This is a genomic window from Hydrogenophaga sp. 2FB (assembly GCF_005503365.1).
Classification (GTDB): Bacteria; Pseudomonadota; Gammaproteobacteria; order Burkholderiales; family Burkholderiaceae_C; genus Hydrogenophaga.
On sequence record NZ_SCML01000017.1, the window covers coordinates 56,092 to 106,924 of the forward strand.

The window sequence follows — 50,833 nt, forward strand, 5'->3', positions numbered from 1 at the left end:
ACAAGTAGACGCAGGACGGTGGCCACGCGAAGGCGCGCCGCACGGTGATGCCGATGCGGCGGTCCACGCCCTGCAGTTTCACCGGCACGCGCACCAGCGCGCCGCTGTGAAGGTCCTCCTGGATCTGCAGGGGTGACATCAGCGCGATGTGGTCACTCTCCAGGAGCAGCGCGCGCACCAGCGACGGGCTGTTGGCGTGGAACGAGACCGGCGGCAGATCGAGGCCAGCGGCGCGAAACGCCCGCTCAAACGCGGCATGAGCCGGCGTGTTCTCCAGCGGTGCGATCCAGGTCTGCGCGCGCAGCTGGCGCAAGGAAGGCGCGCGCCGCACCGACGCGAGCGCGTGGCCCCGGCGCACCACCGCGACCAGCGACTCGCGGAACAGCTCGTGCTCCTCCAGCTCGGGCGCCACGAGCTCGCCGCGCAAGGGGCCGAGGACCATGTCCAGGTCGCCGGTCTTGAGCTGCCGGGCCATGGCCTCGTAGGTGCCGTCGCTGATGGTCACGACCACGTTGGGCATCTGCCGCAACAGCCCCGCCAGGGCTTGCGGCGCGAGCGACGTGCTGGCCATGGGCAACACACCTAGGTGCAACCGCCCCGAGGCCTCGCCGCGGTAGGCGGAGATCTGCTCCTGCAGCACGCGCAGGATGTCGAGCACACGCTTGAGCGGCGCCAGCACGCGCTCGCCATCGCGCGTGAGGCGCAGGCCGCGTGGCGTGCGCTGCACCAGCGCGCGACCGTAGGCCGTCTGCAGCGAGCGCAACTGCTGGCTGACGGCGGGTTGAGACAGGCCGAGCGCCCGCGCGGCCTGCGTTTCATGCGCGCGTTCGGCGCACACCACGAAGCAGCGCAGCATGGGCACCGTGAGCACGCGAAACAGGCTGTCCACCCGGCGCTGCATCGGCAACGACCACGGCGCCTGCGGCGGTCCTTCCGAGGTGCTGAGCGCAAGTTCGGCGCGCACGCCCTCGCACGCGCGCACCACCGCCAGGCCCGGCACGGTGCACACCATGCCGCGCGCGCCGCGCTCGAACAAGGCCAGGCCCAGGGCCTGCTCCATCAGCTGAATGCTGCGCGTGACGGTCGAGGTGGAGACATGCAGGCGCAAGGCCGCCTCGGCCGCCGTGCCACCCTCGTGCGTGGCCTCGACCATGCGCAAGGCGCGCAAGCGGCTCTCGAAGGGCGGATCGGCGAGGTTTCTCGTCATGGTGGCTGGGTGCGTCATAAGCAGAATGCAATTCTCGTCCAGGATATTGCATGGGTGGCGGCGCCCTGTGCGGCGACACTGCGCAAGTTCACCATCACACAGCGACAACCAGAGACATGACACACCCGAACGCATCCCGCACCCGCCGCCACTTTGCGCTGAGCGCACTGGCCGCCCTCGCCGCCTTCTCGTTCGGCCCCGCGCAGGCACAAGCGCCGCAGATCCCGAAGACCGTCAAGATGCTGATCCCGTTCCCGCCGGGCGGCTCGACCGACCTGCTCGGCCGTGCCGTGGGTGCACGCCTGGCCACGCAACTGGGCATCACCGTGGTGATCGAGAACAAGGGTGGCGCGGCCGGTTCCGTGGGCGCGGGCGAGTTCGCGCGCATGCCGACCGATGGCAGCGCGCTCATGATGGGCCACATCGGCACGCTGGCGATCAACCCGTCGATCTACCCCAAGCTGCCCTACGACCCGATCAAGAGCTTCGCCCCGGTCGCGCTGGTGGCGCGCGTGCCCAACGTGCTGGTGGTCAACGAGAAATTCCCCGCGAAGAATTTCAAGGAATTCATCGCCCAGGCCAAGGCCCAGCCGGGCCGCCTGAACTACTCGTCGGGTGGCAATGGCAGCGCGGCGCACATCACCATGGAGTTCCTCAAGCAGGAAACCGGTGTCTTCATGCCGCACATCCCGTACCGCGGTGCGGCCCCGGCCATTTCCGACGTGCTCGGCGGGCAGGTCGAGACGATCTTCACTGGCTCGCCGGCGCTGATCGCCCACATCCGTTCGGGCCGCCTGCGCGCGCTGGCGGTGTCCAGCGACAAGCGCATGGCGCAGTTGCCCGACGTGCCCACGGTCGCCGAAAGCGGCTACCCCGGCTTCGAGGCCGACCAGTGGTACGGCGTGGTGGCGCCCGCGGGCACGCCAGCGGCCATCGTGGCGTTCTACAACGCGGAGATCAACAAGGCGCTGAACTCACCCGAAATGGAGCGCGCGCTCGCCACCGAAGGCGCCATTCCCACGCCGACCACGCCGCAGGCCTTTGGCGCGTTGATCGCCAAGGAAATTCCGCGCTGGGCCAAGGTGATCAAGGCGGGCAACGTCAAGGCCGACTGAGCGTTCCTGTGAGCCTCATTCGAGCTTGAGCTCGAGCTTGCCGACGAGGCCGCGCCACTTGGCGATGCCCTGCTCCATGGAGCGCGTGGCATCGGCCGGTGTGCCACCAATCGGGTCCGCGCCCTCGGTCTCCAGGGCCGTGCGCACGTCCGGCGACTTCAGGATGCGGTTGACCTCGGCGTTGAGTTTGGTGACGACGTCCCTGGGCGTGCCCTTGGGCACCATCAGCGCGAACCAGCCGTTGCCCTCATAACCGGCCAGTCCCGCTTCGGCCACGGTGGGAACGTCGGGCAGCGCCGGGGAACGCTGCGAGCCTGTGACCGCCAACGCGCGCAGGCTGCCGGCCTTGATCTGCTGGCGCACCAGGGGCAGCGGGGCGAAATTCAGCTGGATCGTGCCGGCCATCAGATCGGTGATCGCCGGGCCGCTGCCCTTGTAGGGCACATGGGTCATGCGCACGTCCGCCATTGACGCGAACAACTCGCCGAACAGATGGTTCGACGTGCCCGCGCCCGACGAACCGTAGTTCAGCTTGCCGGGGTTGGCCTTGGCGTAGGCGATCAGGCCTTTGATGTCCTTGACCGGCAGGCTCGGGGTGACGGTCACGATGGTCGGCGGCGTCGCCAGCAGCACCACCGGGATCAGGTCGGTCGCGGGGTCGTACGACAGGTTCTTGTACAGGCTCTGCGCCACCAGGATGTTGCCGAACGCCGCCAGCACCAGGGTGTGGCCATCGGGTTTGGACCTGGCCACCTGGGTGACGCCCGTCGTGCCGCCCGCGCCAGGGCGGTTTTCCACCACCACGGTCTGGTTCCAGGCTTCGCCGAGCTTCTGGGCAATGATGCGGCCCAACAGGTCGGTGTTGCCGCCGGGCGTGTAGGGCACGACCAGTTGAATGGTTTTGCTGGGGTACGGTTCGGCCGCCGTGGCGAACGGGCTGGCGGCCGCCACACCGGCGGTCAGCACCGCCGAAAGAAGTTGTTTCCACATGCGCATCGGTTCTGCTCTCGCGGTTGTCGTGGGGTGGGTGCGTTCAGGCGACGGCGCCGGCCGTCTCGCCATGGCGTGCCAGGTAGGACGTGCGGAACTCGCGCGTCAACTCGAACGGCGGCGGCAAGGGACGGCCGTTGGGCAAGGTGAGCCAGGCGCGCAACAGGTGGCGGCGCTCGGCCGGGTCGTCGAAGTCCTCGTACTTGGTGCGCGCGTGCAGCACCGCGTAGTTGTTGCCCATCTGCACGTCGCCGGGCTGCATGGAAAAGCTCAGCTGCACCGCGGGGTCGTTGCAGATGTCTTCCACCAGTTGCACCGCCTGCTCCTGCGCGGGCGTGAGGCGCGGGACCTCGGGGAAGCGCTGTGCGGCGAGCAGGTAGCGGCGCTTGTACAGCGCGCTCAGGCGGCCTTCGAAGAAGTTCAGGATCGGCGAGGTCTGCACCTTCAGGCCGGTGGGGTGTTGCTCGCGCGTGTCGAAATGGAAGGGCTGCTGCAGCACCTCGATGAGGTCGGGCCGGCGTTGCATCACCTCGTTGTAGAGCTGGGCCACGCTCACCAGTTTGCTGATACCGCCCGACTTCGCGGTCTTGAGGCACAGCAGCATGAAGGCGTCGCCGCCGTCGTTGTGAAAGGTCAGTTCGTCGTCGGTCTGGTAGCTGCGGACCGAGTTGGTGCTGTCCACGCGCAGGCCGGTGTTGGTGACCGAGTGCATGCGGTTGCCTTGCTTGTCCTGCCCTTGCGGGTCGCCCAGGTGCACGGCCATGGCCCAGAAGATCCTGCGGGCTTCGTCCGTGGAGTAGCGCTGCACCGGCAGGCCGCGCAGCAAGGCGAAACCGCGCCCGCCTTCGAGATCGGCGCGCACGGCTTCGAAGCGCCGCGCCAGGCGCGGCATGGCGAAGTCATCGCGGGTCAGGTCGGTGAGCGCCGTGGTGTTGCCGCGGTGCGCCGCCAGCATGGCATCGATCTCGGCCACCTCGGCCGGCTCCAGGTGCTGGATCCAGTCGGTGCGGGCACCCAAGGCCGGCCCGCTCCACACCTCTGGCCCGCTCAACAACCGCTCGGCTTGACCACGCATCGTTCTGTCTCCTGTGTCTGGGTTTTTTCCTGCGCGATTGCAGGGATTGGGGGCGACTCTAGTGCGCGGTCATTTATTTGCCAAATTTCCATTTTTGATAAACCTATCCATTAATAGAATAAGAGCATGAACATCACGCTCAAGCAGATCGAGTCCTTTCTGGCCGTGGCGCGCACGCTGAGCTTCAGCCAGGCGGCCGAGCAGATCCACCTGTCGCAACCGGCCCTGAGCGCGAACATCCGCCGGCTGGAAGAGACCGTGGGCGCGCGCCTGTTCGACCGCGACACGCGCACCGTGGCCCTGTCGATGGTGGGCGCGGCCTTCATGCCCATCGCCACCGGCCTGATGGACAACATCGACCATGGGCTGGCGCACATCCAGGACATCCTGGCCGGCCAGCAAGGCCGGTTGAACATCGCGGTGGCGCCCTCGGTGGCCGCGGGCGTGCTGCCCGACATCCTCGTGCGCTTCATGGCCGACCACCCGCGCATCCAGCTGCGCGTGCACGACGTGTTGTCGCAGGGTTGTGTGGACATGGTGCGCTCCGGCGCGGCCGACCTCGCGCTGATGCCGATGCGCAGCGACGTGGAAGACCTTTCGCAACAGCTGCTGTTCCGCGACCCGATCGTGGTGCTGTGCGCCCCGCACCACCCGCTCGCCGGCCGGCGCAACCTGCAATGGAAGGACATCATTCCCTGCCAGCTGATCGTGCGCAGCACCGACAGCAGCGTGCGGCAACTGCTGGACGCGCAGTACCTGTTGCACGGCGCGGTGCTGCGGCCCGCGTTCGAGGTGGCGCACGTGGGCACCGTGCTCGGGCTGATCGTCGCCGGGCTGGGCATCGGCATCCTGCCGTCGTCGGTGATGCGCACCGTCAACATGGACGGCCTGGTCACCTGCCACTTCGCCAAGCGCTCGACGCCCTACTGGTCGATCTGCGCCTGCACGCCGAAGAACCGTTCAAATCCACCGACAGTTGAATTTTTTATTCAACAGTGTCTTGAACGGTTCCGGTCTGGCTTGGGGTCCGGCACGCGAACGGCCTGAAATGGAGCCTGCATCTTTTATTCGATATCGGATATTTATAGAGAAAAATTACCATAAATATTCGTTTTGAATATTTATAAGAAACATATGGCAGTTCATGGCCGAAGCCATTACTATCCGATAGTGGATATTTAATGGTGAATTCTTCTATAAATAGCCGAAAACGATCTTTTATGACCGAAGAGCACACCACGGAAGAACTGCTGGCCGGATTGGGCGAGCAGCTGCGCGCCCAACGCCTGCGCATGAACCTCACGCTCGACGAGCTGGCCAGGAGCGCCGGCCTGTCCATCAACGCCGTGCGCCGGCTGGAAAGCGGTGAAGGCGCGACCCTGGCCTCCTTCGTCTCGGTGCTCAAGGTGCTGCGTCGCGACGATTGGCTGGCCACGCTGCAACCGGCGGTGACCATCAACCCGCTGAGCATGCTCAAGGCGCGCGAACCCCGCCAGCGCGCATACAAGCCCCGCCGCACCAAGCCGGATTGACGCGATGGCCACCGCCGCCCCCCCAAGCCGAACCGCGCCGTACCAGAGCGTCGACGTGGTGGAAGTCCGCGCCTGGGGCCGCCGCGTGGGCGCCGTCGCGCGCGAGCCGACCAAAAACTTCTACGCCTTCCAGTACGACCCGGCGTGGGTGCGCACCGGCATCGAACTGGCGCCGCTCACCATGCCGCTGGCGCAGGCCAGCGAGCCCTTCATCTTCACGGAGCTGCCGGAGCCCACCTACAAGCGCCTGCCCGCGCTGCTGGCCGACGCGCTGCCCGACGATTTCGGCAACGCCTTGATCGATGCCTGGATGGCCGATCGCGGCATGGCCAAGGCGGCCGTCACCTCGCTGGACCGCCTGGCGTACATGGGCCAGCGCGGCATGGGCGCCCTCAGCTTCGGCCCCATGCGCGGTCCCCGCCCGAGCAAGGCCACCGCCATCCAGATGGGCCAGCTGGTGCAAGCCGCGCGCCTGGCGGTTCAGGGCGATTTCGACGGGGAAGACCACGTCCACACGGCGCTCAAGCAGATCATCCAGGTGGGCACCTCCGCCGGCGGTGCGCGCGCGAAGGCGACCATTGCCTGGAACCCCGACACCGACGAGGTGCGCACCGGCCAGTTCAACATCCCCGAGGGCTTCGAGGCCTGGTTGCTCAAATTCGACGGCATCGGCAAGGACAACGACCTGGGCCCGTCCAAGGGCTATGGCCGCATCGAATACGCCTACCACCTCATGGCCGTGGAAGCCGGCATCGACATGTCGCCCTGCCGCCTGCTGGAAGAAAACGGGCGCGCGCATTTCATGACCCGGCGCTTCGACCGCGACGGCGACCAGCGCCACCACATGCAGACCCTGTGTGCCATGGCGCACCTGGACTTCAAGCAGGTGGCCACCCACAGCTACAACCAGCTGTTCCAGACCGCGAACGCACTTCAACTGGGGCAGCAAGCCCTGGTGGAACTGCTGCGCCGCATGGTGTTCAACGTGCTCGCCGTGAACAACGACGACCACAGCAAGAACTTCTCGTTCCTCTTGCGCCAAGGCGAACCGTGGGCACTGGCCCCCGCCTACGACATCACCCACGCGTTCAACCCGGACAACGTGTGGGTCAAGCAACACCTGATGTCGGTCAATGGCCGATTCGACCGGATCTCGCGCCTGGACGTGCGCACGGTGGCCGAGCGCTTTGGCTTGCTCGCGGAACTGCCCGAGGTGGTGCGGCAGGTGCAGGCGGCGACGGCGCAATGGCCGGGTTTCGCGACACACGCCGGCGTGGACCGCACCGAGGCCGAGACGATCGCCGGCCACATCGCCGACCGGGCGCAACAGTTCGGGGCTTGACGCCCCGTCTCAGGTCAGCCCTTGGCGACCTCGTGGTTCGCCATCAGCTCCAGCGCCTTCACCAGGGCCGAGTGGTCCAGATCGCCCATGCCGTTCGCAGCGCAGGCCTGCATGAGCTGCGCCGCATTCGCCGTTTGCGGCAGGCCCACACCGAGTTCCTTCGCGCCTTGCAGTGCCAGGTTCAAATCTTTCTGGTGCAGCTTGATGCGAAAGCCCGGGTTGAAGGTGCGCTTGATCATGCGCTCGCCGTGCACTTCGAGAATGCGGCTGGCGGCGAAGCCACCCATGAGCGCCTGGCGCACCTTGGCCGGGTCGGCGCCCGCCTTGCTGGCGAACACCAGGGCTTCGCTCACGGCGGCGATGTTGAGCGCCACGATGATCTGGTTGGCGACCTTGGTGGTCTGCCCGTCGCCCACGCCGCCGACCAGCGTGATGTTCTTGCCCATGAGTTCGAGCAGCGGGCGCACGCGTTCGAACACGGCTTCTTCACCGCCACACATGATGGTGAGCGAGGCGGCCTTGGCGCCGACTTCACCGCCCGAGACGGGCGCGTCGACGTAGTCGCAACCCAGTTCCTTGATGGTCTTCGCGAAGGCCTTGGTGGCCATGGGCGAGATCGAACTCATGTCGACCACGATCTTGCCTTTGCTCAAGCCCTTGGCCACGCCGTTCTCGCCGAACAGCACGGCCTCCACGTCGGGCGTGTCGGGCACCATGGTGAACACCACCTCGGCCTCGCGCGCCACCGCGGCGGCGTTGTCGCAGCGCGTCGCTCCTGCCGCCTGGATCGCTTCGGGCACTTGGCTGCGCGTGTGCACGAACAGCTGGTGGCCGGCGTTGGCGAGGTGCAGGGCCATGGGCGTGCCCATGATGCCCAGGCCGATGAATCCGATCTTCATGACATGTCCTTGAGAGAAAGAGAAATGGGGAGAGGGTTCAATACCCGCCGGGCACGGTGCGCGGTTGCGTGGCGCGCAGCGTGGCGAGCACCTGCTGCGAACCGGCGGCGATGAGGCGCGCGTCCGAGCTGATGGTGACGAACTGGAAGCCCACGGCGATGCGCCGAGCGGCCGCTTCGGGCGAACCGTTGTGGATGCCGGCGACCAGGCCGTGCGCCTTGGCGCGCGCCAGGATGTGTTGCACGGCTTGAGCCGCTGTCGGGTCGAGGTCGTCGAAGGTGGGCGTGCAGCCGAGCGCGAGCGACAGGTCGGACGGGCCGATGTAGATCGCGTCCAGGCCGGGGGTCGAGAGGATGTCTTCGAGGTTCTCGAGTGCTTGCGCGGTCTCGATCATCGCGAAGGTGACGATGGTGTCGTTGGCGTGTTGCGGGTAGTCCGCGCCGCCGTAGAGCAGCGCGCGCACCGGGCCAAAGCTGCGCGTGCCGCGTGGCGCGTAGTGCGTCCAGGCAACGAGTTTTTCCGCGTCCTCGCGCGTGTTCACCATCGGGCAGATCACCGCGTAGGCGCCGGCGTCCAGCGTCTTCATGAGGATGCCCGGCTCCAGCCAGGGCACGCGCACCACGGGCACAGTGTCGGTGGTGGAAATGGCTTGCAGCATGGTCACCATGGTCTGGTAGTCGACCACGCCATGTTGCAGGTCGATGGTGAGCGAGTCCCAGCCCTGGTGCGCCATGGTTTCGGCGGAGAAGCTGTTGGGGATGGCCAGCCAGCCGTTGGCCACGGCGCCACCGGCGGCCCAGATTTCGCGCAGGCGGTTGGGTCTCATGGGGTTCCTTGTTCTTGCATGGGATCGCGGGATGCTCAGCGGTCGAGCGCCGGGCGCTTGGGGTTGAAGGCCCAGTTCGGGATCAGGCTTTGCATGGCGATCGCATCGTCGCGCGCGCCCAGGCCGTGTTCGTTGTACAGCTGGTGCGCCTTCTCCACCTCGGCCATGTCGAGCTCGACGCCCAGGCCCGGCTTCTTCGGCACCTGCACGTGGCCGTTGACGATCTGCAGCGGGTCCTTCGTGAGGCGCTGCCCGTCCTGCCAGATCCAGTGTGTGTCGATCGCGGTGACCTTGCCCGGTGCGGCGGCGCCGACGTGGGTGAACATGGCGAGCGACACGTCGAAGTGGTTGTTGGAGTGTGAGCCCCAGGTGAGGCCCCAGTCGCGGCAGGTCTGCGCCACACGCACGCTGCCGGCCATGGTCCAGAAGTGCGGGTCGGCCAGCGGAATGTCGACGCTTTGCAGCGAGAGTGCGTGCGTGAGCTGACGCCAGTCGGTGGCGACCATGTTGGTGGCCGTGGGCAGGCCGGTGGCACGGCGGAACTCGGCCATCACCTCGCGACCGGAGAAGCCGTCTTCCGCGCCGCAAGGGTCTTCGGCGTAGGCGACCACGCCGCGCATGCGCTGGCCCAGGCGGATCGCGTCTTTCAGCAACCAGCCGCCGTTGGGGTCGAGCGTGACGCGGGCGTCGGGAAAGCGTTCGTGCAATGCGATCACGGCGTCGACTTCCTCGTCGCCGCGCAGCACGCCGCCTTTGAGTTTGAAGTCGTTGAAGCCATAACGCTCGCGCGCGGCCTCGGCCAGGCGCACCACGCCTTCGGGCGTCATCGCCTCTTCGTGGCGCAGGCGGCTCCAGGCGTTGTCGGCGCCGGGTTCGCTGGCGTACGGCAGGTTGGTTTTGGTCTTGTCGCCGACGAAGAAGAGGTAACCCAGCATTTCCACCGCATCGCGTTGCTGGCCTTCGCCGAGCAGCGCGGCCACGGGCACATCGAGGTGTTGCCCGAGCAGATCGAGCAAGGCCGACTCCACGGCGGTGACGGCGTGGATGGTGGTGCGCAGGTCGAAGGTCTGCAGCCCGCGGCCGCCCGCATCGCGGTCGGCAAAGCGCGTTTGCAGCTCTCGCAACAGGCGCTGGTGTGCACCGAGCGTCTGCCCCACCACCAGTTCGCGCGCGTCTTCCAGCGTCTGGCGGATCTTCTCGCCCCCGGGCACCTCGCCCACGCCGGTGCGGCCCGCGCTGTCGGTGAGGATGAGCAGGTTGCGCGTGAAGAACGGCGCGTGCGCGCCGCTCAGGTTGAGCAACATGCTGTCGCGCCCCGCAACGGGGATGACGCGCAGTTCGGTGATGCGGGGTGTGGTGGACACGGTGGCGGGGTTCGGCATGAAGAGATCAGTCGGCTTTGATGTTGCGGGTCTCGATCAGTTTTTTCCAGCGCGCGAATTCGGTGGCCTGGAAAGCGGTGAACTGTTCGGGCGTGTTGGCGACGATCTCGAAGCCGAGTTCCAGCAGCTTGGGTTTGACGGCGGGGTCGTTGAGCGCGTCCTTGATGGCGGCCTGCAACTTGTTCTTCAGGTCGGCCGGCATGCCCTTGGGGCCGGACACAGCCTGCCAGGAGTTCACGTTGGCGTCCTTGATGCCGAGTTCGTTGAGCGTGGGCACGTCGGGCAGCAGCGGTGAGCGCTGGGCGCTGGTGATGGAGAGCGGGCGCAGCTTGCCGGCCTTGATCTGCGGCATGGCGGTGTTGATGTTCATGAACGACGAGTCCACCTGGTTGCCCAGCAGGTCGGTCATTACGGGGCCACCGCCTTTGTAGGCCACGTGCACGCCGGAGGTGCCGGTTTGCTGCCAGTAGAGTTCGGCGGTGAGGTGGTCGCTGCTGCCGTTGCCGGAGGACGCAAAGGTCATCTTGCCGGGGTTGGCTTTCTGGAAAGCCAACACGTCGGCCATGCTCTTGTGCGGCGAGGCGGCGGGCACCACGAGCACGTTGGGCGCCTGCACGGCAACGGTGATGTAGTCCATGTCCTTGGTGGCGTCGTAGGTCACCTTGGTGAGGTGCGGCGCGATCACGTAGGGGCCAAGGGAAGAGACGAGCAGCGTGTGGCCATCGGGCGCGGCGCGCACGACCTGTGCGGCGCCAATGGTGCCGGTGGCACCGGCCTTGTTCTCAACCACGAAGGTGCCGCCAAACTTTTCCTGCAGCTTGGGTTGCAGCGTGCGGGCAATCAGGTCGGTGGAGCCGCCGGGCGGGAAGGGCACGACGATGGTGACGGGCTTGTCGGGCCAGGCCATGGCCGCGGTCAAGGTCATGGACGCGCCAAGCGCGAACATCAGTTTCTTCATGGTGTCTTGTCTCCTGTCGTTGGAAAAGCCGGTTGCAAAACAGCCCCATTTGGTACCGGTACCAAATCGAGTTGGGTCGCATGGTACCGGTACCAAATGGGCGCGTCAACCGGGTTTGTTTGGTTGAGTTCCTGGGTGGGGATTGCAGGGTGTTTTTTTGCGCTGCACCTCGCGGACTCGTGAGCGCAGGGCGCTCTGCTCCGCGGGTGTCCCCCGCCGGCTGGAGCCGGCTCCTCCTTTACCCCGCTGCGCAGAACACCCTGCACTCACGGGCCAGAAGCAGTGTTGGCACGCTCACCGGCCGAATGTCCACGCAGTCGTCAGCGGCCATGAGCGCTGGCGCCGCAACACACCGAGCGCCAAGGAGGTCATCGGTGGCCATGGGGTACGGCGCAGCGGGGTAAAGGAGGAGACGGCCTCCCGCCGTCGGGGGACACCCGCGGAGCCGTGCCCCATGGTCGCCGATGACCGGAGCAGCCGGAGAAAAACTACGGGAGAAAAAACCTCAGGTCGTGTCCCGCTCGACGATGGCGTACCCCACGTCCACCACCCGCTCGGCCACCTCACGGCCCTCGGCGCGGTCGATCAGAAAGTTCGCTGCCATGCGTCCGATGTCCGCGCCATTGATGTGCACCGTGCTCAGCGCAGGCTCCATGTCGGCCACAAAAGGCGCATCGCCAAAACCGATGATGGACAGGCGCCCCGGAATGTCGATGCCGCGCACCCTCGCCTCCGTCACCACACCCGAGGCCAGCAGGTCGGAGCTGCAGAACACCGCGTCCACCAAGGGGTCGATCTCGAGCAGCCGGGCCAGCGCATCCCGCCCACTGCGGATGGAACGCGACGCGCCCACATCGATCACCCGCACCGGCGCATCGGTCAAACCGCTCTGCGCCACTTCCGCCGCGAAGGCTTTGGCACGGCGGTCGGCGCGCTCGTCGTCGGCGCGGATCATGGCCAGACGCCGACGCCCCTTGCCCAACAGGAATTTGGCCACGTCGCGGCCGATGTCGGCGTGCGAAAACCCCACCAGCATGTCGATCGGCGCGGGCGTGAGGTCCCAGGTTTCCACCACCGGAATGCCCGAAGCCAACAAGCGCGTTCGGCCCTTGTTCGAGTGCAGGATGCCGGTGAGAAAGATGCCATCGGGCCGGCGGCCGATGATCGCTTCGAGCAAGGATTCTTCGCGGCTGGCCGAGTAACTCGACTGGCCCAGCATGAGCTGGTAACCGGCATCGAACAAGGTGCCGTTGAGCGATTCGATCGTCTCCATGAACACCGACATCACCGTGCTCGGCACCACCGCCGCGATCAGCCGGCTGCGCGACGACGCCAACCCGCCGGCCATGCGGTTCGGCACGTACCCCGTCTTCTGCACCGCGTCCAACACCTTCTGCCGCACGTCCACCGACACCTGCTCCGGCGTATTGAGCACGCGCGACGCGGTAATGGGCGCCACGCCCGCGAGTTTGGCCACGTCGCGCAGCGTGATGGCACCGCTGCCCCTGCGCGAGCGCCGGTTGTTGTCGGTTTCTTTCGTTTGCGGCATAAAATGGTACCGGTACCAAATGAATCACGATCGTAGCCCGAAATGGGCTGCGACGCGCGCCGAATCATAGGAGATGCGCATGCCCGAGACTGTTGCCCCACCCCAGGCCATCGCGCCGCTGACCATCCGCATGCACGCCGCGGACAACGTGGCCATCGTCGCCAACGACGGCGGCCTGCCGCCCGGCACCGCCCTGCCCGGCAGCGGTCTGGTGCTGCGCGAGCGGGTGCCACAAGGCCACAAGGTGGCGCTGGTGGACCTGCCCCGCGGCACGCCCGTGCTGCGCTACGGCATTCCCATCGGCCATGCGCTGGACGACATTCCCGCCGGCAGCTGGGTGCACGAACGCCTGCTGCAGATGCCCGAGGCGCGCGGACTGGAGAACCTGCCCATGGCCACGGTGAAGCCCGAGCCGCTGCCGCCCCTGGAGGGCTACACCTTCGAGGGCTACCGCAACCCGGACGGCTCGGTCGGCACGCGCAACATCCTGGCCATCACGCAAACGGTGCAGTGCGTGGCCGGTGTCACCGACTTCGCGGTGCAGCGCATCAAGGCCGAGCTGCTGCCCAGGTTTCCCAACGTGGACGACGTGGTCGCGCTGGAACACGGCTACGGCTGTGGCGTGGCGATCGACGCACCCGATGCGGTGATTCCCATCCGCACCCTGCGCCACATCAGTCTGAACCCGAACTTCGGCGGCGAGGTGATGGTGGTCAGCCTGGGCTGCGAGAAGCTGCAGCCCGAGCGCCTGCTGCCACCGGGCTCCATTCCCCTCGTGGACGAACGCAACGTGGCCGACGTGGGCACCAGCGCCGAGACGCGGCTGGACGTGGTCTGCCTGCAGGACGACGCGCACGTGGGCTTCATGTCCATGGTGGATGCCATCCTGCGCCAGGCCGAAGAACACCTGGAGCGCCTGAACGCGCGCCGCCGCGTCACCGTGCCCGCCAGCGAACTGGTGGTGGGCGTGCAGTGCGGCGGCAGCGACGCGTTCTCCGGCGTCACCGCCAACCCGGCGGTGGGTTTCTGCACCGACCTGCTGGTGCGCGCCGGCGCGAGCGTGATGTTCTCCGAAACCACCGAGGTGCGCGACGGCATTGCCCAGCTCACCGCGCGCGCCACCACGCCCGAAGTCGCGCAGGCCATGGTGCGCGAGATGGCCTGGTACGACGACTACCTCAAGCGCGGCAGCGTGGACCGCAGCGCCAACACCACGCCCGGCAACAAGAAGGGCGGCCTGTCCAACATCGTGGAGAAGGCCATGGGTTCGATCGTGAAATCGGGCAGCGCGCCGATCTCCAACGTGCTCTCACCCGGCGAGAAGCTCAGGCACAAGGGCCTGACCTACGCCGCCACACCCGCGAGCGACTTCATCTGCGGCACGCTGCAACTGGCCGCGGGCATGAACCTGCACGTGTTCACCACCGGCCGTGGCACGCCCTACGGATTGGCGGCGGTGCCGGTGATCAAGGTCGCCACGCGCAGCGACCTCGCGCGCCGCTGGCACGACCTGATGGACATCAACGCCGGCACGATCGCCGACGGCACGGCGAGCATCGAGGACGTGGGCTGGGAGCTGTTCCGCCTCATGCTCGACGTGGCCAGCGGCCGCAAACAGACCTGGGCGGAGCAGTGGAAGCTGCACAACCAGCTGGTGTTGTTCAACCCGGCGCCGGTGACGTGAGGCGCCGGCCTTTCAGGCATCAGGAACTGATCGCACGCACGCAACGCAGGTAGGCCACCATGGAGGATCTGGGGAAAGAAACCTGCAGGGACGCGGCAGGCTGATAGACCTGCAGCCAGGCCTCCGCAGGAAACGTGGCATGGGCGGTCGACGTCCAGTAGAACCCCGACCCCGGGCCACCCACCACGCCTTTGTCGAACAGATTCGAAAGCATGTTCTGCTGGGCAGGTGCGGCCTGAGAGCCACATCTTGGACTCGAGCCTCCACGGCCGTCGTAACCTGTTTCGCAGATCGCCGGCAGATACCAGTCGCTGTAGCCATCGGCGCTGGACGCCGAGCACATGCCTGCCGCGTAAGTGGTCGAATCCGTGCCCAGCCCGGTGTAGTGCGCCACGATAGCCCGTGTGTTGCAGTCTCCATCGCGTGCGCCGGCGCATGGCGCGACGGAACGTTCGTCAATGCCGCCAATGCGATCCGCATTCGGTGACCAGTACGCCGACGCATTGGACATAGCCGCCACTTTTCCGCCCACGCTGCCGGTGTTGGGCGTGGCGTCGTCAATGGCGAACACGTGGCCCCCCTGGTACACGCTGCCATACGCCAGCACCTGCACGGAGGAGGTCACGGTGTTGGTGTTACTGCCCTGGATGGAGAGCGTCACCGGCGCGGTGGTGGCCACCGTGCCCGGGGTGATCGTGAAGGTGCAACTGGCCAGCGGCGCCAGCGTGCCGCCGCAGTTGCCGACGATGGTGGTACCCGCGGGCAACACCACGGAGGGATCCAGCGCCACGGCTTGTGCCGCCGCCACGCCGGTGTTGGTGACGGTGAGCACGCGTGGGGCACCGGGAATGGGCGCGGGCAATGCGGTGGGATTGTGGGCCGCCAAAGCGAGCGATGCGGCGCTCACGGACAAGGTCGTGGGTGATGGCGGCGCAGGCGCACTCTGCGCGTGGGGCGGAGGCGGAGGCGGAGGCGGCGCACTCTCCACGTGGCCACCGCCACCACATGCAGAGAGCAGCAGCGTGGCGCAGGCGAGCGACACATCGACAAAACAGCGAAGATTCGACATGGTTGAAGCAGTGACAGCGTTAAAAGGAGCGGGAATATAGCACCTTTTAACTACAAAACATGGCTTGACGACAGAGGCGCGCGCGGTATCGTCGCCCTGTCTCCACGCACAAAAGGCCTCCCATGGCGTTCATGCCCCACGGCAAGTTGCAACGGTTTCACCGGCAGATGGCGGCGCTGCTGCTGGCCTTCGGGCTGGTCGGCTGCAAGAGCCTGCCGCGCGTGGTGCCCGACCTGGAGCGGCGCCCGCCACCGGTGCGACTGGAAGGTTCGCAGGGGCCTCTGTCGGCCGAGCGCAGCCGGGCCATTCTGGAGCGCCTGCGCGCGGGCGGCCAAGGCAGCGACGTGCTCTCGCGCCACCTCGCGCTGGAAGAGGCCATCGTCGGCAGCCCTCTAACCGCGGGCAACAAGGTGGTGCTGCTCGAAGACGGGCCGGCGACCTACCGCGCCATGCTCGCGGCCATCGAAGCGGCCAAGGACCACATCCACATGGAGACCTACATCATCGATGACGATGAGGTGGGGCAGCGCTTCGCCAACGCGCTGATCGCGAAGCAGCAGCAAGGCGTGCAGGTGCTCCTGATCCACGACAGCGTGGGCACCCTCAACACGCCACGCGAATTCTTCAAGCGGCTCACGGACGCGGGCATCCAGGTGCTGGAGTTCAACCCGATCAACCCGGCGCTCGCCGGCAAGAATTGGGAACTCAACGAGCGCGACCACCGCAAGCTGCTCATCGCCGACGGGCGCATCGCCTTCCTGGGCGGCATCAACATCAGCGGCGTGTACTCCAGCGGGTCGCTCGCCTCGTCGGGCAGCGGCGGCCAGGGCGCCGGCAAGAAGCCAGGCCGCGTCGACAGCACGCCCTGGCGCGACACGCATGTGCAACTGGAAGGGCCGGTGGTAGCCGAGTTTCAGAAGCTGTTCCTGGAGACCTGGGCATCGCAAAAAGGCGCGTCCATGGCGCCGCGCGACTTCTATCCGCAGCCCAAGCGCGTCGGCAGCGATGTGGTGCGCGCCATCGGCAGCTCACCCAAGGACAACTACAGCCTGATCTATGCCACGCTGCTGTCGGCCATTGGCAGCGCGGAAACCAGCGTGTACCTGACCAATGCCTACTTCGCGCCCGACCCCCAGCTGCTCGACGTGCTGAAGGCCGCGGCGGCGCGCGGCGTCGACGTGAAGCTGATCCTGCCGGGCAAGACCGATTCGTGGCTGATCTTCCACGCCGGGCGCAACTACTACACGGAGCTGCTGCGCGCGGGCGTGAAGATCTACGAACGCCAGGGCGTGATCCTGCACACCAAGACCGGCACGGTCGACGGCGTGTGGTCGACCATCGGCTCGACCAACCTCGACTGGCGCAGCTTCCTGCACAACTACGAGCTCAACGCGGTGGTGCTCGGCGCGGAGTTCGGCGGGCAGCTGCACAAACTGTTCGAGGCGGATCTGGCGGGTTCCAAACAGATCACGCTCGAAGAGTGGCAGCGCCGCGGCCTGGGCCTGCGCATCCAGGAACTCTTCGCGCGCGCCTGGGAATACTGGCTCTGATGCCGCGCGTCAGCCGCCCGGCAGGGTGGGTGGCGCCGGTGGCGGCACGGGTGACATCGGCTGCACCGGTGGCGACAGCTGCTGCACCGGCGGCGACAAGGGCTGCACGGGCGGTGACAACGGCGCGGTCGGTGGCGTGGGCTCCATCGGCGTGGGCGGCATCGGTGGCGGCGGGGCCGGCATGGGTGGCAGGGGCTCCTGCGTCACGAGTTCGCGGATGGTGCCGCCCGCGGACACCGAGCCCGAGACATTGCCTTCCCCGCGCGCCATGCGCTCGCAGCGCGGCTGGTCGGCGGGTGGGTGCGCCCGGCAGCGCAACAGCGCGTTGCGTTCCAGCTCCTGGGCCGACAGGCTGCGCACACCCTGGCGCAAGGCCTGGGCGCGGTGCGCTCCGGCATCGCGCAGGCAACTGGTGCGGTCCTGGTTGGGGCTGAGCGCCTGGCAGGCGGCCCGGTCGCTCTTGTAAGCGGCTTCGATGGCGGCCCTCTCGGACGGCGTCACGGCCCAGGCGGCGGGCAGGCAGACGGCGAGAACCGCCGCGGCGACCCAGCCGCGCGAATGTGAAGGGGTGGATGCATGCATGGTGTGTGACCTCCTGAAACGAAGCGGTGCGGGGAGCGCACCACCTCTGGATTCACCATGCTAGGAAGCGCGGGGCGGGGCGTCTGTAGGCCCAGTCCGACCCGCGCCTCGGAGATTCACTCCCAGCGCAGTTCGCTCAGCTTCCATGTGCTGCCGTCCAGCCGCCATTGCAGCGTCACGGCATAGGGTTCCGCGCGTTCGGGAATCACGCCCTGCGCACCCGTCACCACCACCTTCGCCTCGGTGTGGCCCACCTGCGAGCTGCCGCTGTCGATGCGGCTGTTGCGCGAGACGGCCAGGATCTTGATGTTGGCGTAGCGCATGAACATCAGGGACATGGTGCGCTTGGCCCATTCGCGGTCCATGCCCTCGCCGGCCTGGAAACTGGAATGCAACTGGTCCATCACATCACCGGTCTTCTTGGCCTCCAGGTTGTCCTGCAGTTGCTGCACCGCCGCGTCGAGCGCGGTTTTCGGGTCGGTCTTGCCGCAACCGGCCAGGGCCAACGCAACGCACGCGAGCAGACACAGGCGGCGCAAGGGCAAGAAGAAGGCGGGGGAGAAGAGCATGTCGTGCGGTTCCTTGGCAAAAGACTCAGGACAGAAGATCGAGCACCTGCTCGGCCGGGCGGCACAGGCGGGTGCCCTTGGGCGTGACCACGATGGGCCGGTTCATCAGAATGGGGTGCGCCAGCATCGCATCGATCAGTTGCGCGTCCGTGACACCCGGGGCGTCGAGCCCCAGCTCGGTGAACAGCGCTTCCTTGCGTCGCACGATGTCGATCACCGGCAGGCCGCTGGCCTTGATGAGCGACAGCAGCGTCTCGCGCGAGGGCGGCGTTTTCAGGTACTCGATCACCTCGGGTTCGATGCCGCGTTCGCGCAGCAGCGCCAGCGTGTTGCGCGAGGTGCCGCACTTGGGGTTGTGGTAAATCGTGGTGTTCATGTTCAGGGTCCTTGGTTCAAAGCATGGGCCGCATCGCGCGCGCGGTTTCCTGCAGCACGGGCAGGATGCGCTTGAGCGCGAGCGCGGTGGTTTCGTTGTTCATGGGCATGGTCACGCTCATCGCGCCCAGCAGCTTGTCGTTGTGATCGTAGAGCGGCACGGCAATGCCACGGAAGTTCATCTCGAGCTGCTGCTCCGACAAGGCCCAGCCCTGCTCGCGCGCGTGCACGATGGATTGGCGCAGCACGTCCTTGTCGAGCACCGAGTGCGAGGTGAAGGGCCGCAGCGTCTGCCGCTGCAGCCACGGCTCCCAGTAGGCGCTGCCCATGGCGCCCAGGATCATCAGGCCCGCCGCCGTCAGGTGCGCCTGCACGCGCGAGCCCAGCAGGTAACCCGTGTGGAGATGGTGCTGCGTTCCGCTGCGCGCGATGTAGACCACCTCGTCGTGGTCCAGCACGGCGGCAAACGCGGTCTCGCCGGTGCCGGCCGTCACGCGCTGCAGGTACGGCTGCACCGCGCGCGGCAGCCGCGCCGAATCCAGGTACGCCTGGCCCAGGCGCAGGATGCGCGGCGTGAGCCAGAAAAGCTTGCCGTCGGTGTCGACGTAGCCGATGTGCGCCAGCGTGAGCAGGTGCCGACGCGCCGCCGTGCGCGTGAGTCCGCAGCGCTGCGCCACCTGCGTGGCGGTCATGCGCGAGTGCTCGGCATCGAACACCTCGATGATGGACAAGCCCTTTTCCAGGCCGGCGATCCAGTCGCGCCGGTCCAGTTCGACCGTCGCCTCCAGGGGCAGGGAGGCGCCTTCGGAAGGCCGGGATGCGCTCATGGCGTTCGATGATCGTTCACGAAAGGTTGATGATCGTAACGCGTCGCGCGGCATTGGCACCGCCAAAGCGGCCGGCTGGCCTATATTTCAAGCACCCAACACCATGCACATGGAGACCCTTGATGAGTGATTTCCTGCTCAACCCCCAGGCCGGCCGCGAGCCCCTGCAAGCCTCCTTCAGCGACGCGGCCAACCCGCTGGGCCTGGACGGCATCGAGTTCATCGAGTACGCCACCGCCAAGCCACAGGCCCTGGGCCAGGTGCTGGAGATGATGGGCTTTCGCCCGGTCGCGCGGCACCGCTCGCGCGAGGTGCTTCTGTACCGCCAGGGTGCGCTCAACATCGTGGTCAACGCCAACCCGGTGGACGCGCTGGGCGCAGGCCACGGCAGCGACGTGCCGGCCATCTCCGCCATGGCGCTGCGCGTGCGCGATGCGCGCGCCGCCTACCACTACGTGCTGGAGCGCGGTGCCTGGTCGGTACCCACGCACGCCGAGGTGATGGAGCTCAACATCCCGGCGATCCACGGCGCGGGCGGCAGCCGCATCTATTTCGTGGACCGCTACCAGGAGTTCTCGATCTACGACGTGGACTTCGTGCCCATTCCCTCGGTGGACCAGCGCCCGCCGGCCACCGCCGGCATCCACTTCTTCGGCGTCGTGCAGTACATCGGCCCGGGCCGCAGCAACGACTGGATCGCCTTCTACAACGAACTCTTCGGCACCGAGCTGATTCCCGACGAGCAGCGCTTCGGCATCATGCCCAAGGGCACCTTGCTGCGCACGCCCGCGGTGAACCCGCTGCAGCGTTTCATGCTGCAGCTGATCGAACCCGAGATCAACGTGGTCGACGTCGACGAACGCCTGCAGCGCATCGGCCTGGGCGTGCCCGACGTGCTCGAAGCGGTGAAGGCCTTGCGCGCGCTGGGCGTGGAATTCGTCGAAACCCAGGCCGCGCATACCGAGCAGCGCGGCGCGATCAGCAAGACCTACCTGGGGTCGGTGGTGTTCGAGCTGGTCCACAGCGAAAGGGGCTGAGGCCATGGGCACCCCGAACCGCGCCGAGATCGAAGCCCTGAGCGGCTTCGGCATGGACACCATCACCCTCGCCGGCCCGCTGGAGGCCAAGCTCGCCGCCATGCGCGACGCCGGTTTCACGCAGGTGATGCTCAAGGCCAACGACCTCGTGGGCCACCCCGGCGGCCTGAACGCCGCCGTGCAGGCGGTGAAGGACAGCGGCCTGCGCGGCACCGGTTTTCAGGTGCTGCGCGATTTCGAAGGCCTGTCGGGCCACCTGCACCACTACAAGGTGGACATCGCCAAGAACATGCTGGAGATGTGCGCGGCGCTCGGTTGCCAGGTGCTGCTGGCCTGCTCCTCGACCTCGGTGCATGCTTCGCAAGACCTCGACCACATCGCGCGCGACCTGCGCAAGCTGGCGATGCTGGCGATCCCCTTCGGCATCCGCATCGCCTACGAAGGCCTGTCGTGGGGGCGCACGGTCAACGAGTTCACCACCGCGTGGGACGTGGTCTGCCGCGCCGACTGCCCCAACCTGGGCTTGGGCATCGACTCGTTCCACATCTTCGCGGCCAAGACCTCGCTCGAAGAGATCGACTACCTCGACCCCGAGAAGATCTTTCTGGTGCAGCTGGCCGATTTCATGTGGCAGGAGACCAAGACGTTCGAGGAACGCATGACGACCGCGCGCACCTTCCGCGTGTTCCCCGGCGAAGGCGTGCACAGCGAACAGCTCTCCGAGCTGGTGCTCAAGCTCGATGCCCTGGGCTACCAGGGCGACTACAGCTTCGAGGTGTTCAACGACGACTACCAGCAGATGCCGCTGCCCATGGTGGCCGAGCGCGCGCGCCGTTCGGCGCTCTGGCTGGCCGAGGACGTGATGCGCCGCTCGATGCCGCTGCCCAACCAGATGCGCTTGAAGACGGTGCGCTGACGCGGGGGTCAGGCGGTGGGCGCCGGGTCGACCGGCAGCGTCCACCAGAAACGCGCGCCCTCACCCGGCGCGGACGCAGCGCCCACCGCGCCCCCATGGCTCTCGACCACGCGCTTGACCACGGTGAGCCCCAGGCCGGTGCCGCCGATCTTGCGCTCGTCCAGGCGCGAGAAGGGCTGGAACAACTCGCCCGACTTCGCCGGGTCAAAACCGGGGCCGTTGTCCGTCACGGTGAATCGCCAGAACGCGCCCTCGCGCATCGCGCCGAGTTGAACGCGCAGCGCGCTGTGGCCGGTGCCGAATTTCAACGCATTGCCCACCAGGTTCATCACCACGTGTTGCATCAGGCTGGCGTCGGCCTTCACCACGGGCATCGGGTCGGCCCGCACCGCCTGCGCGGCGTTCGGGAACTGCAGCGCCAGTGAGCCCAGGCATTCCTGCACCAGGGCCTGCATGTCCACCGGCACCAGGTCGGGTGGGCCGTGCTCCACCCGCGCCAGGTTCAGCAGGTCGTTGACCATGGTCGAGGCGCGCATCGCCTCCATGCGGATCATGTCCAGGCAACGCTCGGTGTCGGCCGGATCGCCCGCACGATGCGCTTCGAGCGCCACGCGGGCCAGGCCAGCGGTGTTGCGCAAGGGGCCGCTCAGGTCGTGCGAGACCATGCCGGCAAACGAGCGCAGCCCGCGCACCATGTCTTCGAGCTGTTGCGTGCGGCTGCGCACGATGTCTTCGAGCGAATCGGTGAGGCGCTGCAGCGCCTGCTCGGCCTTCACACGCTCGCGGAGTTCGCGACCGAGGATCTGCGAATCGCGGTGCAGGATCAGCGTCATCACGAACACGTAGGCGATGCTGATCGGCAGCGGCGTGAGCCGGCGGAAGTTCAGCAGGCTCATGTCGGTGAGCATGGCCACCGTCAGCAGCAGCGGATAACCCAGGAACAGCAGCGCGAGCACCAGTTGGCCGCCCCAGCGTTCGCGCCACCACAGCCACACCAGCCAGGCGGACGCGACGACAAAGATCAGGGAAATCGTCATCGGCCCCGCGAAGGCCCAGCCTTGCAGCAGCACCCTCATGGCCACCACCAGCAGGGGCGCCCCCACGATGATGAACAGGAACACGCGCAAGGGCGACATCTTCTGGCTCGGCGAGAAGCACACATGCAGCCCCGCGAGCAAGGCGGCCATGGCCAGCAAGCCCAACAGCGAGCCGACCGGCCCGGCGGCGTCGTCGCTGAGCCAGCCCAGCGCCACGAGCGACCCGATGGTGCACTGCGTGGTGCCGAACAAGACCGCCGATCCCGCCAGCCACTTCACATACGGCCAGGAGCGCACACTGGCATGGGCGAGAAAGGTCACGCCCAGCATTGCGATCAGGATCGCGGAAAGGATCCGGATGTCGCTGAAGAAATGCAATGCCGACAGGGTCACGTGGTCAGTCCAACGCGGCGGAACGTGGAGATGGGGGGATACCCCCGTGGGGAGCAACCGGCGCAGTGTAAAACAGTGTTACGGCGGCGGCGAGCACATGGGCGCCATGACCTGCCAGGTCATGGAAAGCACGCGACTTCACGGGCACAGTGAAGCCATTCACCACAAAGGAGCTTCACATGGCAGACCTCAGTACCCTCCCCCTGGCCGTTGGGCACATGATCGGCCTCGGCGCCCTCGGTTCCTGCATCGGCATCGGCGTGATGGCCAGCAAGTACCTCGAGGCCTCGTCGCGGCAACCCGAGATGATGGAAGCCCTGCAACCCAAGGTGTTCCTGCTGGCGGGCCTGCTGGACGGCGCCTTCATCATTTCGGTCGCGCTCGGCGTGTGGTTCGCGCTGGCCGCGCCCTTCGCAGGCTGATGCGCCCCGCCGCGAAACCTCGCCATGCGGTGGTGGCCGGCGCGGCCAGCGGCGCGTTGTTGCACGAACTGCTCAGCCACCACCGCATCCAGCGCGTGACCCTGCTCACGACGCGCCAGTTTCTGCGCATGCCGCCGGGCATGGACGACGCCGTGGTGGACCCCGAATCGTGGCGCGACGGCCTTCCCACTGCGGCGGACCACGCGTTGCTGTTCTACGGCGCGGTTCGGCGCGAGCGCGAAGCCCTGCTCTGGCGCCCCGAGCGGCGCGACCTGGTGTCCCTGGCCACCGCGCTGCACGAACGCGGTGTGCGCACGCTGGAGGTGGTGCTGCCGCCCGGCGTCGAACCCTTGAACACGGCCGAGCGGCGGGCCCTGAAACAACTCGGCTTCGACCCCCTGCGCCGCGCGTCGGCCACGCCCTCCGTACGGCCGACCAATGGCTCCTGGCCCGCACGGCTCGCGGCCTGGATGATCCACGTCGCGCTGGTCTCGATGCAGCAGGTGTCCGCCTCCCGAGCACGCCGGGACCGAACCCGCCCCCCTTGAACCGACCGGCCCCGCACAGGACGCCGCAAGCCCCCAATCGCAGAATGGTTGCTCACATTTAAATTGTGTGCAATTCAATTGATCGCTACATTAACACTCCATGAACACACCGCGCTTCTCCAGCGACCAGGCCCTGCAGCTCGACCACCAGCTCTGTTTTGCGCTGTACTCGGCTTCGCTGGCCATGACCAAGCTGTACAAGCCCTTGCTGGAAGACATCGGCCTGACCTACCCGCAGTACCTGGCCATGCTGGTGCTCTGGGAACAGGACGGCGTGGCCGTCTCGGAACTGGGCGAACGCCTGTACCTCGATTCCGGCACCCTCACCCCGCTGCTCAAGCGGCTTGAAGCGGCCGACCTCGTGACCCGCCTGCGCGACGTGCAAGACGAGCGGCGCGTCCTGATCCGCCTCACCGCCGCCGGCCGCAAGCTCAAGGCCCGCGCCGCGCGCATCCCGGCGTGTGTGCTGGAGGCCTCGCAGTGCGGACTGTCCGAAGCGCTGGCCCTGACCCAACAAGTGCAGGCGCTGCGCGACCGGCTCACCGCCTGACTGTTTTTGTTTTCACCCCCCGCTTCCCGCAAGCACTTTCTCATCAACCCAGGAGCCACACCATGCCTACGTCCCTCGACAAAGTTCTGTACACCGCCCGCGCCCACACCACCGGCGGCCGCGAAGGCGCCTCGCGCACCGACGATGGCCTGCTCGACGTGAAGCTGTCCCCGCCCAAGGCCATGGGTGGCGCGGGCAACGCGACCAATCCCGAGCAGTTGTTCGCCGCCGGCTACTCCGCGTGTTTCATGGGCGCGCTCAAGCACGTGGCGGGCATGAAAAAGGTGGCCGTGCCGGCCGACGCATCGATCGACGCCGAAGTCGACATCGGCCCCATCCCGGCCGGCTTCGGCATCGCCGCCCGCCTGGCCGTGAGCCTGCCCGGCGTGGACCGCGCCGTGGCGCAAGACCTGGTGGACGCCGCGCACAAGGTGTGCCCGTACTCCAACGCCACGCGCGGCAACATCGACGTGACGATCACGCTGAAGTAAGCCGGCGGTTCGTTTCGCAAAAAAAGGCCCATCCGGTTCGCGCCGGGTGGGCCTTTTCTTTTGCTCGGCGCCGGGCTGCGCAAGGCAGCGGCCGCTGGTTCAACCTGGAAGCTTTCTTGTCATAGTCCCTCAATCGCACCATTAATCTTGTCAAAAACTTGTCAAAATGATAAGAATAGAGATTAATCTTGTCAAAATGACGAGATTCGGGCCCTCATTCTCCTCAGCCGACAAGATTTTCTGCGCCATGACCACCCCACCTCTGTCGCCCCGTCACGAATCGTTGCTGCGCCTGGTCCTCGCCGCCGGGGCGCCCGTACAGCCTGGTGCGCTGGAACAGTCTCTCCAAGCTTCTCGGCCCACCGTCAACCGGGCCTTGCGAGACCTCTTGGCTTCCGGGTTTCTGGAGAGGCTGGGGAGCGGCAGATCCACTCGCTACGTGGTCACCGATGTGGGCAAGGCTACCCTGGGGGCTCTGCCTTCAGCGACACCCACGTCAGCCGGACCTGGCCTGCTTCAGTGGTCGCCGGCGGCCCTGCCCTTGGTCGAAACGCTTCGAGCACCTCTGGGAACCCGCACCCCGACAGGCTACGAAAGCAGTTTTGCGGACAACTACATCCCGAACCAGTCCAGCTTGCTGCCACCGCAGCTGGCCACCGACTTGTTCAACGCCGGCCGTGGCCGGGACCAGCAACCCGCGGGAACCTATGCCCGCGAGGTTCTGGAGCAGTTGCTCATCGACCTGTCCTGGTCGTCATCGCGCCTGGAGGGCAACAACAAGAGCTTGCTCGACACCAAGGAACTCTTCGAACTCGGGGAGCAAGCTGGCCCGCTCGACGAAGACACCCTGATGCTGCTCAACCACAAGAGTGCCATCGAGTTCATGGTCGACGCTGTGCCAATCGAGGGCATCACCGTACCCGTCATCGTCGACCTGCAGGCCAAGTTGATGAGGGACCTCATGAAGGACTCGCGGGACATTGGCAGCATGCGCAGGCGTGTGGTGAACATCGACGGCTCTGTCTACTCCCCGAGCAATATCCCCACGCTCCTGGAAGAAACGCTGAAGTCCATCATCGACAAGGTCCGCAACATCCGAAACCCGGTGGAGGCCGCATTCTTCCTCTGGGTCAACGTGGCCTACCTGCAGCCCTTTGCGGATGGCAACAAGCGCACGAGTCGTCTGAGCGCCAACATGCCGCTCTTGTTGCACAACTGCGCACCCCTGTCCTTCCTGGACGTGGAGCGCACCGACTATGCGACAGCCATGCTCGGCGTCTACGAACAGCGCAACGTCGCCGCGGCTGTGGAGCTGTTTGAATTCATCTACCGCCGCTCGATTCAGAAGTACAGCGTGCTACGAGCCTCCCTGACCGTGCCCGACCCGCTTCGTGCCCGATACCGGCAGGCCCTGAATGAACTCATGCAGTTCGTCGTTTTCTATGGTCGAACGCTGGAAGACGCGTTGCCGGCGGTGCACGTCGACGCCACTGACCTGACCGCGTTGCGCGTCATCGCGAACACCGAACTGGACCACCTGGAGCCCTACAACTGCGCCCGCTACAACCTCGCGCGAAGCAAGACGCAGAAATGGATTGACGACGGGCGGCCCAGGTAATCGGCCAAGGCTCACTCTTTGGGATGATCCACGCCCGGTGCATTGCGCAGCCTGGCGCCAACGCAAACGCCTAACAGACCGAGTGGCCGATCAGGCCAGCGAAGGCTCCTGCGCCGACGAGGGCAGCCCAAAGACGCGGTCGAACATCAGGTTGAACACGAAGGTGTAGATCAGGAAGAACACGATCAGGCCGAGGTCGAGCACGAAGGCCTGCCACAGCGAGATCTCCAGCCACCAGGCGAACAGCGGCACCAGGGTGACCACCAGCCCACCTTCAAAACCGATCGCGTGCGCCACCCGGCGCCAGAAACCGCGGCCCTTTTTCGCCTGGCGGGCTTCCCAACGCTCGAACAGGGTGTTGAAGACCAGGTTCCAGACCACCGCGACGGCCGAGGCGGCCACCGCGGCGACGCTGGCATGGCCCATTTCGCTGCCCGACAACAGGGCCAGGCCCGCGGTGGACATGGCAATGGCGATGAGTTCGTAGAACGTGATGTAGACGATTTTGCGTTTGATGCCTTGCATGGCGACTCTCTCTCGAAAAGGGTTCCGGCCCAACCGGTCTGGTGGGCGATGGGGGCATGTTAGGACGATTTTTCTGACGCTAAAAGTCAGAAGCTTTCAGAATTTCTGATAAGTTGCGGCCCATGGCCTTCTCCAGCGACAACGTCCGCGTGTTCCTTGCCGTGCTCGACAGCGGCTCGTTTTCGGCCGCCGCGCGCCAGCTGGGCCGCGTGCCGTCGGCGGTGAGCATGACGATCGCCAACCTGGAGGCCGAGCTGGATCTGGTGCTGTTCGACCGCAGTTCGCGCGAACCCCGGCCGACCGACGTGGCGCGCGCGCTCGAACCGCAAGCCCGTCAGCTGGCCAGCCAGCTGCGCCAGTTGCAGGCCCACGCCGAGGGCTTGCACCAGGGGCTGGAGCGCCAACTCACCATCGCCATTGCGCCCGAGCTGCTGTCGGCGCCCTGGAGCGAGCCGCTGGCCGTGCTCGCCAAGGAGTTTCCGGCGCTGATCGTCGAGGTGCTGTCGGCGCCGCAGTCGGATGCGCTGCGCATGCTGCACGCGGGCGATGCGCACCTGGCGCTGGTGTTCGAGCGCCCCGGCACCGACGAACGCGAGGGGTTCCAGGAACTGGGGCAGGAAATCCTGGTGGCCGTCATCTCGCCCACGCATCCCGAAACCCTGGCGCGCCAGGGCGCGCTGCAGTTGAACGACCTGATCGACATCCGCCAGATCGCGGTGGTGAGCCGCGACCCGCGCGGGCGCGATCCGCGCCTGCTGCTGGCGCGCCATATCTGGCGCACCGACAGCCACCTTGCCACGCTGCGCCTCGTGCAGGCGGGCCTGGGCTGGGCGTACCTGCCGCGCAGCCTGGTCGAACCGCTGGTGTCTGCCGGCACCCTGGCGGAGATCCGCTTCAACAACATCAGCAACGAGTTGCGCGTGTGGGTGGACGTGGTGTGGCACACCGATCGGCCGATGGGCCTGGGCGCCAAGCGTTTCATCGAACTGATGCGGCAAGCTGCCGCCCGGCCCGCGGGCTGAGCCCGTCAGGCCGGCGCCAGCCGCAGCGCCAGAAAGTCCACGAAGCAGCGGATGCGCGAGGCCAGTTCGGTGTTGCGGTAGTACACCGCATTGACCGGTTGCCGCACCTCCAGCGTGTCGCGCATCAGCACCTGCACCAGGTCGCCCCTGGCACGGTCGGCCTCGGTCACGAAGTCGGAAATGCAGGCGATGCCCACACCCGCCAGCGCCAGTTGGCGAACGGTTTCGCCGCTGGAGGCCGCGACGTCCGGGGTGATCCCCAGGCCGTCGCCCTCGGGGTGGCGCAGCGGCCAGGTGTTGAGGCTTTCCGGCTGCGTGAAGCCCAGCAGCGTGTGCCGGTTCAGGTCGCTCACCTTGGTCGGGCGGCCGGCCTTCTTCAGGTACGCCGGACTGGCCAGCAGGCGCAACCGGTAGGACGTGAGCGGCCTCGCGTGCAGCGTGGAGTCGCGCAGCGCGCCGATGCGCACGGCCACGTCGGCGCGGTGCTCGATCAGGTCGACGATGTTCTCGCTGCTGTGCAGTTCGAGTTCGATGTCGGGGTACTCGGCCAGGAAATCGTTCACCAGCGGCACCAGCACATGCAGGATGAAAGGCGAGGCCGCGTTCACGCGCAACTTGCCGGCGGGCTTGAGGTGGCGGCAGGCCAGCTCGTCCTCGGCGGCCTCGACCGACTGCAGGATCTCGCGCGCCCGCGCCAGGAACAAAGCCCCCTCTTCGCTCAACTCCAGGCGGCGCGTGGTGCGGCGCATCAGCGTGGTGTTGAGCTTCTGCTCCAGGCGGCTGAGCGCGCGGCTGATGCCCGAGCTGGTCTGCTCCAGGCGCTCGGCGGCGGCACTGATGGAGCCGGTGTCCACCACGGTCTTGAAGGCCAGCAGTTCGTCGAGGGTGGTTTTCATTCTTGAATTTTCAGCACAAATGTTGTTCCCGACAACCGCTTTTTCTCAAGAAAGAACCGGCCCACACTGCGAACCTTTCCAGCCCCTTCGGAGTGGTTTCATGCCTCTAGCCTTGCTCGCGCTGACCATCAGCGCCTTCGCCATCGGGACGACCGAGTTCGTCATCGTCGGCCTCATCCCCACCATCGCGGCCGACCTCGGCGTGGGCCTGCCTTCGGCCGGCCTGCTCGTCAGCCTGTACGCGCTGGGCGTTGCCGTGGGCGCGCCGGTGCTCACCGCGCTCACCGGCAAGGTGCCGCGCAAGACGCTGCTGCTCTCGCTGATGGCACTCTTCACGGTCGGCAACCTGCTGGCCTGGCTCTCGCCCGGGTACGAAACGCTGATCGGCGCGCGCATCCTCACCGGGCTGGCACACGGCGTGTTCTTCTCGATCGGCTCGACCATCGCCACCGGCCTGGTGCCCAAGGAGAAAGCGGCCAGCGCGATCGCCACGATGTTCAGCGGCCTCACCGTGGCCCTGGTCACCGGCGTGCCGCTGGGCACCTTCATCGGTCAGCACTTCGGCTGGCGCGCCACCTTCCTCGCGGTCGCCGCTCTGGGCGTGGTGGCCATCATCGGCAGCCTGCTGTTCGTGCCGCGCAAACTGGCGCATAGCCAGCCGGCCTCGCTGCTGCAACAGGTGTCCGTGTTGAAGCAACCGCGCCTGCTGCTGGTGTACGCCATGACGGCCGTGGGTTACGGCGGCACCTTCGTGGCCTTCACCTACCTTGCGCCCATGCTGCAGCAGATCACCGGCTTTCAGGCCGGCGCGGTGGGCTTCGTGATGCTGGCCTACGGCGTCTCGGTGGCCGTGGGCAACATCTGGGGCGGCCAACTGGCCGACCGCAAGGGCCCTGTGGGCGCGCTCAAGCTCATCTTCTCGCTGCTCGCGCTGGTGTTGCTGGTGCTCACCTTCACCGCCTCGAACCCATGGCTCATGGTGCTGACCGTGTTGGCCTGGGGCGCGGTGGCGTTTGGCAACGTGGCGGGCCTCCAGGTCTACGTGGTGCAGCAGGCCGAGCGCTTCGCGCCCAAGGCCATTGACGTGGCCTCGGGCCTGAACATCGCGGCCTTCAACCTGGGCATTGCGCTGGGCGCCTGGGGCGGTGGACACATCGTCGACGGCATCGGTCTGCAACACACACCCTGGATCGGCGCGCTGGTGGTGCTCGGCGCGCTGGGCCTCACCGTGCTCAGCGGCCGGCTCGATGCGCGCGACCCCGCGCCGGCCCGCAGCACCGGGCGCACCGCCTACGCCGGTAGCCACTGATTCCTTTTCCTTTTTTTGAAAGACACACCATGAACACCACCACCCCTTCCTTCGGTCTGGGCACCTTCCGCCTCAAGGGCCAGGTCGTCATCGATTCCGTGCGCGAAGCGCTCAAACTCGGCTACCGCCACATCGACACGGCGCAGATCTACGGCAACGAAGCCGAGGTCGGCCAGGCCATCGCCGAGAGCGGCGTGCCGCGCAGCGAGCTCTTTGTCACCACCAAGATCTGGACCGAGAACCTGGGCGCCGACAAGCTTGTGCCCAGCTTGCAGGAGAGCCTGCGCAAGCTGCGCATGGAGCGCGTGGACCTGACGCTGATCCACTGGCCCTCGCCCGCCAACGCGGTGCCGCTGAAGGACTCCCTGCACGCGCTGCAGGCCGCTCAGGCCCAAGCCCTGACGTCGCAGATCGGCGTCTCCAACTTCACCGAGAAATTGCTGCGGCAGGCCATCGACGTGGTGGGTGCGAAGACCATCGCCACCAACCAGATCGAATGGCACCCCTACCTGCAAAGCCCCCGGCTCGTGGCCTTCGCGCGCCAGCAGGGCATTCACCTGACCTCGTACATGACGCTGGCGTATGGCAAGGTGCTGGGCGACCCGGTCATCCAGGCCATCGCGCAAGCACGCGGCTGGACGCCCGCGCAAGTCACGCTGGCCTGGGCCCTGCAACGCGGCTTCGCGGTGATTCCTTCGTCCACGAAGCGCGAGAACCTGCAGAGCAACCTGCGGGCGCCCACGCTGCGCCTGAGCGATGAAGAGATGGTGCGCATCGACGCGCTGGACCGGGGCGAGCGCCTGGTGGACCCCGAAGGTCTGGCACCCGCTTGGGATTGATGTGCGCCTTCAGGCGCGAACGCCGGTGGCTTGCGCCCCACGCCGGGCCGCTTGGCGTGCCGCGCCCGGCGAAGTGCCGACCCAGCGCTTGAACGCCCGGCTGAACGCCGCCTCCGACTCATACCCATGCCGGCTCGCCATCTCGGCCAGCGGCGCATCGTCCTCCTTCAACTGCGCCAACGCGAGGTGCATGCGCCAGCGCGCGATGTACTGCATGACCGGCTCCCCCACGCGCGCGGTGAACCGGGCCGACAGCGCCGAGCGCGACATCGCCACTTCGGACGCAAGCGACGCCACCGTCCAGGCCCGGGCCGGGTCGAGGTGGATGAGCGCCAGCGCGCGGCCGATCTGCTTGTCTTGCAGCGCACCGATCCACCCCGTTTGCGCGGCCGGGTCTTGCGCCATCCACGTACGGATCGCCTGGATCACGAGGATGTCGGCCAGCCGCGTGATGATGGTCTCGCCCCCAGGCAGCAGCGTGCGCGCTTCCGACGTCATCAGCCGCAGGCTGTGCTGCATCCACTCGTGCTGCCCTTCGCTGGTGGTGTCGAAGCAGAGCAGCTTGGGCAGCAGCCGGACGAGCCGTTCGGCCGCCGGGTGATCGAAGCGCACCACGCCGCAGACCATGCTGGTCGCAGCGCCGCCGCCGCCGTGGCGCAGGACTTCGTAGCGCTCGCTGATCGTCTGGCGCGGCAGGTCGAACAGCCCGACCGTGGGCACCTCGGGATCGCTGTAGAAGGCGTGGCCCTCGCCGTGGGGCACCAGCGCGAACTCACCGGGCCGCAACAGCCGCGGCTCCATGCCCGGCACCGCGATCCAGCAAGCGCCCGCGGTCACGACGTGGAACATCAGGCAGTCGTCGAACGCGGGCAGCGTCACCGACCAGGGTGTCGTGAGTTCGGAGCGGCAGTAGAAGCTGCCGCTCATGCGCAAGAAATGCAGCGCCTCGCCAAGCGGGTCCACGGCGGGCCAGAGGTCTTTCACTTTCATGTCCGTGAGTATTCACCGGGGCGCTGCAGCCGTCCAGACAGACTGGACGAATAGTCATGAATTGGCGCTTTTGAATCATTGTTGATCCCAGTCGGCCTGCGGACACTGGACGTCTGGCAAGCCGGCATTTCCGCCGGATCCGTTCTCAAGGAGATTGAAATGAAGACACCTCAACCCACCCTGGTCCTGGGCAGCAACGGCAAGACCGGTCGCCGTGTGGCACAGCGCCTGAGCGCGCTCGGCCTGCCCTGGCGCGCGGGCTCGCGCACCGCCACCCCCCCGTTCAGCTGGGAAGACCCGGCCACCTGGGCGCCCGCGCTGCAGGGCATGGGCTCGGTGTACATCTCGTACTTTCCGGACATCGCCGTGCCCGGCGCGGCGGACACCGTGGGCGCGTTCGCCCGGCTGGCCGTGCAACACGGCGTGCGGCGGCTGGTGCTCTTGTCCGGGCGCGGCGAAGAAGGCGCGCTGCTCGGCGAGCAGGCGGTGCAGGCCTCGGGCGCGGACTGGGCCGTGGTGCGCGCCACCTGGTTCAACCAGAACTTCAGCGAGGGCAACTTCCTCGACATGGTGCGGGCGGGTGAGCTCACGCTGCCCGTGGGCGACGTGCCCGAACCGTTCGTGGATGCCGACGACATCGCCGACGTGGCGGTGGCCGCGCTGACGCAGGACCGCCACGTGGGCCAGGTCTACGAGCTGACCGGCCCGCGTTTGCTCACGTTCGCACAGGCGGTCGACGAGATCGCCCGGGCCGCGGGCCGACCGGTGCGCTGCACGCCGATCCCGATGGACGCGTTCACCGCCGGCATCGCCGAGCAAGGCGAACCGCCGGAGGTGGTGGACCTGTTGCGTTACCTGTTCAGCGAAGTGCTGGACGGCCGCAACGCCCACCTGGCCGACGGTGTGCAGCGCGCGCTGGGGCGTGCGCCGCGCGACTTCGCGGAGTTTGCGCGGGATGCTGCGGCGAGTGGGGTGTGGGCGGCGCGGTGACGGGGCGTCCGCATCCATCACGTGCTCCGACGGCGATGTTCAAGGCTCAGGCGTCCTTCCCGTCCTGCTCGTTCATCGCGTTCATGTCCATGAAGACCGCCTCGAACACGTGGCCGTCGGGGTCGGCGAACGAACGGTTGTACATGAACCCCAAGTCCATGGGCGCGCGCACATCGGCCAGGCCGCCAGCACCTGCAGCGGCCTTCGCCATGGCATCGACCTCCTCACGGCTGTCGGGCGTCAGGGCCATCAGCACCTCCGTGGTCTTGTGCGCGTCGGCGATGCGTCGCGGCGTGAATGTGGCGAAGTACTCGTTGGTCAGCAACTGCAGCGTGATGGTGTCCGACCAGACCATGCTCGAGGCCTGGTGGTCGCTGAACTGGTCGTTCTTCTCGCAGCCGATCGCCTGATAGAAACGGGTCGCCGCGGCGAGGTCCTTGACGGGCAGATTCACGAAAATCATCTTGGGCATGAGCGTTCTCCTGGGTTGGGTGGTTGACGACGCCGGTGGGCGTTCCTGGGTACGACGAACGGGCCTCCAGAAAATCGACAAGCCGACCTTCAGCGCACGCTTTCCACGTCCGGATTTATCGTAGATTCCCGGCTGCCATCGAACCAACGAAACTTTTCCGCGGATGCCATGCGCACCACGCATGGCCACGTCATCCATGCCCTCTGGATTGCCTCCTCTGTATGCGCTGCAAGCGTTCGTTGTCGCGGCCCGTGTGGGCAGCTTCACCGGCGCCGCCGAGCAACTGCACCTGACGCAAAGCGCGGTCAGCCGCCAGGTGCAGTTGCTGGAAGACTATTTCGGCTGCCCGCTGTTCGTGCGACAAGCGCGCGGCCTCAGCCTGACCCGGGAAGGCAAGGACCTGTTGCCCGAGGTCGTCGAGGCCATGGCTTCACTGGTGAGGGCCAGCGCACGGATCAAGCGCTCGATGGACGCGCTCTCGGTGCAGTTGCCGCCCACCTTCTCGCTGCGCTGGTTCCTGCCGCGCCTGCCCAAGCTCAAGGCGGCGCTGCCGGCGCTCGATGTGCGCGTGGCCACGCACTGGACCGATGCCCCTGACTTCAGCCGCGCAGACGTCGATGTCATCGTCGCGCACGGCGACGGCAGCTGGACAAATGTGCACGCCGTTCCCGTGATGCGGGAGATGCTGCTGCCGTATTGCTCGGCGGCGGTGGCAGCGACCCTCGGCGACCCGGCGCTGCGGACGACTTCAAACTCGTCACACCGTTCGAGTCGCCCGTGGCCAGTGGCAACAGCTACTACCTCACCTACCCGCCCTAGCGCGCCGAACAAGCCAAAATCATCGCCTTTCAGGCGTGGCTGCTGAACGAGGCGCGCGTGTCGTAGTTTCCGAACAGAGCGGCGCGAAGCACAGGGCGCACGCAACGAAAGCCATCGAGCAGAGAAATCCGAAGACCGCGCACCTCTGTCTCTCGGCACGGGCGCAATGTTCCGCAGCCACTGAACAGTGGCCCGAATCCCCCGCCTTCGCGTGCCACGCAACATACCCCCTACCGGTATTCTTGACAGCGACACAGCCAAGCCCTTCAATGGGGTCTTCGTTGTTCCTGGAGATATCCATGCGCCTTGTCGTCCTGTGCTCGTTCGCGGTGGCCGCCCTCATGCCTCTGGCTTCCTTTGCCGAGGGCCCGAGTTGCAACGCCAGCGCCGCCGAGAAGAAACTCGCCGGTGCGGCCAAGACCTCGTTCCTGAAGAAGTGCGAGCGGGATGCGGCCACGGCGTGCACCACCACCGCGGCCGACAAGAAACTGGCGGGCGCCGCGAAGAACAGTTTCACCAAGAAGTGCACGCGCGACGCCGTGGGCTGAACGCCCACGCGGCTTACAAGCCGGTCAGCGCGCCGTAGGCTTGGCGTGTGCGCGGCGACACCGAGGCCAGCACCTGTTCGTGGCGCGTCTGGTGGCGCCGCAGCAGGCGGGCCGACGCGATGCTGCGCGAGCGGCAATACCAGTGGCAGGTGTGCTGCATCAGGAACAGCTCGGCCGACAGGGTGAACGCCTTGTCGCGCGGTGAGCGCTGCTCGCGGTTGGCCACGGCGTCGACAATGCCTTGTGCATGGATGGCGAAGGCCTGGCGCACATCGAAGCTGAAGCCCGGCAGCAGGCGGTTGGCCCAGGGCACAGCCAGAGGGAGCGTGCTCACGCGCGCGGACACCGGGTCGACCTTGCCGAAATCGCTGGCAAAGCGCGAAAACTGATCGGCCAGGCTCGACTCGGCGCCGGTCAACAGGCTCCAGATCTGCTCGCGGCGCTCGGGGTCGCTCTCGCCGAGCGCGCGCAGGTAGCCCTCGGTAAGGTTCTCCATGAGCGTCTCGATCTGGTACTGCCCGAGGTGGCGCCCCAGCAGCGCGATGCGTTGTTTCTGGTCTTGTGCGTTGAAGAAGACGATGCCAAAGGCAACCGCCAGCGACAGAATGAGAATGTCCATAGGTGAGGTGTGTAAGCAGGACGCCAGTGTAGTGAGCGAAAGTCCTGCGGGAATGCGAGAATCCTTTTTCCCCGCCATCCCTCCCTATACTCCCCCCATGTTTCTGCGACTTCCCTTTGTTGCTGTTGCCTACGCGGCCGTGGCGTGGGCACTCTGCCTGGCCGGTCTGGCCTGGTTGGGGTCGGCCCTGCTCGATCGCGCGCTGTCGTGGGGCGAGTGGCTGTTGCTCGGCGCTGTGCTGGCGGTGGCCGCGGCGTTCTTCGTCATGAGCCGCCAGCAGCGCCGCCGCCGCCAGATCGACGACATGCGCGACTCCGCGCTCTGGTAACCCCGCCCGCCGTCGCTCAGTCCGGCACCACCGCCGTGACTTCGATCTCCACCTTCGCGCGCTCCTCCATCAGCGCGCTCACCTCCACGCAGGTCATGGCCGGGAAGTTGCGGCCCAGCACCTCGCGGTAGACCTCGCCGAGTTCGCGCAGGCGGGCGTTGTACTCCACGCGGTCGATCACGTACCAGGTCATGCGCACCATGTGCTCCGGCCCTGCATCGGCGCAAGCGAGCACCTCGCGCACGTTGATCAAAGTCTGGCGCGTCTGCGCGATGAAGTCGTCGCTCTCGAACTGTTGCGCGGCGTTCCAGCCGATCTGGCCGCCCACAAAAACGTGGGTGCCGCGCGCGGCGATGCCGTTGGCGTAACCCTTGGGTGCTGCCCAGCCGGGCGGATGCAGGTGTTTCATGGTGATCAGCTTGTCTGTGTGGCTTGCTGGCGCAGCGCGAAGCGCTGCAGCTTGCCGGTTTCGGTGCGCGGCAACTGGGTCACGAAGACCACTTCGCGCGGGTATTTGTAGGGCGCCATGTTGTGCTTCACGTGGTCTTGCAGCGCCTTCACCTGCGACGCGTCCGCTGCTTCGCCGGGTTTGAGCACCACATAGGCCATGACGATCTGGCCGCGTTGTTCGTCGGGCTTGCCGACCACGCCACATTCGGCCACGGCCGGGTGTTGCAGCAACGCGGCTTCCACCTCCGGGCCGGCCACGTTGTAGCCGGCGGTGATGATCATGTCGTCGGTGCGCGCCTGGTAGAAGAAGTAACCGTCCGCGTCCTGGCGGAAAGCGTCGCCGGGGTAGTTCCAGCCGTTCTTCACATAGTTCGCCTGGCGCGGGTCGTCGAGGTACTTGCAACCGGTCGGGCCGATCACCGCGAGCTTGCCGACTTCGCCCAGCGGCAGGGGCTGGCCGTCGTCGTCCACCACGCGCGCTTCGTAGCCCGGCACCACCTGGCCGATCGCGCCGCGGCGCACGGCTTCGGGGGGCGACGAGATGAAGATGTGGAACATCTCGGTCGCGCCGATGCCGTCGAGCATCTCCAGCCCCGTGGCGTCTTTCCAGAGCTGGCGCGTGGCGTCGGGCAAGCCTTCGCCCGCGCTCACGCTCAGGCGCAGGTGGCCGATGCCGTGTTGCTGCGCGAACGCGGCCATCTGGCGGTAGAAGGTGGGCGCGGTGTAGCAGATGGTCGCGCCCACGCGGCCGATGAGCTGCACCATCGCCTCGGGCGTGTAGGGAATGGAGGGGAAATACACCGAGGCCCCCGCCCACATGGGGAACACCAGCAGACCACCCAGGCCGAAGGTGAAGGCCAGCGGTGGCGAGCCGACCACGATGTCGTCGGGCGTGGCGCGCAGCACGTGGCGCGGCCAGGTTTCGCAGGCGGCCAGCACGTCGCCGTGGGTGTGCACGGCGGCCTTGGGTGTGCCGGTGGTGCCCGAGGTGAAGGCCAGCAGCGCGATGTCGGTGTGGGCGGCCGGACAAGGCGTGCCACGTTCGCTCTGGCGCTGCGCCATGGCTTCGAGCGAATGCGGCGGTGCGTCGGCGCCACCGGTGTTGAACGCGAGCAGCGGGATGCCACTCGCGTGGGGATCGGCCGCGAGCGCCGCCTTGAGTTCGCCCTGCAGCTTCACGTCGCACAGCGCCACCGACGGTTGCGCTTTCGCGATGATGGCGCCCAGCTCCTTTGCGCGCAGCAGCGGCATGCTGGCCACGGCGACCAGTCCGGCCTGCACCGTGCCCAGCCAGGCCAGCGCCATGGCCACCGAGTTGCCACCGCGCAGCAGCACGCGGTTGCCGGGCACCAGGCCCAGTTCGACCGTGAGGACATTGGCGATGCGGTTCACCTCCGCTTGCGCCTGCGCATAGCTGAGGGTGCGCTCGTCGCTGCGAAAGAGCGGCCGCTCGGCGTGGCCCGCCGCGAAGGCGCGCTCGAACAGCGCCTGCACGGCGTTGACCTGCGCGGGCAGTTGCAATTCGGGCCGGTCAAAACGCAGCGCCGGCCACTGCTCGGCTGGGGGCAGGCGATCGTGCACGAAGCGGTCGGATTGGGCGGAGGGCATGGCAATTTCCTTCGGGTGCTTCATGGCTTCAGGGCAGCTTTGCCCAGAATCAGCAACTGCACCTCGCTCGCGCCTTCGTAGATGCGCAGCGAGCGGATGTCGCGGTACAGGCTTTCCACCTTCTGCCCCACCTGCACGCCGCGCCCGCCAAACATCTGCAGCGCCATGTCGATCACGCGCTGTGCGTTTTCGGTGGCGGTGAGCTTGGCGCTGGCGGCGGCCGTGGTGTAGGCCGCCGTGCCCGCGCCTTGTGTGGTGCTGCGGTCGCGCTGCCAGGCGGCGCGGTAGGTGAGCAAGGCGGCGGCGTCGATCAGCGCGCTCATCTCGCCCAGACGGGCCTGGGTGAGCTGGAAGTCGGCCAGCGTCTGGCCGAACATCTTGCGCTGCTTCGCGTGCGCCACCGCTTCGGCGAAGGCGCGGCGCGCCATGCCGAGCGCGGCGGCAGCCACCGAAGCGCGGAAGATGTCCAGCGTCCGCATGGCGAGCTTGAAGCCGCCGTGCAGCGCGCCGACCATCGCGTCGTTGCCGACCGTGCAATTCTCGAAGCGCAGCGTGGCCAAGGGGTGTGGCGCCATCACGTGGATGTGTTCGCTGCTGTTCAGGCCGGGTTGCCGGGCGTCGACGATGAAGGCGCTGATGCCGCGCGCGCTGGCGTTCGGATCGGTCTTGGCGAAGACGACATAGAAGTCGGCCAGGTCGCCGTTGCTGATCCAGGTCTTGGTGCCATCGAGTGTCCAGCCCGCAGTGGTCTGCACCGCGCGTGTGGCCATGGCCGCGACGTCGGAACCGGCTTCGGGTTCGCTCAGGGCGAAGGCCGCGATCTTCTCCCCACTGGCCACCGCGTTCAGGTACGCGGCCTGTTGCGCGGGCGTGCCGGCGAGCGTGATCGCGCCGCTGCCCAGTCCCTGCATGGCGAAGGCGAAGTCGGCCAGCGGCGAGTGGAAGGCCAGCGTTTCGCGCAGGACCACGAGCGAGCGCGAATCGAGCGCGGGCAGTGCGCCGCCGTGCGCCGCGGGCACGCAGTAGCGCAGCCAGCCGTCATGGCCCAGGCGTGCCACCCAGTCTTTGCAGGCCGCGCGGTCGTCGGTTTCGTCGACGTGCTGGAACATGGCCCAGTCGGCCAGGCGCTGCGCGGTCTCGCCATGGTGCGCGTCAAAGAAAGGCAGCTCCCACTGCGCTTGCGGTGGGTGCATGCCGTGGGGTTGTTCGAAGGCGACCATGTCAATCCCCTTCGAAGACCGGGCGCTGCTTCGCGGCAAACGCCTCGTACGCGCGTTTGAAATCCTGCGTCTGCATGCAGATGGCCTGTGCCTGTGCTTCGGCCTCGATCGCCTGGTCCAGCGTCATGGCCCATTCCTGGTGCAGCATGGTCTTGGTCATGCCGTGCGCGAAGGTCGGGCCTTGCGCGAGTTGCGCGGCGAGTTTGTGCGCGGCGGGCAGCAGCGCGGCGCTGTCGTGCAGCGCGTTGAAGAAACCCCAGGCATGGCCTTCGGTGGCGGTCATGGCGCGGCCGGTGAACAGCAGCTCGCTCGCGCGGCCCTGGCCGATCATGCGCGGCAGCAGCGCGCAGGCGCCCATGTCGGCGCCGGCCAGGCCGACGCGGGTGAACAGGAAGGCCGTGTTCGTGGTCGGCGTGCCCAGGCGCATGTCGGAAGCCAGCGCCATCATCGCGCCGGCGCCGGCGCACACGCCGTCGATGGCCGCCACGATGGGCTGCGGGCAGGCGCGCATGGCGCTCACCAGCGCACCGGTCATGCGCGTGAAGGCCAGCAGCTCGGGCATGGTCATCTTCGTGAGCGGGCCGATGATTTCGTGCACGTCGCCACCCGAGCAGAAGTTGTCGCCCGCGCCGGTGAGCACCACGGCCTTGATGTCGGTGGCTTTCTGCAAGCCGAGGAACCAGTCGCGCAGCTCGGCGTACGAGTCGAAGGTGAGCGGGTTCTTGCGCTCGGGCCGGTTGAGCGTGACGGTGGCCACGCCTTCGTTCACGCTGAGCGCGAAGTGGGCAGGCGTGTTCGCAGCGACGGGGCCGAACTGGTTGCGCATGGGGTTGTGGTCGGGGATGGGGTGTTTCATGTCATGCCTCGGGCTCGGTGCGGCCGTTGAGTTCCAGTTGGTGTCGTTTCACTTTGCCCAGCAGCTTGTGCAGGCTGTCCAGGTCGCGTGCGCTGATGCCGTCGAAGGCCTCGACGATCCATTGCTCGTGCTGGCGCGCCATGTCGACGAAGCTGGCGCGGCCGAGGTCGGTCAGGCGCACGCGAAAGGCGCGCCGGTCGCCGTCCACGCCCATGCGCTCGACCAGGCCTTCGTTCACGAGCTGGTCGGTGATGCCGGTCACGTTGCCGCCCGTCACCATGAGCCGGTGCGAAAGTTCCTTCATCTTCAGGCCGTCGGGGTGGCGTTCGAGCTGAGCCATGAGATCGAAGCGCGGCAGCGTGGTGTCGAACTGCTCGCGCAGTCCGGTGCGCACGCGTTTTTCGATCAGTTGCGAGCAGGTCAGCAACCGCAGCCACAGGCGCAACTCGTGCGCGTGTTCGCTGTGGGCACGGGCTTCGAGATCGAGTGGTGATTCGTTCATGGCGTGTTCGCGCTGAGGGCTTGCTGGCGTGCGATTTCGCGGTAGAGCTGGTCGCGCCCGCTCTCGTACGGGCGGGGCCATTCGATGGCGCGGGTCTGCAGCTTCGCGGCTTCGTGCAGGGTCCAGGCCGGGTCGGCCAGGTGCGGACGCGCCACGGCGCAGAGGTCGGCGCGGCCCGCGGCGATGATGCTGTTGGCGTGGTCGGCTTCGGTGATCGCGCCCACCGCCATGGTGAGGATGCCGGCCTCGTTGCGCACGCGGTCGGCGAACGGTGTCTGGTACATGCGGCCGTAGACCGGCTTGGCCTCGCGCGTGGTCTGGCCCGAGGAAACGTCGATCACGTCGCAGCCCGCGGCCTTGAACAGGCGCGCGATCTCGACCGCGTCGTCGGGTGTGTTGCCACCGGGCGCCCAGTCGTGCGCGGAGATGCGCACGCTGAAGGGTTTGTCGGCCGGCCACACCGCGCGCATGGCGGTGAACACCTCCAGCGGGTAGCGGCAGCGATTGGCGAGCGAGCCACCGTATTCATCGGTGCGCAGGTTGGTGAGCGGCGTGATGAAGCTCGACAGCAGGTAGCCGTGGGCGCAGTGCAGTTCGAGCCAGTCGAAGCCGGCGTCGGCCGCGCGTTTCGTGGAGGCGACGAAGGCGGCCGTCATCACGTCCATGTCGGCGCGGGTCATGGCGCGTGGCACCTGGTTCTGTTCGCCGTAGGGCACGTCGCTGGCGGAGAGGACCGGCCAGTTGCCGCTGGGCAGCGGTTCGTCGATCTGCTCCCAGCCAAGTTGCGTCGAGCCCTTGGCGCCGCTGTGGCCGAGCTGCAGACCGATCTTCGCGCTGCTGTTACCGTGCACGAAATCGACGATGCGCTTCAAACTGGCCTGTTGCGCATCGTTCCACAGCCCGGGGCAACCGGGTGTGATGCGGCCTTCGGGCGTGGGGCTGGTCATCTCTACCATCACCAGCGCGGCGCCGCCCATGGCGCGCGCGCCCAGGTGCACCAGGTGGTAGTCGCCCACCACGCCATCCACCGCGCTGTACTGCGCCATCGGCGAGACGACGATGCGGTTCTTCAGCGTGAGGCCGCGCACCGTGAGGGGCAGCAGCATCGGTGGTGTCGGGTGCTTCTTCACCGGCGTGCCGGGCTGGGCCTGGGTCTGGAGCCAGGCCTCATAGCCTTCGAGCCACTTCGCATCGCGCAGGCGCAGGTTCTCGTGGCTGATGCGCTGGCTGCGCGTGAGCAGCGAGTAGGCGAACTGCTCGACTTCCATGCCGGTGTAGCGGTCGACGTTTTCGAACCACTCGGTGGAGTTGCGCGCGGCGTTCTGGATCTTGAGCACCTCCACGCCGCGGCGCGCTTCGTAGCCTTGCAACACCTCGGCCACGTCGGCGTTCGAGTGGCGCGAGAACTCGTTGGCCAGATCGATCGCGTCTTCCAGCGCCAGCTTGGTGCCGCTGCCGATGGAGAAGTGCGCGGTGTGCGCGGCGTCGCCCATGAGCACGACGGGTGTCTTGCGGCCGCGATCCGGCGCTGGGCCGCCCCGAGCCGGATCAGCCCCCTCGGGGGGCAGCGACCCGCGCAGCGGCGGAGCGTGGGGGCGAGTTTCTGTCCAGTGCACCCAGGTGTGGCAGATCACGCGCGGGAAGCGGATCCAGATCGCCGAGCCGCGCAGGTGCGTGGCGTTGCTGATGAGCGCGTGGCCGTCCAGATAGGGCGCGAACAGTTTTTCGCAGAAGGCCACGCCCTCTTCCTGGCTCATCTGGTCGATGCCGTGTGCCTGCCACACCGCCTCGGGTGTCTCCACGATGAAGGTGGAGGTTTCGCCGTCGAACTTGTAGGCGTGCGCCTGGAACCAGCCGTGCTCGGTCTGCACGAACGCGAAGGTGAAGGCATCGAAGGTTTTCTTCGTGCCGAGCCAGACGAAGCGGCACTGGCGCGTGTCGATGTCGGGCTGGAAGGTGTCGGCGTAGCGCGTGCGGATGCGGCTGTTGAGGCCGTCGCTGGCGATCACGAGGTCGGCCTGGTATTGCGCGGCGAGCGCCTGGTCGTCGGTCACGTCGGTCTCGAACACCAGTTCCACACCGAGCGCGAGGCAACGCTCCTGCAGGATGTTGAGCAGCTTCTTGCGGCCGATGCCGCAGAAGCCGTGGCCGCCCGAGCGCACACGCCCACCCTTGAAGAAGACCTCGATGTCGTCCCAGTGGTTGAACGCCTCGCCGATCAGCGCGGCCGATTCCGGGTCTGCCTCGCGCAGGTTGCCCAGCGTCTGGTCCGACAGCACCACGCCCCAGCCGAAGGTGTCGAACGGGCGGTTACGCTCCACGATGGTGATGTGCAGCGAGGGATCGCGCCGTTTCATCAACAAGGCGAAGTACAAGCCCGCAGGCCCCCCGCCGATGCACAGGATGCGTTGGAGTGGGGCTTGTGGTGTGTTCATGCCTAATTAGTTTAGACCTGAATCAAATAAGACCAACCGGGAAAACCCTAGCGAGGCCATCTCGACGGTGCGCAATCGCTCTGACGCGGCCGCGCATTGGTGCAAGAATGTTCCGTACTGTCACAGGAGGTATCCATGTCCATCTTCCGCTTCAAGTCCCGAGAAACCGCGGACCTCGTCATGCTGCAGGCGCACGGCAAACGCATGCTCGAAATCGTGGGCAAGGACCCGTCGGGCCCGGGCGTCATCCAGCCCAGCCAGATGCCCGCCGCCGTGGACGCCATCCACGCGGCCGTGGCGTACGACGAGGCGAAACAGAAGCGCCTGAAAGAGGAAGCCATACAGCGCGGCGAACCACCGCCGGAGTTCGAGGCGGTGAGCCTGCGCATGCGCAGCACACCTTTTGTCGAGATGCTGCAACGTTGCGAGAAAGCGGGCGTCGACATCGTCTGGGGCGTCTGACGCAGGCGGCGCCTGGGCGCACCAACAAAGAGGCCGCCCGAAGGCGGCCTTGTTGGCACGAAGCCATTGCGGGTCAGTCGGCGAACTGGCCGGCCGCGTCGATCACGGTCTTGAGCTTGGTGATTTCACCCGCCACAAAGGCCTTGTGGCCCTCGGGCGTGACGCGGTTGTCGGTGACCACGATGGCACCCAGGTCTTCCTCGCGCTTGATGAAGTCGGGGTCCTTCAGCGCCACCTTCAACGCATCGTTGATCTTTTTCTGAATGTCGGGCGGCGTGCCCTTGGGCGCGTACAGGCCGTGCCAGATCGTCAGGTTGAAGTTGCGCAGACCCATCTCCTGCAGCGTGGGGTAGTCCTTGAGCAGCTTGTGCTTGTCCAGGCGCTTGGCGGTGGTGACCGCGAACGCCTTCACCCGGCCGGACTCGATCTGCGCGGTGGTGTTGGTGGTCTGGTCGCACATCACGTCCACCTGCCCGCCCAGCAGGTCGCTCATGGCCGGGCCCGTGCCCTTGTAGGCGATGCTGGTGATGGATTTGTCCAGCTTCATGGCCGACTGCCACATCAGGCCGCACAAATGCGATGCGGAGCCCAGACCGGCGTGCGCAAGGTTGAGCTTGCCGCTGTTGGCGCGGATGTAGGACTCGAAGTCGCGGTAGGTGTTCGCGTTCAGCTTGTTCGTGCCGATCACGGTCATGGGCACGTCGTTGATCATGCCGAGGAACTCGAAGTCTTCCAGCGGCTTGTAGGACAGCTTGCGGTACAGCGACGGCGTGGCGGCCATGCCGATGTGGAACACCAGCAGGGTATAGCCGTCCGGTGCGGCACGGGCCACCTTGGCCGCGCCAATGGTGCCGCCGGCGCCAGCGGCGTTTTCCACCACGATGGTGGTGTTGGGGCCCAGGGACTTGCGCATCGCATCGGCCAGGTGGCGTGCGACGGTGTCGGTCGGGCCAGGCGCGAAAGGCACCACGATGGTGATGGGCTTGTTGGGGTATCCCTGAGCAAAGGCGCCCGACGTGATGGTGGCCGTGATGGCGGCCAGTGCCAGTAACTTTTTCATGCGTGCTCCTTGAGGTGGTAAGGCGACGATCGTAGGGGCGAGGGCCCGAACAGGAATCGCGGAAAACACGTAGCCCGCGACCGGGGAAAACCCTGGTTTGAGGCCGGCGCCGCGCGCATGTTCCCGATGGCTACTGGTAGGAGCGCGCGTCCTCGATCACCTTGCCATCGTTGGGCAGGCTGCCGGGTGGGACCAGTTCGACCTGGGCGCGCAGCTTGGTGACCTCGCGCACGGCGGCCTCGATCTGCTGCTGCAGGCCGTTGTCGGCCTCGCTGGCTTCCACGCGCAGGCACATCTGGTCGTTGGCCATCTCGCCGCTGACCACCAGGCGCGCCTTGGCCACCTGCGGGAAGCGGCGCGCGATGTCGGCCACCTGGGAGGGGTGCACGAACATGCCGCGCACCTTGGTGGTCTGGTCGGCGCGGCCCATCCAGCCCTTGATGCGCGGGGCGCTGCGCCCCGTGGGGCAGGCCCCGGGCAGGATGGCCGAGAGGTCGCCCGTGCCGAAGCGGATCAGCGGGTAGGCCTTGCTGAAGGTGGTGACCACCAGCTCGCCGACCTCGCCGTCGGGCACGGGCTCGCCGGTGCCCGGGCGCACGATCTCGACCAGCACGCCTTCATCGACCACCAGCCCTTCCCGCACCGGCGTCTCGTAGGCCACGAGCCCGAGGTCGGCGGTGGCGTAGGTCTGGTAGACCGCCACGCCGCGCTCGGCAAACCACGCGGTCAGGCTCGGCGGGCACGCCTCGCCGCCCACCGAGGCCTTGCGGATGCTGGAGACATCGGCGCCGGTCTCGGCCGCTTTCTCGAGCAGGATGCGCAGGAAGCTGGGCGTGCCGGTGTAGCCCGCAGGCCGCAGCTCGGCGATGGCCTGCAGCTGCTGCTCGGTCTGTCCGGTCCCGGCCGGGAACACGGTGCAGCCCACCGCCATCGCGCCCGATTCGAGAATGAACGCACCCGGCGTCATGTGGTAGCTGAATGCGTTGTGCACCAGCTCGCCGGTGCGAAAGCCCGCCGCGAAAAGCGCGCGCGCGGTGCGCCAGTAGTCGCGCGTGGCCGCTTCGGGTTCGTAGATCGGGCCGGGGCTGGCGAACACGCGGCCCATGGCCGGGCCCCAACGCAGCGCCGAGAAACCGCCAAAGGGGTCCTTGGCGCGGTGCGCGGTCTGGCGTTGCAGCAACTCGTGCTTGCGGATCACCGGCAAGCGCGCGAGCGCGGCGCGCGAGGTGACCGCCGCCGGGTCCACGTCCGCGAGCAATTCGGCGAAGGCCGGCGCGTTGTTCCGGGCGTGTGCGATCTGCGCCGGCAACGCGGCCATGTGCGCCGCTTCGCGCTCGTGTGGCGATCGGCTTTCAAGCGCATCGAAGAATTCGGTCTGTGCCATGGCTGCAAAAGATGTATGAGATGGAGGTGTCCAGAAATGCGGTCAGGCCAGCCAACGCTTCCTGCGCTTGTAGCTTTTCACGTCCTTGAAGCTCTTGCGCTCGCCGCCACCCATGCCGAGATAAAACTCCTTCACGTCCTCGTTGTTGCGCAGCTCGCTGGCCACGCCGTCCATCACGATGCGACCGCTCTCCATGATGTAGCCGTAGTCCGCGTACTTCAGCGCCATGTTGGTGTTCTGCTCGGCCAGCAGGAAGGTGACCTTCTCCTTGTGGTTCAGGTCCTTCACGATCTCGAACACCTCCTCCACGATCTGCGGCGCCAGGCCCATCGAGGGCTCGTCGAGCAGCATCACGCTGGGGTTGGTCATGAGCGCGCGGCCGATGGCGCACATCTGCTGCTCACCGCCCGAGGTGTAGGCGGCCTGGCTGGTGCGCCGCGTCTTCAGGCGCGGGAAGTAGGTGTAGACCTTCTCCAGGTTCGCCGCGACCTCGGCCTTGCTCTTGCGCGTGTAGGAGCCGGTCATGAGGTTTTCTTCGATCGTGAGGTGGGCGAAGCAGTGCCGCCCTTCCATCACCTGCACCACGCCGCGCTGCACGAGGTCGGCGGGAGACAGGTTCTCGATGCGCTCGCCACGCAACTCGATGCTGCCCTTGGTGACCTCGCCGCGCTCGCCTCTGAGCAGGTTGGAGATGGCGCGCAGCGTGGTCGTCTTGCCCGCGCCGTTGCCACCGAGGATGGCCGCGATCTTGCCGTCGGGCACATTGAGCGAGACGCCCTTGAGCACGAGGATCACGTGGTTGTAGATGACCTCGATGCCGTTGACATTCAGGACGGTGGTGGGTGTGCTCATGGGGATTCCTTGGGGACCATTCGCAAGGCGCGGCGCGCCGGCCTTGCGAATGGCGGCTGGCACGCCAGCCGCCACGGTTCGGTTTAGCTCTGGCAGTCCGCCGGTGTGCGGGCCGACAGCTTCTTGTCGGCCGCGTACTTGGCGGCGGTGGCCTTGATCAGCGGCTTGAGGATCTGCTCATCGGCCTGCAACCAGTCGGAGGTGAACTTCCAGGCCTTGCCGTCCCAGGTGTGGATACGGGCCCAGGCAGCACCCATGTGGTCGGTGCACGAGGTGCTGATGGGGCGCATCACGCCAGCAAAGCCCAGGGCATCCAGCTTGGGCTGGCTCAGGCTCAGGTTCTCCAGACCCCAGCGCACTTGCTCGCCGGTCATGACCTTGCCCTTGCCGAAGCGATCCTGTGCGGCGCGGATGCCCTCGATGCCCAGCATGGCGCTCATCATTCCGCGCATGTAAAGCACCTGTCCCACCTCGTCCTTGGGGCCCGTGCCCTGCCCCTTGTCGTGCACCAGGGCCAGCGTGTCCTTGACCACTTTGGACTGGGGCTCGGCGCCGTGCTGCATGGCCACAGCGTTGTAGCCTTTGGCCCCGTCGGCCAGATCCTTCACGTCGGGCTCGGCGCCCGACCACCACGCGCCATACATTTTCTCGCGCGGGTAGCCCGTGGCCTGTGCTTCCTTGATCGCGGTGGAGTTCATCACGCCCCAGCCCCACAGCACCACATAGTCGGGGCGCGACTGACGGATTTGCAGCCAGGTGGCTTTCTGCTCCACGCCAGGCGCTGTCACTGGCAGCAATTGCAGTTCGAAGCCATGCATTTTGCTGCGCTCCTCCAGCAATGGAATCGGCTCCTTCCCATAGGGGCTGTCGTGGTAGACGAGGGCGACTTTCTTGCCTTTCAGCTTGCCGAAGCCACCTTCTTTTTTGGCGATGTCCTGGAGGATCACGTCGGCAGCCACCCAGTAGTTGCCGGCCAGGGGAAAGTTCCACTTGAACACGGTGCCATCTGCCGCTTCGCTGCGGCCATAGCCAATGGTCACAAGCGGAACCTTGTCCAGTGTGGCCTTCTCGGTGATGGCGTAAGTGGCGCCGGTTGACAGCGGCTGCACCAGCGAGGCGCCGCCATTTTTGCCCTTCAACCGTTCATAGCATTCCACGCTGCGTGCCGTGTCGTATCCGGTTTCGCATTCTTCCCAGAGGAGTTTCACGCCGTTGATGCCGCCGCGGGCATTGACCAGTTTGAAGTAGTCCACGTAGCCGTTGGCCCAGGGTGCGCCATTGGGACCGTAGGGACCGGTGCGGTACGACAGCACGGGGATGAATTGTTCCTTCGCCTGTGCGAAGGCGCTGGTCGAAACGACCGAGGCGCATGCCGCGATGGCGGCTACGGCGAGAACGAGGTTACGAAGCTTCATGGTTGTCTCCTGTGGATAAGGGGAAGCACGGTGGGATCACGTGATGCTGGGCTCTCAAGTAGACGAACATTCGGTGCGGTGTGCATCGGTGTTAGCCAGCAAGCCTCTTGTGGATGAGAAAGAAAAAGAAATCAATGCGGGAACGGCCACAAGCGCATCTTCTGCTTGCCGATCGACCACAGTTTTGCCAGACCATGCGGCTCGACGATCAGGAACCACACGATCAGGCCGCCGAAGATCATCAGTTCGGCGTGCGAGACCCCCGCGGTGGAAATGCTGATGCCGAACAGGCCCAGGAACAGCGGCAGGAACTGGTTGAGCGCGATGGGCAGCACCACGATGAACGCCGCCCCGAAGAAGCTGCCCATGATGGAGCCCATGCCGCCGATGATCACCATGAACAGCAGCCGGAAAGACATGTCCACCGAGAAGGCGCTGGGCTCCCATGCGCCCAGGTAGACGAAGGCCCACAACCCACCGGCGACACCGATGATGAAAGAACTCACGGCGAACGCGCTGAGCTTGGCGTACATCGGGCGGATGCCGATCACGGAGGCGGCCACGTCCATGTCGCGGATGGCCATCCACTCGCGACCGATGGCGCTGCGCACCAGGTTCTTGGCCAACAAGGCCATCACGGCCAGAATGACCAGGCAGAACAGGTACCGGGCCTGTGCGCTTTCGATGGGCATGCCGAACACCTGTAGGTTGGACACCGACACCGCGCCCGAGGGCGTGTCCAGCGTGAACCACTTGATGCGCAGGAACATCCAGTCGCTGAAGAACTGCGCCGCCAGCGTGGCCACCGCGAGGTACAGACCCTTCACGCGCAGGCTGGGCAGCCCGAACAGGATGCCGAAGAACGTCGCGCACAGCCCGCCCAATATCAGCGCCGGGATCAGCGGCATGCCCGGCAAGCGCATGAAGAAGTTGTAGGCGCCGTACGCGCCCACGGCCATGAAGGCGCCCGAGCCCAGCGAGATCTGGCCGCAGTAGCCCACGAGGATGTTCACCCCCAGTGCGGCCAGCGACATGATCACGAACGGAATCAGGATGGCGCGAAAGGCATAGTCGCTCGCCAGCATGGGCACCGCCACGAAGGCCACGGCCAGCAGCGCGGCCATGGCAATGCGGTCCTGCGAGATCGGAAAAATCTGCTGGTCGGCGCCGTAGGAGGTCTTGAATTGACCGTTTTCACGATAGAGCATGGTGTGCTTTCAGACGCGGTCGATAATTTTTTCGCCGAACAAACCTTGTGGGCGGAAGAGAAGAAAAACGAGGGCGAGCACATAGGCAAACCAGATCTCGATGCCGCCGCCCACGAAGGGCCCGAGGTAAACCTCGGAGAGCTTCTCGCCCACGCCGATGATCAGCCCGCCGATGATGGCGCCGGGCACGGACGTGAGGCCGCCGAGGATCACCACCGGCAGCGCGCGCAGCGCCACGGTGGCCAGCGAGAACTGCACGCCGAGCTTGCTGCCCCAGATCATCCCGGCCACCAGCGCCACCACGCCAGCCACGCACCACACGATCACCCAGATGCGGTTGAGCGGAATGCCGATGGACTGCGCGGCCTGGTGGTCGTCGGCCACCGCGCGCAGCGCACGGCCGGTGGCGGTCTTCTGAAAGAACAGGGAAAGCGCCACGACCAGTGTGGCGGCGATGGCCGCGGCGATCACGTCTTCCTTGTTGATCAGCAAGCCGCCCGGGAACACCGAGTCCAGCACGAACACCGGATCTTTCGGCATGCCGATGTCGATCTTGTAGATGTTGTCGCCGAAGATGGTCTGGCCCAGGCCCTCCATGAAGTAAGCGATGCCCAGCGTGGCCATCAGCAGTGTGGCGCCTTCCTGGTTGACCAGGTGGCGCAGCACCAGGCGCTCGATGACCCAGGCCACGACGAACATCATGGCGCCCGCCAGCACGAAGGCGATGAGGTTGGCCGCGATCTGGTTCTCCAGGCCCGTCCACTGCGGAATCCATGCCGAGAAGCGCGCCATGGCCAGCGCGGCAAACAGCACCATCGCGCCTTGCGCAAAGTTGAAGACGCCCGAGGCCTTGAAGATCAGCACGAAGCCCAGGGCGACCAGGGAATACAGCATGCCGGCCATCAGGCCGCCAATCAGGGTTTCAAGAAAGAAAGCCATGGTGTGATTCCCGTTCAGTGACTCGTACCGAGGTAGGCACTGATGACCTCCTCGTTGTTGCGCACGGCCTCTGGGGTGCCGTCGCCGATCTTCTTGCCGTAGTCCAGCACCACCACGCGGTCGGAGATGTCCATCACCACACCCATGTCGTGCTCGATCAGCACGATGGTCGTGCCGAACTCGTCGTTCACATCCAGAATGAAGCGGCTCATGTCCTGCTTCTCCTCCAGGTTCATCCCCGCCATCGGCTCGTCCAGCAGCAGCACCTTGGGCTCCATCGCCAGCGCACGGCCCAGGTCCACCCGCTTTTGCAGGCCGTAGGGCAACTGCCCCACCGGCGTCTTGCGGTGCGCCTGGATCTCCAGGAAGTCGATGATGTGCTCGACGAACTCGCGGTGCGCCTCTTCTTCCTTCTGCGCCCCGCCAATGCCGAACGGGTTGCGGATCGCCTGCATGAACAGGTTGCTCTTGATGCGCAGGTTGCGCCCGGTCATGATGTTGTCGATCACGCTCATGCCCTTGAAGAGCGCGAGGTTCTGGAA

Annotated in this window: 53 protein-coding genes (1 of these 53 cut by a window edge); 21 read left to right on the forward strand and 32 right to left on the reverse strand. The window is 66.7% G+C overall.

Translation table 11 applies throughout. The features are described from left to right. Positions 1–1,207, reverse strand: the 5' portion of a protein-coding gene (locus tag FFS09_RS11995) for a LysR family transcriptional regulator (protein WP_171019990.1). It extends 29 nt beyond the left edge of the window; 1,207 of the gene's 1,236 nt are visible here — the first part of the coding sequence; it begins with the start codon at positions 1,205–1,207; its stop codon lies off the left edge, out of view. A 116-nt stretch (positions 1,208–1,323) separates the two neighbouring features. On the opposite strand from FFS09_RS11995, the gene FFS09_RS12000 reads away from it, so the two are divergent. Then, positions 1,324–2,322, forward strand: coding sequence for a Bug family tripartite tricarboxylate transporter substrate binding protein (locus tag FFS09_RS12000; RefSeq protein ID WP_137919108.1), 999 nt, complete (start codon positions 1,324–1,326; stop codon positions 2,320–2,322). 15 nt (positions 2,323–2,337) lie between these two features. Here FFS09_RS12000 and FFS09_RS12005 read toward each other — a convergent pair whose 3' ends face one another. Together FFS09_RS12005 and FFS09_RS12010 are read right to left on the reverse strand one after the other, a co-directional pair. Further along, a complete protein-coding gene (locus FFS09_RS12005) occupies positions 2,338–3,312 on the reverse strand; it encodes a Bug family tripartite tricarboxylate transporter substrate binding protein (protein WP_137919109.1) in 975 nt (324 codons plus the stop codon). A 43-nt stretch (positions 3,313–3,355) separates the two neighbouring features. Beyond that, a complete protein-coding gene (locus tag FFS09_RS12010) occupies positions 3,356–4,387 on the reverse strand; it encodes a TauD/TfdA family dioxygenase (protein WP_137919110.1) in 1,032 nt (343 codons plus the stop codon). 126 nt (positions 4,388–4,513) lie between these two features. On the opposite strand from FFS09_RS12010, the gene FFS09_RS12015 reads away from it, so the two are divergent. The 3 genes from FFS09_RS12015 (at position 4,514) to FFS09_RS12025 (ending at position 7,261) form a co-directional block, all read left to right on the forward strand. Further along, positions 4,514–5,434, forward strand: coding sequence for a LysR family transcriptional regulator (locus tag FFS09_RS12015; RefSeq protein WP_137919111.1), 921 nt, complete (start codon positions 4,514–4,516; stop codon positions 5,432–5,434). A 173-nt stretch (positions 5,435–5,607) separates the two neighbouring features. Next, positions 5,608–5,919 (forward strand): helix-turn-helix domain-containing protein, encoded by a 312-nt coding sequence (locus tag FFS09_RS12020; RefSeq protein WP_171019991.1) that lies wholly within the window; start codon positions 5,608–5,610, stop codon positions 5,917–5,919. Positions 5,920–5,923: 4 nt separating this feature from the next. Further along, positions 5,924–7,261, forward strand: a complete 1,338-nt coding sequence (locus FFS09_RS12025; RefSeq protein WP_137919113.1) for a type II toxin-antitoxin system HipA family toxin — start codon at positions 5,924–5,926, stop codon at positions 7,259–7,261. 14 nt (positions 7,262–7,275) lie between these two features. Here the strand turns inward: FFS09_RS12025 and glxR are convergent, their stop codons facing one another. The 5 genes from glxR to FFS09_RS12050 all read right to left on the reverse strand — a co-directional run bounded on the left by glxR (position 7,276) and on the right by FFS09_RS12050 (position 12,875). Continuing rightward, positions 7,276–8,160 (reverse strand): 2-hydroxy-3-oxopropionate reductase, encoded by an 885-nt coding sequence (gene glxR, locus FFS09_RS12030; protein ID WP_137919114.1) that lies wholly within the window; start codon positions 8,158–8,160, stop codon positions 7,276–7,278. A gap of 37 nt (positions 8,161–8,197) precedes the next feature. Beyond that, entirely contained in the window at positions 8,198–8,986 is a 789-nt protein-coding gene (locus tag FFS09_RS12035) for an HpcH/HpaI aldolase family protein (RefSeq protein WP_137919115.1), read from the reverse strand. 35 nt (positions 8,987–9,021) lie between these two features. Beyond that, positions 9,022–10,368: a glucarate dehydratase gene (gene gudD, locus FFS09_RS12040; RefSeq protein WP_137919117.1), complete on the reverse strand. Its 1,347-nt coding sequence runs from the start codon at positions 10,366–10,368 to the stop codon at positions 9,022–9,024. 7 nt (positions 10,369–10,375) lie between these two features. Beyond that, complete coding sequence (locus tag FFS09_RS12045) at positions 10,376–11,326, reverse strand: Bug family tripartite tricarboxylate transporter substrate binding protein (protein ID WP_137919118.1); 951 nt, start codon at positions 11,324–11,326, stop codon at positions 10,376–10,378. 505 nt (positions 11,327–11,831) lie between these two features. Beyond that, complete coding sequence (locus tag FFS09_RS12050; RefSeq protein WP_137919119.1) at positions 11,832–12,875, reverse strand: LacI family DNA-binding transcriptional regulator; 1,044 nt, start codon at positions 12,873–12,875, stop codon at positions 11,832–11,834. Between the two features lie 79 nt (positions 12,876–12,954). On the opposite strand from FFS09_RS12050, the gene garD reads away from it, so the two are divergent. Continuing rightward, positions 12,955–14,559: a galactarate dehydratase gene (gene garD, locus FFS09_RS12055; RefSeq protein ID WP_137919120.1), complete on the forward strand. Its 1,605-nt coding sequence runs from the start codon at positions 12,955–12,957 to the stop codon at positions 14,557–14,559. Between the two features lie 19 nt (positions 14,560–14,578). Here the strand turns inward: garD and FFS09_RS12060 are convergent, their stop codons facing one another. Next, complete coding sequence (locus FFS09_RS12060) at positions 14,579–15,466, reverse strand: hypothetical protein (protein WP_137919121.1); 888 nt, start codon at positions 15,464–15,466, stop codon at positions 14,579–14,581. A gap of 284 nt (positions 15,467–15,750) precedes the next feature. On the opposite strand from FFS09_RS12060, the gene cls reads away from it, so the two are divergent. After that, the gene (gene cls, locus FFS09_RS12065; protein ID WP_252374337.1) at positions 15,751–17,178 is read left to right on the forward strand and encodes a cardiolipin synthase; all 1,428 of its coding nucleotides are present in this window, start codon (positions 15,751–15,753) and stop codon (positions 17,176–17,178) included. A 9-nt stretch (positions 17,179–17,187) separates the two neighbouring features. On the opposite strand, the gene FFS09_RS12070 is transcribed toward cls, so the two are convergent. The 4 genes from FFS09_RS12070 to FFS09_RS12085 form a co-directional block, all read right to left on the reverse strand. Next, on the reverse strand, positions 17,188–17,760 hold the full coding sequence (locus FFS09_RS12070; protein ID WP_137919122.1) for a hypothetical protein: 573 nt from the start codon (positions 17,758–17,760) through the stop codon (positions 17,188–17,190). 116 nt (positions 17,761–17,876) lie between these two features. Then, positions 17,877–18,329: a hypothetical protein gene (locus tag FFS09_RS12075; protein ID WP_137919123.1), complete on the reverse strand. Its 453-nt coding sequence runs from the start codon at positions 18,327–18,329 to the stop codon at positions 17,877–17,879. A 25-nt stretch (positions 18,330–18,354) separates the two neighbouring features. Continuing rightward, a complete protein-coding gene (gene arsC, locus FFS09_RS12080) occupies positions 18,355–18,705 on the reverse strand; it encodes an arsenate reductase (glutaredoxin) (protein WP_137919124.1) in 351 nt (116 codons plus the stop codon). Positions 18,706–18,721: 16 nt separating this feature from the next. Then, a complete protein-coding gene (locus FFS09_RS12085) occupies positions 18,722–19,531 on the reverse strand; it encodes an IclR family transcriptional regulator domain-containing protein (RefSeq protein WP_137919125.1) in 810 nt (269 codons plus the stop codon). Between the two features lie 122 nt (positions 19,532–19,653). Here FFS09_RS12085 and FFS09_RS12090 point away from each other — a divergent pair, with 122 nt between their 5' ends. Together FFS09_RS12090 and FFS09_RS12095 are read left to right on the forward strand one after the other, a co-directional pair. Further along, complete coding sequence (locus FFS09_RS12090; protein WP_137919126.1) at positions 19,654–20,568, forward strand: 4-hydroxyphenylpyruvate dioxygenase; 915 nt, start codon at positions 19,654–19,656, stop codon at positions 20,566–20,568. A 4-nt stretch (positions 20,569–20,572) separates the two neighbouring features. Further along, positions 20,573–21,484 (forward strand): sugar phosphate isomerase/epimerase family protein, encoded by a 912-nt coding sequence (locus FFS09_RS12095; RefSeq protein WP_137919127.1) that lies wholly within the window; start codon positions 20,573–20,575, stop codon positions 21,482–21,484. Between the two features lie 8 nt (positions 21,485–21,492). Here the strand turns inward: FFS09_RS12095 and FFS09_RS12100 are convergent, their stop codons facing one another. Then, a complete protein-coding gene (locus FFS09_RS12100; RefSeq protein WP_137919128.1) occupies positions 21,493–22,914 on the reverse strand; it encodes a sensor histidine kinase in 1,422 nt (473 codons plus the stop codon). A 179-nt stretch (positions 22,915–23,093) separates the two neighbouring features. Here FFS09_RS12100 and atpE point away from each other — a divergent pair, with 179 nt between their 5' ends. The 5 genes from atpE to FFS09_RS12125 all read left to right on the forward strand — a co-directional run bounded on the left by atpE (position 23,094) and on the right by FFS09_RS12125 (position 26,543). Then, entirely contained in the window at positions 23,094–23,336 is a 243-nt protein-coding gene (gene atpE, locus FFS09_RS12105; protein ID WP_137919129.1) for a F0F1 ATP synthase subunit C, read from the forward strand. Then, positions 23,336–23,884, forward strand: a complete 549-nt coding sequence (locus FFS09_RS12110; RefSeq protein WP_137919130.1) for a hypothetical protein — start codon at positions 23,336–23,338, stop codon at positions 23,882–23,884. The genes atpE and FFS09_RS12110 overlap by 1 nt, the downstream gene beginning before the upstream one ends. Positions 23,885–23,984: 100 nt before the next feature. Continuing rightward, positions 23,985–24,434, forward strand: coding sequence for a MarR family winged helix-turn-helix transcriptional regulator (locus FFS09_RS12115; protein WP_137919131.1), 450 nt, complete (start codon positions 23,985–23,987; stop codon positions 24,432–24,434). 62 nt (positions 24,435–24,496) lie between these two features. After that, positions 24,497–24,925, forward strand: coding sequence for an organic hydroperoxide resistance protein (locus FFS09_RS12120; protein ID WP_137919132.1), 429 nt, complete (start codon positions 24,497–24,499; stop codon positions 24,923–24,925). Between the two features lie 247 nt (positions 24,926–25,172). Continuing rightward, positions 25,173–26,543 carry a Fic family protein gene (locus FFS09_RS12125; protein WP_137919133.1) on the forward strand — a complete coding sequence of 457 codons (1,371 nt, stop codon included), beginning with the start codon at positions 25,173–25,175 and terminating at the stop codon, positions 26,541–26,543. A gap of 90 nt (positions 26,544–26,633) precedes the next feature. On the opposite strand, the gene FFS09_RS12130 is transcribed toward FFS09_RS12125, so the two are convergent. Then, a complete protein-coding gene (locus tag FFS09_RS12130; protein ID WP_137919134.1) occupies positions 26,634–27,068 on the reverse strand; it encodes a PACE efflux transporter in 435 nt (144 codons plus the stop codon). Between the two features lie 122 nt (positions 27,069–27,190). Here FFS09_RS12130 and FFS09_RS12135 point away from each other — a divergent pair, with 122 nt between their 5' ends. Next, on the forward strand, positions 27,191–28,090 hold the full coding sequence (locus FFS09_RS12135; RefSeq protein WP_137919135.1) for a LysR family transcriptional regulator: 900 nt from the start codon (positions 27,191–27,193) through the stop codon (positions 28,088–28,090). 5 nt (positions 28,091–28,095) lie between these two features. Here FFS09_RS12135 and FFS09_RS12140 read toward each other — a convergent pair whose 3' ends face one another. Then, a complete protein-coding gene (locus FFS09_RS12140) occupies positions 28,096–28,986 on the reverse strand; it encodes a LysR substrate-binding domain-containing protein (protein WP_137919136.1) in 891 nt (296 codons plus the stop codon). 100 nt (positions 28,987–29,086) lie between these two features. Between FFS09_RS12140 and FFS09_RS12145 the strand changes: the two genes are divergently transcribed. Further along, on the forward strand, positions 29,087–30,295 hold the full coding sequence (locus FFS09_RS12145; protein ID WP_137919137.1) for an MFS transporter: 1,209 nt from the start codon (positions 29,087–29,089) through the stop codon (positions 30,293–30,295). 29 nt (positions 30,296–30,324) lie between these two features. Next, positions 30,325–31,134, forward strand: coding sequence for a 2,5-didehydrogluconate reductase DkgB (gene dkgB, locus FFS09_RS12150; RefSeq protein WP_137919138.1), 810 nt, complete (start codon positions 30,325–30,327; stop codon positions 31,132–31,134). A gap of 9 nt (positions 31,135–31,143) precedes the next feature. Here the strand turns inward: dkgB and FFS09_RS12155 are convergent, their stop codons facing one another. Next, positions 31,144–32,124: an AraC family transcriptional regulator gene (locus FFS09_RS12155; RefSeq protein WP_137919139.1), complete on the reverse strand. Its 981-nt coding sequence runs from the start codon at positions 32,122–32,124 to the stop codon at positions 31,144–31,146. A 159-nt stretch (positions 32,125–32,283) separates the two neighbouring features. Here FFS09_RS12155 and FFS09_RS12160 point away from each other — a divergent pair, with 159 nt between their 5' ends. Next, on the forward strand, positions 32,284–33,114 hold the full coding sequence (locus tag FFS09_RS12160; protein ID WP_137919140.1) for an NmrA family NAD(P)-binding protein: 831 nt from the start codon (positions 32,284–32,286) through the stop codon (positions 33,112–33,114). A 46-nt stretch (positions 33,115–33,160) separates the two neighbouring features. Here FFS09_RS12160 and FFS09_RS12165 read toward each other — a convergent pair whose 3' ends face one another. Next, complete coding sequence (locus FFS09_RS12165; RefSeq protein ID WP_137919141.1) at positions 33,161–33,586, reverse strand: VOC family protein; 426 nt, start codon at positions 33,584–33,586, stop codon at positions 33,161–33,163. A 181-nt stretch (positions 33,587–33,767) separates the two neighbouring features. Between FFS09_RS12165 and FFS09_RS31405 the strand changes: the two genes are divergently transcribed. Next, the gene (locus FFS09_RS31405; protein WP_171019992.1) at positions 33,768–34,451 is read left to right on the forward strand and encodes a LysR family transcriptional regulator; all 684 of its coding nucleotides are present in this window, start codon (positions 33,768–33,770) and stop codon (positions 34,449–34,451) included. Between the two features lie 253 nt (positions 34,452–34,704). Beyond that, positions 34,705–34,953 carry a PsiF family protein gene (locus FFS09_RS12175; RefSeq protein ID WP_137919143.1) on the forward strand — a complete coding sequence of 83 codons (249 nt, stop codon included), beginning with the start codon at positions 34,705–34,707 and terminating at the stop codon, positions 34,951–34,953. A 13-nt stretch (positions 34,954–34,966) separates the two neighbouring features. Here FFS09_RS12175 and FFS09_RS12180 read toward each other — a convergent pair whose 3' ends face one another. Next, on the reverse strand, positions 34,967–35,572 hold the full coding sequence (locus FFS09_RS12180; protein ID WP_137919144.1) for a hypothetical protein: 606 nt from the start codon (positions 35,570–35,572) through the stop codon (positions 34,967–34,969). Positions 35,573–35,669: 97 nt separating this feature from the next. Here FFS09_RS12180 and FFS09_RS12185 point away from each other — a divergent pair, with 97 nt between their 5' ends. Continuing rightward, positions 35,670–35,900 (forward strand): hypothetical protein, encoded by a 231-nt coding sequence (locus FFS09_RS12185; protein ID WP_137919145.1) that lies wholly within the window; start codon positions 35,670–35,672, stop codon positions 35,898–35,900. Positions 35,901–35,916: 16 nt separating this feature from the next. Here FFS09_RS12185 and FFS09_RS12190 read toward each other — a convergent pair whose 3' ends face one another. From FFS09_RS12190 to FFS09_RS12215, 6 genes are read right to left on the reverse strand one after another with little or no spacing between them, the layout of a single operon-like run. Then, on the reverse strand, positions 35,917–36,309 hold the full coding sequence (locus FFS09_RS12190; RefSeq protein ID WP_171019993.1) for a RidA family protein: 393 nt from the start codon (positions 36,307–36,309) through the stop codon (positions 35,917–35,919). A gap of 5 nt (positions 36,310–36,314) precedes the next feature. Then, positions 36,315–37,958, reverse strand: coding sequence for an AMP-binding protein (locus FFS09_RS12195; RefSeq protein WP_137919146.1), 1,644 nt, complete (start codon positions 37,956–37,958; stop codon positions 36,315–36,317). 20 nt (positions 37,959–37,978) lie between these two features. Further along, positions 37,979–39,178 carry an acyl-CoA dehydrogenase family protein gene (locus FFS09_RS12200; RefSeq protein WP_137919147.1) on the reverse strand — a complete coding sequence of 400 codons (1,200 nt, stop codon included), beginning with the start codon at positions 39,176–39,178 and terminating at the stop codon, positions 37,979–37,981. 1 nt (position 39,179) lies between these two features. Then, on the reverse strand, positions 39,180–40,034 hold the full coding sequence (locus FFS09_RS12205) for an enoyl-CoA hydratase family protein (protein WP_137919148.1): 855 nt from the start codon (positions 40,032–40,034) through the stop codon (positions 39,180–39,182). Between the two features lies 1 nt (position 40,035). Then, entirely contained in the window at positions 40,036–40,536 is a 501-nt protein-coding gene (locus FFS09_RS12210; protein WP_137919149.1) for a MarR family winged helix-turn-helix transcriptional regulator, read from the reverse strand. Beyond that, complete coding sequence (locus FFS09_RS12215) at positions 40,533–42,971, reverse strand: bifunctional salicylyl-CoA 5-hydroxylase/oxidoreductase (protein WP_137919150.1); 2,439 nt, start codon at positions 42,969–42,971, stop codon at positions 40,533–40,535. The genes FFS09_RS12210 and FFS09_RS12215 overlap by 4 nt, the downstream gene beginning before the upstream one ends. Before the next feature lie 135 nt (positions 42,972–43,106). On the opposite strand from FFS09_RS12215, the gene FFS09_RS12220 reads away from it, so the two are divergent. Beyond that, positions 43,107–43,433, forward strand: a complete 327-nt coding sequence (locus FFS09_RS12220; RefSeq protein WP_137919151.1) for a DUF1840 domain-containing protein — start codon at positions 43,107–43,109, stop codon at positions 43,431–43,433. 73 nt (positions 43,434–43,506) lie between these two features. Here the strand turns inward: FFS09_RS12220 and FFS09_RS12225 are convergent, their stop codons facing one another. The 7 genes from FFS09_RS12225 to FFS09_RS12255 all read right to left on the reverse strand — a co-directional run. Beyond that, positions 43,507–44,493, reverse strand: a complete 987-nt coding sequence (locus FFS09_RS12225; RefSeq protein WP_137919152.1) for a tripartite tricarboxylate transporter substrate-binding protein — start codon at positions 44,491–44,493, stop codon at positions 43,507–43,509. A 130-nt stretch (positions 44,494–44,623) separates the two neighbouring features. Further along, positions 44,624–45,877 (reverse strand): phenylacetate--CoA ligase family protein, encoded by a 1,254-nt coding sequence (locus tag FFS09_RS12230; protein WP_137919153.1) that lies wholly within the window; start codon positions 45,875–45,877, stop codon positions 44,624–44,626. A 42-nt stretch (positions 45,878–45,919) separates the two neighbouring features. After that, positions 45,920–46,729, reverse strand: a complete 810-nt coding sequence (locus tag FFS09_RS12235; protein WP_137919154.1) for an ABC transporter ATP-binding protein — start codon at positions 46,727–46,729, stop codon at positions 45,920–45,922. 83 nt (positions 46,730–46,812) lie between these two features. Further along, positions 46,813–48,144 carry an ABC transporter substrate-binding protein gene (locus FFS09_RS12240; protein WP_137919155.1) on the reverse strand — a complete coding sequence of 444 codons (1,332 nt, stop codon included), beginning with the start codon at positions 48,142–48,144 and terminating at the stop codon, positions 46,813–46,815. Between the two features lie 131 nt (positions 48,145–48,275). Continuing rightward, positions 48,276–49,352 (reverse strand): branched-chain amino acid ABC transporter permease, encoded by a 1,077-nt coding sequence (locus FFS09_RS12245; RefSeq protein WP_137919156.1) that lies wholly within the window; start codon positions 49,350–49,352, stop codon positions 48,276–48,278. A gap of 9 nt (positions 49,353–49,361) precedes the next feature. After that, positions 49,362–50,291: a branched-chain amino acid ABC transporter permease gene (locus tag FFS09_RS12250; RefSeq protein ID WP_137919157.1), complete on the reverse strand. Its 930-nt coding sequence runs from the start codon at positions 50,289–50,291 to the stop codon at positions 49,362–49,364. Between the two features lie 14 nt (positions 50,292–50,305). Further along, positions 50,306–50,833 (reverse strand): ABC transporter ATP-binding protein (locus FFS09_RS12255; RefSeq protein ID WP_137919158.1); only part of this gene is annotated, 528 nt, incomplete at its 5' end.

Coding starts and splice junctions, on each gene's coding strand:
- FFS09_RS12000 (WP_137919108.1), top strand. CDS start 1,324: ATGACACACCCGAACGCATCCCGCACCCGCCGCCACTTTGCGCTGAGC.
- FFS09_RS12005 (WP_137919109.1), bottom strand. CDS start 3,312: ATGTGGAAACAACTTCTTTCGGCGGTGCTGACCGCCGGTGTGGCGGCC.
- FFS09_RS12010 (WP_137919110.1), bottom strand. CDS start 4,387: ATGCGTGGTCAAGCCGAGCGGTTGTTGAGCGGGCCAGAGGTGTGGAGC.
- FFS09_RS12015 (WP_137919111.1), top strand. CDS start 4,514: ATGAACATCACGCTCAAGCAGATCGAGTCCTTTCTGGCCGTGGCGCGC.
- FFS09_RS12020 (WP_171019991.1), top strand. CDS start 5,608: ATGACCGAAGAGCACACCACGGAAGAACTGCTGGCCGGATTGGGCGAG.
- FFS09_RS12025 (WP_137919113.1), top strand. CDS start 5,924: ATGGCCACCGCCGCCCCCCCAAGCCGAACCGCGCCGTACCAGAGCGTC.
- glxR (WP_137919114.1), bottom strand. CDS start 8,160: ATGAAGATCGGATTCATCGGCCTGGGCATCATGGGCACGCCCATGGCC.
- FFS09_RS12035 (WP_137919115.1), bottom strand. CDS start 8,986: ATGAGACCCAACCGCCTGCGCGAAATCTGGGCCGCCGGTGGCGCCGTG.
- gudD (WP_137919117.1), bottom strand. CDS start 10,368: ATGCCGAACCCCGCCACCGTGTCCACCACACCCCGCATCACCGAACTG.
- FFS09_RS12045 (WP_137919118.1), bottom strand. CDS start 11,326: ATGAAGAAACTGATGTTCGCGCTTGGCGCGTCCATGACCTTGACCGCG.
- FFS09_RS12050 (WP_137919119.1), bottom strand. CDS start 12,875: ATGCCGCAAACGAAAGAAACCGACAACAACCGGCGCTCGCGCAGGGGC.
- garD (WP_137919120.1), top strand. CDS start 12,955: ATGCCCGAGACTGTTGCCCCACCCCAGGCCATCGCGCCGCTGACCATC.
- cls (WP_252374337.1), top strand. CDS start 15,751: ATGGCGTTCATGCCCCACGGCAAGTTGCAACGGTTTCACCGGCAGATG.
- FFS09_RS12070 (WP_137919122.1), bottom strand. CDS start 17,760: ATGCATGCATCCACCCCTTCACATTCGCGCGGCTGGGTCGCCGCGGCG.
- FFS09_RS12075 (WP_137919123.1), bottom strand. CDS start 18,329: ATGCTCTTCTCCCCCGCCTTCTTCTTGCCCTTGCGCCGCCTGTGTCTG.
- arsC (WP_137919124.1), bottom strand. CDS start 18,705: ATGAACACCACGATTTACCACAACCCCAAGTGCGGCACCTCGCGCAAC.
- FFS09_RS12085 (WP_137919125.1), bottom strand. CDS start 19,531: ATGAGCGCATCCCGGCCTTCCGAAGGCGCCTCCCTGCCCCTGGAGGCG.
- FFS09_RS12090 (WP_137919126.1), top strand. CDS start 19,654: ATGAGTGATTTCCTGCTCAACCCCCAGGCCGGCCGCGAGCCCCTGCAA.
- FFS09_RS12095 (WP_137919127.1), top strand. CDS start 20,573: ATGGGCACCCCGAACCGCGCCGAGATCGAAGCCCTGAGCGGCTTCGGC.
- atpE (WP_137919129.1), top strand. CDS start 23,094: ATGGCAGACCTCAGTACCCTCCCCCTGGCCGTTGGGCACATGATCGGC.
- FFS09_RS12110 (WP_137919130.1), top strand. CDS start 23,336: ATGCGCCCCGCCGCGAAACCTCGCCATGCGGTGGTGGCCGGCGCGGCC.
- FFS09_RS12115 (WP_137919131.1), top strand. CDS start 23,985: ATGAACACACCGCGCTTCTCCAGCGACCAGGCCCTGCAGCTCGACCAC.
- FFS09_RS12120 (WP_137919132.1), top strand. CDS start 24,497: ATGCCTACGTCCCTCGACAAAGTTCTGTACACCGCCCGCGCCCACACC.
- FFS09_RS12125 (WP_137919133.1), top strand. CDS start 25,173: ATGACCACCCCACCTCTGTCGCCCCGTCACGAATCGTTGCTGCGCCTG.
- FFS09_RS12130 (WP_137919134.1), bottom strand. CDS start 27,068: ATGCAAGGCATCAAACGCAAAATCGTCTACATCACGTTCTACGAACTC.
- FFS09_RS12135 (WP_137919135.1), top strand. CDS start 27,191: ATGGCCTTCTCCAGCGACAACGTCCGCGTGTTCCTTGCCGTGCTCGAC.
- FFS09_RS12140 (WP_137919136.1), bottom strand. CDS start 28,986: ATGAAAACCACCCTCGACGAACTGCTGGCCTTCAAGACCGTGGTGGAC.
- FFS09_RS12145 (WP_137919137.1), top strand. CDS start 29,087: ATGCCTCTAGCCTTGCTCGCGCTGACCATCAGCGCCTTCGCCATCGGG.
- dkgB (WP_137919138.1), top strand. CDS start 30,325: ATGAACACCACCACCCCTTCCTTCGGTCTGGGCACCTTCCGCCTCAAG.
- FFS09_RS12155 (WP_137919139.1), bottom strand. CDS start 32,124: ATGAAAGTGAAAGACCTCTGGCCCGCCGTGGACCCGCTTGGCGAGGCG.
- FFS09_RS12160 (WP_137919140.1), top strand. CDS start 32,284: ATGAAGACACCTCAACCCACCCTGGTCCTGGGCAGCAACGGCAAGACC.
- FFS09_RS12165 (WP_137919141.1), bottom strand. CDS start 33,586: ATGCCCAAGATGATTTTCGTGAATCTGCCCGTCAAGGACCTCGCCGCG.
- FFS09_RS31405 (WP_171019992.1), top strand. CDS start 33,768: ATGGCCACGTCATCCATGCCCTCTGGATTGCCTCCTCTGTATGCGCTG.
- FFS09_RS12175 (WP_137919143.1), top strand. CDS start 34,705: ATGCGCCTTGTCGTCCTGTGCTCGTTCGCGGTGGCCGCCCTCATGCCT.
- FFS09_RS12180 (WP_137919144.1), bottom strand. CDS start 35,572: ATGGACATTCTCATTCTGTCGCTGGCGGTTGCCTTTGGCATCGTCTTC.
- FFS09_RS12185 (WP_137919145.1), top strand. CDS start 35,670: ATGTTTCTGCGACTTCCCTTTGTTGCTGTTGCCTACGCGGCCGTGGCG.
- FFS09_RS12190 (WP_171019993.1), bottom strand. CDS start 36,309: ATGAAACACCTGCATCCGCCCGGCTGGGCAGCACCCAAGGGTTACGCC.
- FFS09_RS12195 (WP_137919146.1), bottom strand. CDS start 37,958: ATGCCCTCCGCCCAATCCGACCGCTTCGTGCACGATCGCCTGCCCCCA.
- FFS09_RS12200 (WP_137919147.1), bottom strand. CDS start 39,178: ATGGTCGCCTTCGAACAACCCCACGGCATGCACCCACCGCAAGCGCAG.
- FFS09_RS12205 (WP_137919148.1), bottom strand. CDS start 40,034: ATGAAACACCCCATCCCCGACCACAACCCCATGCGCAACCAGTTCGGC.
- FFS09_RS12210 (WP_137919149.1), bottom strand. CDS start 40,536: ATGAACGAATCACCACTCGATCTCGAAGCCCGTGCCCACAGCGAACAC.
- FFS09_RS12215 (WP_137919150.1), bottom strand. CDS start 42,971: ATGAACACACCACAAGCCCCACTCCAACGCATCCTGTGCATCGGCGGG.
- FFS09_RS12220 (WP_137919151.1), top strand. CDS start 43,107: ATGTCCATCTTCCGCTTCAAGTCCCGAGAAACCGCGGACCTCGTCATG.
- FFS09_RS12225 (WP_137919152.1), bottom strand. CDS start 44,493: ATGAAAAAGTTACTGGCACTGGCCGCCATCACGGCCACCATCACGTCG.
- FFS09_RS12230 (WP_137919153.1), bottom strand. CDS start 45,877: ATGGCACAGACCGAATTCTTCGATGCGCTTGAAAGCCGATCGCCACAC.
- FFS09_RS12235 (WP_137919154.1), bottom strand. CDS start 46,729: ATGAGCACACCCACCACCGTCCTGAATGTCAACGGCATCGAGGTCATC.
- FFS09_RS12240 (WP_137919155.1), bottom strand. CDS start 48,144: ATGAAGCTTCGTAACCTCGTTCTCGCCGTAGCCGCCATCGCGGCATGC.
- FFS09_RS12245 (WP_137919156.1), bottom strand. CDS start 49,352: ATGCTCTATCGTGAAAACGGTCAATTCAAGACCTCCTACGGCGCCGAC.
- FFS09_RS12250 (WP_137919157.1), bottom strand. CDS start 50,291: ATGGCTTTCTTTCTTGAAACCCTGATTGGCGGCCTGATGGCCGGCATG.